Below are 55,905 nucleotides of genomic sequence, written 5' to 3' on the forward strand. Positions count from 1 at the left end.
GTCCCGTACCGGACGACGGAGACAGCCACTTCTGCAGGTAGGCTGCCCGGGGTGCGCCGTGCACGGCGCACCCCGGGCAGCAGGCCCGATGACACGGGCCGCGCCCCATGACCACGGGCCGGGCCAGGGCCGAAGACAACGGGAGGAACCGGCTTGCACGTCCAGGAGTGGCTCCAAACCGTCCCTGCGGTGAGCATCTACGTCCTGGTGGGGGTGGTCATCGGACTCGAGAGTCTCGGCATCCCGCTACCGGGCGAGATCGTCCTCGTCAGCTCCGCGCTCCTCGCCTCGCAGCACGGGGAGATCAACCCGTGGGTCCTCGGGGCCTGTGCCAGCGCCGGAGCGATCGTCGGTGACTCGATCGGCTACGCCATCGGCCGCAAGGGCGGCCGTCCGCTGCTGGCCTGGTGCGGTGAGAAGTTCCCCAAGCACTTCAGCGAAGCCAACATCGCCACGGCTGAGCGGTCCTTCGAGAGATGGGGCATGTGGGCCGTCTTCTTCGGCCGCTTCGTCGCCCTGTTGCGGATCTTCGCCGGGCCCCTGGCCGGTGTGCTGCGCATGCCGTACTGGAAGTTCCTCACCGCCAACGTCTTCGGCGGGATCCTCTGGGCGGGCGGGACCACCGCCGTGATCTACTCGGTCGGCGTGGTCGCCGAAGCCTGGCTCAAGCGTTTCTCCTGGCTGGGACTCGTCGCCGCGGTGTTGTTCGGCCTCACCTCGATGCTGGTCCTGAAGAGCCGCGCCAAGAAGGCCGCCGCGCGCAGTGCGGCGGCCGACGGCCCTCCCGCGTCCGGCGGTGAAGGGGCGGCGCCGACCGTGCCCACGGGTGCGGCACCGAAGAAGTGACGATGGAGGAGAGGGCGATGGCGGAGCGCGAACGGGCACTGGTCTCCGGGGTGGGCGGCAAGGAGCCGCGGATCGCTCCCGGCGCTTTCACCGCACCGACGTCGGTGGTGATCGGCGACGTGACCATGGCGGCGGGTTCCAGCGTCTGGTACCACGCCGTGTTGCGCGCCGACTGCGGCCCGATCGTCCTCGGCGCTGACACCAACATCCAGGACAACTGCACCGTGCACGTGGATCCGGGTTTCCCGGTGACCGTGGGCGAGCGCGTTTCCGTCGGTCACAACGCCGTCCTCCACGGCTGCACCGTCGAGGACGACGTGCTCGTGGGCATGGGCGCGACCGTCCTCAACGGCGCCCACATCGGTGCGGGTTCCCTCATCGCGGCGCAGGCCCTCGTGCCCCAGGGGATGCGCGTGCCGCCCGGCTCCCTGGTCGCGGGCGTCCCGGCCAAGGTCAAGCGGGAGCTGACTGACGAGGAACGCGAAGGCGTCAAGCTCAACGCCCTCATGTACCTGGAGCTGGCGAAGGGACACCAGGCGGCGCTCGGGGGCTGAACGGCGTGCTGGCGAGGGGGGAGTCGTAGCCCTGGAGGGGCCGTGCACGCCGGTCCGGGAAAGGCTGTCGCCATGGCCACCCCAAGGAACCTCCCCCTGACGGGCCCGCGCCCGTGCCCGCCGGTCCCCGCCCCGTACCGCGCGACCCCCAGCCGCAGGGGCCGGTTCCGGAGCCCGCGCCGCTGCCCGACCCCGAGCCGGGATCCCGTCCGCTGCCCGAGCCACTCGACTGACCTCGCACCCACCGTCACCGATTGCGGACGCTGAGTGGTCGTCGCAAGGTGGATACGCCAGTCCACCCCACACCGAAAGGGACGACCGTCATGGGCAAGGCAAAGGCCAAGGCCAAGCAGGTCAAGGGCAAGATGAAGGAATCCGCCGGCAGGGCCATGGGCGACCAGGGCATGCAGGCCGAGGGCCGCGGTGAGCAGATGATGGGCAAGACGCACGAGGCGGCGGAGGACGCGGCCGAACGGATGAAGAAGTCCGGACGGTAAGTCCCAGCGCGGGCCCGGCCCGCACCCCGGGCGGCCGCACCTGCGCAGAGCCGGTGCGGCCGCCCCGGCGCGTCCGCTTCGCGCACCTCCCCCCAGCTCTCATGCCCCTTCCCCGCCGCTCCGCATGCTGTGCCGGACGCGGCGCTTCAGGTCGACGAGCCATTTGTGCCCTGCCCGCATCTCGCGGGAGTGACGGTCCAGCTCCTCGATCAGTCGTTCGGACCGCTTCTCGATGTCGAGCTCGTCGAGGATGCGGTCGGCCTCGGCCAGCAGCGCCCCGTGGAGCTGCCAGTGCTCCTGGTCGTCGCGGATGCCGTCGAGCAGGAGCCGGGCCACCCGGTCGCGGCACTCCCGGCCCGCGGTGAGCTCCGCCGCGAGGCGGGACTCCGCCTCGTCGGCATTCGTGCTCGCTTCCGTGGTGATCAGTACGGCAAAGGCGCCGATCGCCGCCGACAGGTGGGCGAAGAGCTCCTGCAACGCCGGGGTCACGTGCGGTGGGAAGAGCGTCCCTGACGTCCGTGTCTTGGCGAGGTCGGTCAGCGTGCGGCAGGACACCCGGAGGATGACCGCCGAGATCTCCAGGGCGTCCAGCCCGGTCCGCAGAACGAGCCGTGACAACAGAGGTTCCTTGACCCGCGGGTTCAGCCGCAGGCTGTCCTCGGCCTGCCGCAGTGCGGCGTCCACCTGTACGACGTCGTGGTCGAGGCGCCGGGCCTCGTGGAGCCGTGCCGCGGCCCGCGCCACCGGGGTGTGTTCCCCGAGCTCGTCGGCGATGTGCGACAGCAGGTACTGCATCCGGCGGGACAAGTCCGTGATCGCCGCGCTGGCATCGCTCACCCATACGGGCGGTACGAAGAGAACGTTGAACATCAGGCCGACGACGGCGCCGATCAGGGTCTCCAGGACGCGGTCCCAGGCGGTCTGTGTCACCTGGGTCACGCCGAGCACGAGCATGGCGCTGATCGCCACCTCGGGCACGAACTCGCCCACCTTCACGAACCTGCCGATCACCAGCGACGCCAGGATGACCAGGCCCAGGCTCCACCAGCTCAGCCCCACCAGGGCGCTGAAGCCGATCGCGATGAGTACGCCCGCCACCACCGAGTTCACCCGTCGGATGCCCGTGGTGAGGGTCGAGTACAGCGTGACCTGGACTACGAGCAGCGCGGTCAGCGGTGCGGTGAGGGGTGCCGGCTCGTCGCTGAGTTGGAGGGCGACCACGTACGAGATGACTGCGGCGGCGGTGGAACGCACGGTCTGCACGACGGCCGGTTCCCGGTGGCGCCGTACGAGGTCGCGCAGTGGCTCGGTGGCTTCGGGCACCCTTCTCCCTTCCCCGTCGCCACGGGTCGCGAAGTCCCTCGCGCCCGAGACTCACCCGGGCGCGCGTCGACCCGCCATTCCACGCTCCCGCGATCCGGGGTGTGAGAGGCCCGAGGCCACGCGCCCGCGGGGTCACCCGCCCTGGCTGTGGTCCCGTCAGGGGGGCTTCGGGCGGAGCGCGTTGGGCCTTTGGCCCCCGTCCGTGGCAGCCGTGGGGCGAACGTCACAGCTGCCCGGTCGGATCGTCGGTGACCCGGCCGACTACCGTGTGCGAGTGCCGAAGAACCGAAACACGTTCTCCTCCCTGACCGCCTGGCGGCGCCGGGTCCTCGCCCGTGCCGTGCACCGGGGCTGGCGCTGGGTGCAGGACGCGGGCGCCGTCACGGCGCAGCAGCCCGGGCCCCTGCGCTTCCGCCGGATCGGCACGGGAACGCGGCTCGCGTTTCCCCAGGGAACCGTGTTCGGTGAGGCCTGGATCGAGCTCGGGGACCACTGCATCATCGGCGAGCAGGTGACGCTGACCGCGGGCATGATGCCGGACCTCGACCTCGGTCCCGACCCGATCCTCACGCTCGGCGACGGGGTCGTGCTCGGACGCGGCAGTCACGTCATCGCCGACACGTCGGTGACCATCGGGTCGGACACCTACTGCGGTCCGTACGTCTACATCACGTCGACCAACCACAGCTACGACGACCCGGACACCCCCGTGGGCAAGCAGTGGCCCCGAGCGGAGCCCGTGGAGATCGGCCCCGGCTGCTGGCTGGGCACGGGAGCCGTGGTCCTGCCGGGCGCGCGGCTCGGACGCAACGTGGTGGTCGCGGCCGGCGCCGTCGTCCGCGGTGAGGTGCCCGACCGCGCGGTGGTCGCCGGGGCCCCCGCCAGGATCGTGCGCAGCTGGGATCCGGAGAAGGGCTGGCAACCGCCGCTACGGACGCCCGCCCCGGTGCCGATCCCGGACGGCGTCACCCCGGAGCAACTCGTGGCGCTCGCCGACCTCGAGGAGGGCTGATCAGCCGCTGGCCAGCAACACGGTGCCGACGAGGGCGAGGCCGGCGCCCGCGGCCTGGACGCTGCGCAGCCGCTCCTTGAGGACGCCGCGCGCGGCCAGCGCCGTCACCACGGGGTAGAGCGAGGCCAGCACTGCCGCGACCGTCACCGGACCGTACTGCGCCGCGATGGCGTACGTCCCGTTGGCGGCGACGTCGGCCAGTCCCACGAAGGCGAGGGCCGGGAGGGAGCTCCGGACGACCCGCAGCCCGCCGTCCTCCGGTAGCGCTCGTCCGCCCCGCCTGACCGAGACGTACAGCGCTCCGCCGCCCACGACCACGTTCGTGACGCGCTGGACGAACAGGGCCAGGAAGAGGCCGGTGACCGTGGTCGCGGACTCGGCGATCAGTGCCATCACGGAACCGAACCCGAGCGCCGCCAGCAGGGTGAGCAGGATCGCCTGCCGCTGCACGGGCGCTCCGCGCAGCTCGGGCCCGCCCGCGAGCAGCACGCCGACCACGGCCACGCCGATCCCGGCGAACTGCAGCACCCCCGGCCGCTCGCCGACGACCAGTCCGACGGAGACGGGCACGACCACGCCCAGCGAGCCGAGCGGAGAAACCACCCCCATCGGACCGAGGGCGAGCGCCTTGTAGAAGCTCAGCATCGCCACGGGGCCGACGACGCCGGCAGCCACCGCGTACCAGAGCCGGGGGCCTGCCTCCGCCAGGGCACCGGTCGCGACCACGATCGCACCGAGCACGGCCACCGCGATCGTCTGCGAGACCACCACGACCGTCAGCGCGGGCATGCGTCGGGTGAGCAGTCCGCCGCCGAAGTCGGCCAGCCCCCAGAGCAAGCTGGTGGACAGGGCGAACAGCACGGTCATGGAGGGCCTCGCAGTACAGTTTGGTGAACGATCGGGTGCACCTCACCGTAGTTCAATAGATTGAACTATGTCATCAAAAATATTGGACGGAATGTGTCGGACCTCGACCAGCTCACGCAGTCGCTCGCCCGTAACCTCAAGCGTTGGCGCAGCGAGCGGGGCTTCACGCTCGACGCACTCGCTGCCCGCTCCGGGGTGAGTCGAGGCATGATCATCCAGATCGAGCAGGCCCGGACCAACCCGAGCGTCGGGACGACGGTGAAGCTCGCCGACGCGCTCGGCGTGAGCATCACCACGCTCCTCGACTACGAGCAGGGGGCGGAGGTCCGGCTCGTACCCCCGCAGCAGGCGGTCCGCATGTGGTCGACGCCGGGCGGCAGCTCCACCACGCTCCTGGTGGACGCCGATGCCCGCGGCCCCTTCGAGCTCTGGGCCTGGACGCTGATGCCGGGGGAGGAAAGCGCCTCGGACCCGCACCCCGACGGCACCACCGAACTCCTCCACGTCACCGAGGGCGAACTCACCCTCGTCGTGGACGGGGAGGAGTACGCGGTACCGGCGGGGACCTCGGCGAGCTACGAGGCCAACGTTCCGCACGTCTACCGCAACGCGGGGACCGAGACGGTCCGCGCGACCATGGCGGTCTCCGTCCCGTCAGCTCCTCGCTGACGGCGCACGCCCACCCCGCCCGCCGCGGTCTGCCGCTGCTAGCGTGGCGACATGCGCGCTCCCATCGGACGATTCGACGACGCGAGGCCCGCCCCGGAATGCCTCGATCTGCTGACGACACCCGTCGCGGAGGCGGTGCGCGCCTGGAGCGGGGACGTCCCCGCCCGGGAGTTGCTCTACGTCGACACCGACCCGGAGATCGCCGACACCGCCGTCTTCGTCGAGCACTACGGGGTCGAACTGCTCGACCAATCGGCCAACTGCGTCGTCGTGGCCGGGAAGCGCGGCGGGGAGATGACCCTCGCCGGCTGCCTCGTCCTGTCCCGGACCCGGGTCGACGTCAACGGCGCCGTGCGCAAGGAACTCGGAGCCCGCAAGGCCTCGTTCGCCTCGATGGAGACGGCCACCGGCGAGACCGGCATGGAATACGGCGGCATCACCCCGATCGGACTCCCCGCGGGCTGGCCGCTGCTCGTGGACACCGCCGTGGTGGACACCGAATGGGTCCTCATCGGCAGCGGCCGACGGCGCGGCAAGCTGATCGTGCCGGGCAAGGTCTTCGCCGGGCTACCGGGCGCGGTCGTACGCCAAGGGCTCGCCACCCTCTGAACCGGAACGCTTCCCTACCCGTCATCCCCTTGGCCGGGCACCGGGGCGGCGCCGCGCGGGCCGCGGTGCCGTCTCTCGCCCCAGCCCGGACATCGTCCACGTGACGTACGCACCGCCGTCGCCGTCAGTCGAGCAGGGGGATCTCGATCGCCGGGCAGCGGTCCATGACCATGTCCAGTCCTGCCGCGCGGGTCCGCTCGTACGCGGCTTCGTCGATGACGCCGAGTTGGAACCACACGGCCTTGGCGCCCTTGGCCACGGCCTCGTCGGCGATCGCGCCCGCGTGTTCGCTGTTGACGAAGACGTCCACCACGTCGACGTCGAAGGGCACGGCGTCGAGGGAGGGGTAGCCCCGTTCCCCGTGTACCTCCTCGGCCTTCGGGTGCACCGGTACGATGCGCTTGCCGTATCGCTGCAGCACCTTCGCCACTCCGTAGGCGGCACGCCGTTCGTTCGAGGAGAGACCGACGATCGCCCATGTATCGCCGAGTTCGTTGAGGATCTTGCGGACGGTGTCTGTCTCGCTGTGCACGCTGTACCTCCCGGTGGCCGGATGTTCGCGATGGGGGGAACGACCTCCGGCCGCGGGCCATTCCCGTGTGCCGGCCGCCCTCGCCGCGGCATAGGCTGGCGGGATGCAGGAGCAGTACCGGACGGTGGCCCGACAGGGCGTGCACGAGACCGAGGTCAATCGGTCGCGCTTCATCTGCGCGCTCGCCCCCGCAGCGACCGAGCAGGAGGCCCAGGAGTTCGTCGCCCGCGTCCGCAAGGAGCACCCGACCGCCACGCACAACTGCTTCGCCTACGTCATCGGGGCGGACGCCGCGGTGCAGAAGGCGAGCGACGACGGGGAGCCCGGTGGCACGGCCGGTGTGCCGATGCTCCAGATGCTGCTGCGACGGGACGTCCGTTACGCCGTGGCCGTGGTCACCCGCTACTACGGCGGGGTCAAGCTTGGTGCCGGCGGGCTGATCAGGGCCTACGGGGGAGCGGTCGGCGAGGCGCTGGACGCCGTCGGAACCCTCACCCGGCAGCGGTTCAGGCTGGCCACCGTGACCGTCGACCACCAGCGGGCGGGCAAGTTGGAGAACGATCTGCGCGCGACCGGTCGGACGGTACGCGGCGTGCGGTACGGCGAGGCCGTGACGATCGACGTCGGGCTCCCCGACGCGGAGGTCGGTGCGTTCCGGGCGTGGCTCGCGGACGCGACCGCGGGAACGGCGCTGGTGGAGCTGGGCGGAGAAGCGTACGGGGACGTCTGAGGCCGCCCGAGTGGGTCCGGCAAGGACCGCTCGGAGAACGGATGATTCGGGCTTGTCGGGGCAAATTTCTGTGCCTGTGCGTGATGTCAGACCCCACCGATAGTCTCGGGGATCATGAGATTCCTGCACACGTCGGACTGGCACCTGGGGCGTTCGTTCCACCGGGTGAGCCTCCTCGACGCCCAGGCGGCCTTCCTTGACCACCTGGTGGCGACGGCGCGTGAGCGCGACGTGGACGCGTTGCTGGTCGCGGGAGACGTCTACGACCGGGCCATCCCGCCGCTGGCCGCCGTGGAACTCTTCGACGACGTGCTGCACCGCCTCGCCGACGCGGGCGTCCCGACGGTGTTGATCTCCGGCAATCACGACTCGGCGCGCCGCCTCGGTGTCGGCGCCGGACTCATCGAGCGGGCGGGGATCCACCTGCGGACCGACCCCGCCGGCTGCGGGACACCGGTGGTGCTCGCCGACGAGCACGGTGACGTCGCGTTCTACGGGCTGCCGTATCTGGAGCCGGCCCTGGTGCGGGACCGGTTCCGGGTGGAGAAGGCCCGCCACGCGGCCGTGCTCGGTGCCGCGATGGAGCGGGTGCGGGCCGACCTCGCGGAGCGCGCACCGGGCACCCGCTCCGTCGTCCTCGCGCACGCCTTCGTGGCGGGGGGCGAGCCGAGCGACAGCGAACGGGACATCACCGTCGGCGGGATCGCCGCCGTCCCCGCCAGGACCTTCGACGGCGTCGACTACGTGGCGCTCGGGCACCTCCACGGCTGTCAGACCATCACGGACCGGGTGCGCTACTCCGGTTCGCCGCTGGCCTACTCCTTCTCCGAGTCCGGCCACCGCAAGAGCACGTGGCTCGTCGACCTCGGTCCGGGCGGCGAGGTCGCGGCCGAGAGGATCGACTGTCCGGTGCCGCGACCGCTCGCCCGGATCCGGGGCACGCTCGAAGAGCTGCTGGCGGAACCGTCGCTGCAGCGGCACGAGCAGTCGTGGGCGGAGGCGACGCTCACCGATCCGGTGCGCCCCGCCGATCCGATGGCGCGACTCACCGAACGCTTCCCGCACACCCTGAGCCTGGTCTTCGCGCCGGAACGGACCGAGGGAGACGTCCTCGCCTCGTACGCCGCGCGGCTCCGCGACCGGGATGACCACCAGATCGCGGAGGACTTCGTGGCGCACGTGCGCGGCGGTGCCGGACCTGACGAACGGGAGCGTGAGGTGCTGCGCGGCGCCTTCGACGACGTACGTGTGGCGGCGGCGGTGCACGAGGTGACCGGATGAGGCTGCACCGGCTGGCCGTGACGGCCTTCGGGCCCTTCGGCGGGCGGCAGGACGTCGACTTCGACGCGCTCTCGGCCGGCGGGCTGTTCCTGCTGCACGGCCCGACCGGCGCGGGCAAGACCTCCGTCCTCGACGCGGTGTGCTTCGCCCTGTACGGGGCCGTGCCGGGGGCTCGCCAGAGTCCGGCCGCATCCCTGCGCAGCGACCACGCCGCGACCAGTACGTTCACCGAGGTCAGCCTGGAACTCACCGTGAGCGGGCGGCGATTGGAGATCACCCGCCGACCGGCCCAGCCGCGGCCCAAGAAGAAGGGCAAGGGCTTCACCACCGAGAAGGCGCAGAGTTGGCTGCGGGAGTTCGACCCCGTACACCGCGAGTGGCAGGCGCTGAGCCGCTCCCACCAGGAGATCGGCGAGGAGATCACCGAGCTGGTCGGCATGAGTCGCGACCAGTTCTGCCAGGTCGTGCTGCTGCCGCAGGGCGACTTCGCGCGGTTCCTGCGGGCGGACGCCGAGGCGCGCGCCAAGCTGCTCGGCCGCCTCTTCGACACCCGCCGCTTCGCGGCCGTCGAGGAGCGGCTCGGGGAGCTGCGGCGTGCCGCGGAGCAGCAGGTACGGGAGGGGGACGAGCGGCTGTTGGCCGTCGTCCACCGGATGGTCCAGGCCGCCGGGCCGGTGGCGGAGGAACACCCGGCCCCGGACGGCCGGCCGGGGGAGCCGGGGCTCACCGACGCCGTCCTGGAATGGGCGGCCGTGGTGCGGACGGGGGCCCGGGAGTTCCTGGACGTCGCCGACAGCGCGGCCTCCGCCGCCGAGGGCCGTCGTGAAGCTGCCGGACACGCCCTCGACCTCCAGCGGGAACGGGCCGCGCTTCAGCACCGGTACGCCGACGCACGGCGCCGCGCCGAGGAGTCGGAGACTCGGCGCCCGGAGCGTGACCGGGCGCAGGACCTGTTGGACCGGGCGCGCCAGGCGGAACTGGTGGGTCCCGCACTGCGGTTCCACGAGGACGCCGACCGCGAGCACCGGGCAGCGGTCGCCCTCTGCGGGGAACTGCGGGCGGACCTACCGGCGGCGCTCGCCGAGGCGGGCGCCGAGCAGCTCGCAGCCTTGGAGCGCGGGCTCCGCACGGACCTCGGCGGTCTCGACGCGGCCCGCCGGGCCGAGCGCCGCTGCGCCGAGCTGGCGGGCGAGCGAGCCGACGTGGACCGCCAGGGGCGCGAGGACGACGTGATCCTCCGGGACACGGAGGGCTGGCTGGCCGGCTGGGAGGCTCTGCGTCGCGCACTCAAGGACCGCATCGACGCCGCCCAGGACGCCGCCACCCGCGCCGAGAACCTCGCGGGGCGCCTGCCTCCCGCCCGCCGGCGGGCCGACGCCGCCGCGGAACGGGACCGCCTCGTGGACCGCGCCGCAACCACCGAGGACGAGTTGCGTCGCGCCCGCGACCGCGCCGGTAGCGCCCGCGACGACTGGCTCGACCTCAAGGAGCGCCGCCTGCGCGGCATCGCCGCGGAGCTGGCGGCCGGTCTGCTGCCGGGCGAGCCCTGCGCCGTGTGCGGTTCCGTCGAGCACCCCTCGCCCGCGGAGGCGGACGACTCCCACGTGGACCGCGCGCGGGAGGACGCGGCGTACGAGGCGTACACCCTGGCGGACGCGGTACGTGCCGACGCCGAGCGCGAACTGGCCGTCGTCCACGAGGCGTTCACCGCGGCCCGCCGGGCCGCGAAGGAGGAGCCGGCGACGCGGGTGTCCGAGGCACTGCTGCTCGCCGACGGCGCACAGCAGCAGGCCCCCCGGGGCACGGCGCCGACCCTGCGCACCCCGGCCGACCTCGGTGGCGCTGCACCAGCCGCGCCCGCCGCAGCGCCCGTCGCGGGCAGCAGTTCGACGGCCACAGCGACCGGCGGCGCCGAAGGTGACGGCGTGCTGCGGGGCCCGTCCGTCCCGGGCCAGGCAAGCCCTCCGGACGACGCGCTGCCGCACGGAACGGGACTGTCGCAGCAGCTCGGCGGGCCCCGGTCGTTCTCCCTCGGCGCCGACGATCCGGACGCCCGGGACCTGGCCGCTGCCGTCGCCCGGTTGGAGCAGGAGCACGCGCAGGCCCATGCCCGGGCGTCGGGTATGCACGCCGCGCGCGAGGAGCTGCAGCAGGCCGAACGCGAGCACGAGGAACGGATCGCCGCACGGCAGGAGGCCGAGCGGCGCGTGGCGGCACGAACGTCGCATCGGGAGGCGCTCGACCGGGAGCAGGCCCTGCTGGAGGCGGAGGTGGCGCGCGTCGTCGGTGACGCGGGCAGTGTCGGCGAGCGCGCGATCGTGCTGGAGCGCCGCATCGAACTGCTCGCCGCGGCCGCCGAGGCGGTGCGGACCGCCGAATCGACAGCCGAGCGGCTCAAGGAAGCAGACGGCCGGCTCGCGGACGCGGTGTCCCGGGCTGGGTTCGACACCCCTTCCGCGGCGGCTGCCGCGCTCCTGAGCGAGGCCGAGCAGAGCGCTCTGCGGCACGAGATCGACGCCTGGCAGGCGGAGGCGGCCGCGGTTGCCGACCGGCTGGCCGAGCCGGACACCCGGGCGGCCGCCGGGCAGGCGCCCGCCGACCCCGCCACAGCGGAGCACGCCCACGACGCCGCCGAGCGCACGCTTCGCGATGCCACGGCCGGGCTCGCCGCCGCACACGACCGGTGCGCCCAGCTCGGCCGTCTCTCCCGGCAGGCCCTTGCGGAAGCACGCCGGCTCGGCCCCCTCAGGGACGCATACGACCGGGTGGCACGGCTCGCCGGGCTCACCGCCGGCACCTCGTCCGAGAACGACCGCAGGATGCGCCTCGAGTCGTACGTCCTCGCCGCCCGCCTCGAACAGGTCGCCGCCGCAGCGACCGCGCGGCTGCAGCGGATGTCGTCCGGCCGTTACACCCTGGTCCACTCGGACGCCCGGGCCGGTGGCAAGCGTTCCGGGCTCGGCCTCCACGTCGTCGACGCCTGGACGGGACGGGAGCGGGACACGGCGACGCTCTCGGGCGGTGAGACCTTCTTCGCCTCGCTGGCCCTCGCCCTCGGCCTCGCCGACGTGGTCACCGAGGAGGCGGGTGGCGTGCGGCTGGACACCCTCTTCATCGACGAGGGTTTCGGCAGCCTCGACGACCAGACACTGGACGAGGTGCTCGACGTGCTCGACGCACTGCGGGAACGCGACCGGAGCGTGGGCATCGTGAGCCATGTCGCCGATCTGCGGCGCCGCATCCCGGCCCAGTTGGAAGTGGTCAAGGAGCGGCACGGATCAGCGGTACGGCTGCGTGCGGCACCGCTCGGTGGGTGAGTCGTCAGCGGCCGATCGCCCTTCGGGGAAGCGGCGAGGAGTACACGACGCTCGTCGTCACCGACCCGAGCGTGCCGATCTTGCCAGAGACCTCCTCGAGGTGGCTCATCGAGCGTGCGGCGACCTTCAGCACGAAACAGTCGTCGCCCGTCACGTGGTGTGCCTCGAGGATCTCCGGCGTCGCATCCAGGAGGTCGTGGAAGGGCTTGTAGTTCCCGTTCGGATAGCGCAGGCGGACGAACGCGAGGATCGGTAGCCCGAGGCGCTCCGGTTCGACGACCGCGGTGTAGCCGGAGATCACGCCTGCCTCCTCCAACCTGCGGACCCGCTCGGTCACGGCACTGGGAGACATGGCGACGGTCCGCGCCAACTCGGTGAAACTGGCCCGGCCCTGACGCTGGAGGGCCTCCAGGATGCGCCAGTCTGTGGCGTCCGGTGAATATCCCGTCATGCTGGAGGCTTAGCAGGGAATTCCACGGTGGAACAAGAGGTATGCCGGGAGATATTCCTTCATCGGGGCGATCGGCGACCGTAGATTCCTGGTCATGACAGTTCCCCGCATCGCCACCAACCCGGTCCTCACCGTTCCACCGGCTGCCCCGGCCGTGGCCGCAGATCACTTCTCCGCGAGTCTGGCCTTCCGTACGGACGTCTCCGACGTCGCCGCCTCGCTCGCCGCCGGGGGCGACCCCGGCTTCATCGTGGTCGACTCCCGTTCCACGGATTCCTGGGACCAGGGGCACGTCCCCGGCGCGCTCCACCTGCCCACGTCCCTCATCCCCGAACGGGCGGAGCGGTTGCTCGACCGGTCCGTGCCGGTCGTCACCTACTGCTGGGGGCCGGGCTGCAACGGCGGCGCACGGGCGGCCCTCGCCCTCGCCCGACTCGGCTACCAGGTCAAGGAGATGCTCGGCGGCTTTGAGTACTGGGTGCGTGAGGGCTTCGCGTACGACACCGGCGATGGCCGCGAGCAGCGCGCACCGGATGCCCTGACCACTCCGGTCGGTGCGGGGGAGTGCGGCTGCTGACCCCGACCGGCAGGTACCCCGACCGTGAGGACGGCGCGACGGCGCGAGGGCGGGGCCCGCGTGCGCCGGCACGCGGGCCACCGTTTCGGCAGTGTGCAGAGCACCCGGGACGTCGAGGCCGCAGCGGGGCAACCGTCCGGTCCCGTGCCGCTGTTCCCCCCGCTCCCCGGTCCGGGGCGTACGGACCGACCGCCCGGCGGTCCGTCTGGCCGGAGGCTCACCTCGGGCCCCCGGCATCACAGCTTCGACAGCTCGTCGACCAGGTCGTCCAGCCCCAGCGGTCCCTGTGACAGCGCCGCCATGTGCCAGGCCTTCGCGTCGAACGCATCACCGTGCGCCGCCTTCGCCTTCTCCCGTCCGAGCAGCCAGGCGCGCTCGCCGAGCTTGTAGCCGATCGCCTGCGCCGGCACGGACAGGTACCGGGTCAGCTCACTCGTGACGAAGTCGGCGGGCCGTCCGCTGTGGCGCCCGAAGAACTCCTGCGCGAGTGCCGGGGTCCACCGCTCGCCCGGGTGGAACGGCGACTCCGCCGGGATCTCCAGCTCCAGGTGCATGCCGATGTCGACGATGACCCTGCAGGCCCGCATCATCTGGGCGTCCAGGTACCCGAGCCGGCGCTCGGGGTCGGGCAGGAAGCCCAGCTCGTCCATGAGCCGCTCGGCGTACAGCGCCCAGCCCTCCGCGTTGGCACTGACACCGCCGATGCTGGCCTGGTAGCGGGAGAGCTGGTCGGCGACGTGCGCCCACTGGGCGATCTGCAGGTGGTGGCCCGGTACCCCCTCGTGGTACCAGGTGGACACCAGGTCGTACACCGGGAACCGGGTCTCGCCCATGGTTGGCAGCCAGGTCCTGCCCGGGCGGGAGAAGTCCTCGGACGGCCCGGTGTAGTACGGGGCGGCGGCGCTGCCTGCGGGAGCGATGTGCGACTCCACCACACGGACCCGCTCGGCGAGTTCGAAGTGCGTACCGTCGAGTGCGTCGATCGCCTCGTCCATCAGCTTCTGCAGCCACACGCGGACTTCCTCGACGCCTTCGATGTGGGCACCGTGCTCGTCCAGGTGGGCCAGCGCCTCCCAGGGACCGGCACCGGGGAGGATCTTGTCGGCCTCGGCCTTCATTTCCTTGAGCAGGCGGTGGTACTCGGCCCAGCCGTACGCGTATGCCTCGTCGAGGTCGAGCTCGGTGCCGTTGAAGTAGCGGACCCAGCGGGCGTACCTCTCGCGCCCGACCGTGTCCTGTGCCTCCGCCACGGCCGGGGCGTAGACGTCGCGCATCCAGTCGCGCAGGGCCGTGATGGCCTCCGTGGCGGTGTGGGCGGCGCTGTCGAGCTCCGCGCGCAGCTCGTCCGGTCCCGGCCCGACGAACTCCTCGAACCAACTGCGTCCGTCCTCCGCCTCGGCCCCCGACCACTGGTCGAGCTGGCCGATGAACGCCGCGGTGGCGCGGGGGCCGCCGGGCAGCCCTCGCTGGAGTCCGAGGGCGAGGGACTCGCGGTAGCCGTCCAGCGCCGCCGGCACGGCACGCAGACGCTCGGCGACCGCCGACCAGTCGGCCTTCGACGCGGTCGGCATCACCGTGAAGACGGTACGCACCGAATGGACGGGGGAGCGCATGTTGCTCACGGTGCGCAGCCCCTCCTCGGCCTCGTGCACGGCCAGTTCGGCCGTGAGCCGCTCGCGCAGCAGGCGCCCGCAGCGCCGTTCCGCGTCCGAGCCGGCTCCGGGCAGCTTCTCCGCTTCGTCGAGCCGTGCGAGGGTGGCCCGGGCGAGTTCGGCCACGGCCTCCTGGCCGGCGGGGGAGAAGTCGGGGAGGCGGGGCGCGCTCTGGGGGACTCCCAGGTACGTACCGGTGATCGGATCGAGGGCGATGAGTGCGTCGACGTAGGCGTCGGCGACCTGGCGGGGCAGCGCGCTGCTCGGTGTCTCTGGCATGCGCTCATCCTGATACGAGCCAGGGGCCTCCGTCACCACCGGTCGCTCTCGGTGAGGACCTCAGTCGGCTGACAAGTGATTGTGCGCGGCGGGTTCCTGGGTCGGCGGCAGGAGGGGCCCGCACTCCCAGTGCTGGAAGATCAGTCGGGTCTCCACACGGGCGACTTCGCGCCGTGAGGTGAACTCGTCGAGTACCAGTCGCTGCAGATCGGCCGCGTCACAGACGGCCACGTGCACCAGATAGTCGTCCGGACCGGTCAGGTGGAACAGTGCACGTGACTCGGGAAGGGCCCGGATGCGTTCCACGAACGGCCCGATCAGTTCCCTCCGGTGGGGACGGACCTGGACGGAGAGGAGCGCCTCGAGGCCCCGTCCGAGTTTGGCCGGATCGAGTCGCAACTGATGCCCGAGGATCACCCCGCTGCGCCGTAGTCGGCCCACCCGGTCGAGGCACGTCGAGGGTGCGACGCCGACCTCTGCGGCCACCTCGCGGTAGGTCGTCCGGGCGTCGTTCTGCAAAACGCGCAGTATGTGGAGATCCACCGTGTCCAGTGCGACTGATTCAGCCATGGCCCGAACATAACACGGCGTATTGTCGCTACTCTCCGGTAATTGTTCAGAGTGCGGCCCATGGACAACGCCTCCTCGACCGCCCACACCGCCATGAGCAGGGCGCTCGCCACCGAAGCCGTGCACGCCGGCCGCGAAGACCTCGTGGAGATGGGCCTGCACGCTGCCCCCATCGACCTGTCGACGACCTACCCGTCGTACGACGTGGCGGCCGAGGCCGCACGCATCGATGCCTTCGCCGCGACCGGTGCCCGGCTCGACGGGCCGCCCGTCTACGCCCGGCTCGACAACCCCACGACCGCCCGGTTCGAGACCGCCCTGGCCAGTCTGGAAGGCACGGACAGTGCGGTCGCCTTCGCCAGCGGCATGGCGGCCCTGACCGCGGTGCTGCTGGTCAGGGCCTCGATGGGGCTGCGCCACGTGGTGGCGGTCCGGCCACTGTACGGCTGCAGCGACCATCTGCTGGAGAGCGGGCTCCTCGGTACCGAGGTCACCTGGACCGACCCGGCGGGCGTCGCTGCGGCCATCCGTCCGGACACCGGTCTCGTCATGGTGGAGACGCCGGCCAACCCGACGCTCGCCGAGACCGACATCAAGGCGCTCGCCCACTCCTGCGGCGAGGTGCCGCTGCTCGTCGACAGCACCTTCGCCACTCCGGTACTGCAGCGACCCGTGGAGCACGGCGCCCGGATCGTGCTGCACAGTGCGACGAAGTACCTCGGCGGTCACGGGGACGTGATGGGTGGCGTGGTGGCCTGCGACGAGGAGTTCGCGGCGGCGCTGCGGCAGGTGAGGTTCGCCACCGGCGGCGTGCTGCACCCGATGGCCGGTTACCTGCTGCTGCGGGGGCTGTCCACGCTTCCGGTGCGGGTCCGGGCGGCCTCGGCGACTGCCGCCGAACTCGCCGCTCGACTCGCCGACGATCCGCGCGTCGCCCGGGTCCACTACCCGTCGGTCGGCGGTGCGATGGTCGCGTTCGAGGTGCACGGCGACCCGCGTGACGTGATCTCCGGGGTGCGGTTGATCACGCCCGCGGTGAGCCTCGGCAGCGTCGACAGCCTCATCCAGCACCCCGCCTCCATCAGCCACCGCATCGTGGAGGAGGGGGACCGGCACGCCGCGGGCGTCAGCGACCGACTGCTGCGGATGTCGGTCGGCCTGGAGGACGTCGAGGACCTGTGGGCCGATCTGAGCGAGGCACTCAGCGGCCGTCGCGGCGCTGCTCGGCACGCTCGTGAGGAAGTGGGTGCGGCAGCTCGTACGGAAGGTGGGACCGCACCGGCGTAGTGTCCAGTCGGGCGGTGATCACCAAGGTGCCCTCCTCGATCTGGTAGTCGAGCGGGAGGCCGAGACCGCGCATGGCCGCGACCATGCCCGTGTTGGACGCCTGCGTGACGGCGTACACGCTCTCGCATCCCGCCTCGGCTGCCATGGCCACCAGGCGGCCGAGCAACTCGGAGCCGATGCCCCGCCGCTGCCACTGGTCCTCGACGAGGAGTGCCACCTCGGTCTCGTCGCCGTCCCAGAGCAGATGGCCGAGGGCGACGATCCGGCCGGAAGCCGTCTGGACGGCCAGGGTGCGGCCGAACCGAGGGCTGAGCAGGTGGTTCAGATACCGGTCGGCGTCACCGACCGGGCCGTGGTAGCGCAGGCCCAGAGTGCGCGCAGAGCAGCGGTCGTGCATGGCGCGGGCAGCACGGAGGTCGCTCTGGTCCGCCCGTCGCACCGTGATCTCGTTGCCTTCGGGGAGCGTGAGCACGTCCTGGCTGCGCGGGACGCGCGGGCCGAGGCGCGCGTCGAGTTCGACGAGCGCACTGGCCCGGGCGAACTCGGTCGGTGTGAACGGCAGGTAGGGGCGCTCGATGATGATGGTTCCGTCGTTGGGGTCGCGCAGGCGCATCGTGCTCCCGTCCAGCACTCCCTCGACGGGGGCGGGCTCCGTCGGCCGGCCGGCCAGGGATTCGGCGGGCAGCGAACGGATCGTGCATCGACCGAGCAGCTGGCGCAGGGCGAGTGGAAGTTCCGCGGCGTCGAGCGCGGTGCGCGTGGCGAGGCCGAGCAGACGGGTCGGTGTGTCGACGAGGTCGTGTGCGTCGGCGCGTTCGATCCAGGTACTGGTGCCGCCCGCCGCCGAGACCTCCCGGGTGATCTGCTGGGCCTGCAGCTCGACGGGCGCCCGCAGCAGGAACTCGTCGACGGTCCCGTCGGCGAGCGGATGCGTCTGCAGGGTGAGGATGTCCACGTGGTGGCGCGCCAGCGCCGTGCAGAGCGCGGCGAGGGTGCCCGGCTCGTCCCGTACCGTCGTGCGCATCCGCCACAACGACGTTTCGCGCGGGACGGTCCCTCCGGGCGTGCCGGACGAACGGGCGGTCCCGGAGCGGGCGGCTCCGGGACCGCCGGTATCGGCGATCGGGGGCGCATGGCTGTGGCGGCGCGCCCACCAGGTGTGGAACGTGGCAGTGGCGACCAGGGCGATGGCCGAGGCGATCAGTAGATACGGCCCGTCGGGGCCGTGGGCGATGGTGTTCGCCAGGGCATCGGCGACGGCCACGGCGGTGAAGAGGGCTGCCAGCTCGATGAGGTCACGCCGCCAGTGGTGCTGGCGGCGGGCGTTGCGCGCAGGGGTCACGTCAGTCATGGCATCACTGTGGCCGAGCGGTGTTGCGTGATCACGAACGCTTTGTGACTGGCTGGTTAAGGCCGGTTCTATGGGTTTATTCGCTCTTTCTTGCAATTCGTGTCCTGGGTTGATCGTGGCTGGGGCGTGATGTGGTCGGCACTCGCTGGGACTGTCCACGCGGTCCCGGACGGTCCCGACCCGCTCGGTCGTCTCCGCCCGCATGAGGGGTACCCCGCGATACGACCCGCCCACGGGAGCCCTGACGGCGCGTCGGCGCCGGCGGCAGCGGTCTCGTGCTGGGTCGCAGCCAAGCCCGCCACGGCAGTTGGGAAGCACGGTGCCGAGCCGCGACCACGTCGTCGCGAGCACCGTGCACGGCGGTGACCGGGTAGGGGTGGCCGGCCGACCGTGCTTCACCGTACAGAGCGTGTGGAATTGGGCAAGGTCGCGTCCCGGCCGTTCCGCTGCAGGCGGGCCGGAGCCCGGCAGCCGAAGCCGCGGAAGCCGCGGAAGCCACCCGGTGCGCGGCGGGCCGCCGGGCGGACGAGAGCACTCCGCCAACCGGCCATCCCGGCGCCTGGGATCACGACGCGCACGGGAGCCCCCGCGACGTGGTGGGCGCCGGCGTGCACCGGAGGGGGCCGGGGTGCCTATGCGTGCAACGCCTGTTCCGTCCAGATGGACTTTCCGCTGTCGCTGTACCGGGTCCCCCAACGCTGCACGAGCTGGGCGACGATGAACAGTCCGCGTCCGCCCTCGTCGTCGTCCGCGCTGTGGCGCAGGTGGGGGGCGGTGTGCCCGGTGTCCTCCACCTCGCACACCAGCGTCCGGTCGTGGATCAGCCGGAGGTGGAGCGGCCCCGACGCGTGCTTGACCGCATTGGTCACCAGCTCGCTCGCGATCAACTCGGTGGAGAAGACGAGCTGCTGCAGTTCCCAGTCGCCCAATTGCCCGGCGACCAGCTCCCGCGCGCGTCCCGCGGCGACGGGCTCTGCCGGAAGGTCCCAGGCGGCGACCCTGCTGGTGTCCAACTCCCGGGTACGGACCAGGAGGAGCGCGGTGTCATCGGTGGTCGTGCCACCGGGGAGGAGCTCGGAGATCACGCGGTCGCACAGTTCGTCCAGGGACCGTACGTCCTCGCTGAGGACCGACTCCAGGGCCTTCAGCCCCTTGTCGATGTCGCGGTCGCGGGTTTCCACCAGACCGTCGGTGAACAGGGCGACCAGGCTCCCCACGGGCAGTTCGATGTCGACGGACTCGAACGGTAGTCCTCCCAGGCCCAGCGGGGGACCGGCCGGCAGGTGCGGGAAGCTGACCCGTCCGCCAGGTTCCACGACCGCGGGCGGCAAGTGGCCGGCGCGCGCCATGGTGCAGTGCCGCGAAACGGGGTCGTACACCGCGTAGAGGCACGTGGCCCCTGCCGCTACGTCGCCGCCCTCCAGCTCGTCGGGGCGTTCGGAGCCGTCGGAAGCCGACTGGCCGACGAGGTCGTCGAGCCGCATGAGGAGTTCGTCGGGAGGGACGTCCATCGGCGCGAGGGCGCGCACCGTCGTCCGCAGGCGTCCCATGGTGGCGGCAGCGTGCAGCCCGTGCCCCACCACGTCCCCGACGACCAGCCCGACGCGCGTTCCTGACAGCGGGATCACGTCGAACCAGTCGCCGCCGACGCCGCCCAGTGCGTCGGTGGGGAGGTAGCGGTGAGCGAAGTCCACGGCGGAACTCGGCTGCAGGTGCTGCGGCATGAGCTGCCGCTGCAGGGTCAAGGCGGCGGCGCGCTCGCGCGTGAAGCGACGCGCGTTGTCCACGGACACCGCTGCGCGGGCGACCAACTCGTCGGCGACGGCGACCGCGCCACTGTCGAATACGCCCGCCCCGGGACCCCGCACGAAGGTGACGAGGCCGAGGGAGCTGCCCCCGGCGCGCAGCGGCACGACCAGCGTGTCGTCCTCCAGGACGAGACCGCCCGAGGCGAGACAGCGGTGCTGGGGCGAACCGTTCGGGTACTCCACCCGGCGCGCCGGCCGGCTGCGGCCGGCCGCGTCGTCCGGCGCGCGATCGTGGCCCGCCGTGCCGGGGGTCGGGGCCGAGCGGGAGGACGTGCGCATCAGCTCGGTCCCCACCAGGCCCCCAGCGCCCGGCAGCTCTCCGTCGAGCACCGCCGCGGCGAGGTCGACGTCGACCAGGGTCGCGAACTCCGGCACGGCCACCTCGGCCAGCTCGTCGGCGGTGAGCACCACGTCCAGCGTGCTTCCGACCCGGCGCCCGGCTTCGACCAGCAGGCTCAGCTGCCGCTGTGCTTCGTAGCGGTCGGAGATGTCGAACGCGTCCTCGCACACTCCGAAGACCTGCCCGTCCAGATCCTGCAGCCGGTAGTAGGAGCAGGACCAGACGTGCTCCCTGCCCGGGTCGCTGGGCTGCTCCCCGCGGAAGTGCAGGTCGAGGAAGGGCTCTCCGGTCTCCAGCACCTGGCGCATGACCTCGTGCAGGCCCTGCGGGTAGCCCGGGGTGACGAATTCACCGCCGGGGTACAGGGCCTCCGCGAACTGCCCCTGCACGTCGTCCAGGGGGCGGCCGAGCTCCATCTCGGACACGGCGTTGCACCAGACGAGCCGGAAGTCGGTGTCGTAGATGGCCAGCCCCACGGGGGACTGCGTCGCCAGCCCGTGCAGCATGGACAGCTGGGTCTCCCATGCCCGCAGGCGCTCCCGGTCGGCGGCCACGACCACCCTGTCCGCCGCCCCGGTTCCGGACAGGCGACAGACCGTGGTGACGAGCTGCAGACGGTGACCGTCCCGGTGCACGGCCTCGCAGAGCCCGCGTTCCGGGAACGGGGCCACCGGCTCACCCCCGGCCCGTTCGACAGTATGCGTCCCCTCCGCGGAGAAGAGCAGGGTGTCGATCGGCTTCCCGACGACTTCGGCGGGGTGGTACCCGAGGAGTTCCTGCGCGCGGGGACTCCAACCGACGACCGTGTCCCGGCCGTCGAGCACGAGGGTCGCGGCCTTCGTGACGTCCAGCGGGCCACGGAAGTCGGCTTCCCCGGTCGCCTTCTTCGCGTAGCTCATGGCGCCCTCACCGGCCTGGTCCATCACGTCCAGAATCCGCCCGATGCACCCCGTGCGCAAAACCGTCGCACCGAGCGCGCGCCTCCGGCGAGCGTGCGCAGAACGGCTGCGCCGGACCGCATTCCTCCTCCAGGCACATCTGACCGCGTCCGTCGTCCCCGGAAGACCGGACGCCCCCACGACACGGGCACCACTCTCCGTTCCCGCGGCCGCGCTCGGCGTGCCCGTGGGGACCACGGGCCGCGGCGGGCCGACCGGGAATCGTCGCACCCCAGGCGACGGGCGCTGATCCGCCCGCCGCCGCCGCTGCTCGCGTCAGCTGCTGCCGTCGAGGATGACCCGCGCGACGAGCGCCGGGTCGTCGTTCATCGGCACGTGACCGCAACCGGGCAGCCGCACGAGCCGGGCCCCGGGGATGACGTGCTTGGCGCGCACGCCCTGTCGGCGCAGCAGCAAACGGTCGCTGCTGCCCCAGGCCACGGTCACCGGCAGGTCCGGGAGGTCGGTGGAGAAGAGCACCTCCCGGCCCGCGTGGAGCGTCCGGTGGAAGCCGGTGGCGTCACGGAGCGCCAGCGTCTCGGCCACGACGGCCTCGGGCGAGCGCCGCCCAGGCCGTGCGTAGATTGTGCTCGTCAGGGCGGCCCGACCGACGGCCGTCCGGGACAGCCGGTCGACCACCGCCGGGGGCAGGGTGCTCGCACCCCGGTGCATCGCGCGCAGCGCCCCGAACGCGTAGCGGCGCTCGCCCTCGGTCCAGAACCCGGCGGGGGAGAGCGCCGTCACGGAACGCACGAGCTTCTCGCGGCCCATCGCCAGCGCGAGCAACCCGCCCAGGGAGTTGCCGGCGACGTGCGGCCGTTCCACGTCGAGTGCCGCACAGAGGGCGCCGAGCGCGGGGACGACCGTCGCGAGGTCGTAGGACATCCCGGCGGGCAGGGCCGGGGACCTGCCGAAGCCGGGCAGGTCGACCGCGATCACCTCGCGTTCCGGAGCGAGCAGAGGGAGGACCGGTTCCCACGCCTGCCAGTGGTGCCCGATGCCGTGGAGCAGCAGGAGCGGTTCCCCTGAACCACGCCGCACGTACTCCACCGACATGTCGTGGCTCCCCGTGGGGGACTCGAACGTGAACGAGACCTGCGAAGCCATGCTGTTCCCCTGACCGTGACGTAGACGCTTTGTCAGCAACAATTACCGACCAGTAGCACCCAGTTCAAGAGGGTGGCTCAATGTCCTCGGCGGACCTCGAAGTTGAATGCGCCGTCACCGAACTTCTGGAAGAGCGTGAACCACAACGGCAGCAGCATTTCCACCGCCCGGGACGCCTCGATGCCGCCGAGGTCGAGTACCCGCGTCGGCGGCCAGCCGAGCTCGGCCAACAGCGCTCGAGCCTGCGCCTTGGCGGCGTCGTCGTTGCCGCACACGTAGACCTGGTGCTCTCCCGGGACGCTCGCAGGGTCCACCATCACCGCGCAGTTGACCGTGTTGAGGGACTTCACGACGTGTGCCCGCGGGAAGGCCCGTTGGATCTGCTCGCCGACGCTGTCAGATTCGACGGGCGACAGCCGCAGCCGGCCTTCCTCGAACGCCAGGGGGTTCGACACGTCGATCAGCAGCTTGTCCGCGAGCGCATCTTCCCCCGCGGACGCGAGGGCGGACAGGGTCACCCGCCCACCGACCGCCGAGATCACCGCGTCGCCGAACGCCGCGGCCTCGGCGAACGTTCCGCAGTCCGCCCCCTGCCCGGCGGCAGCCGCCCAAGCGAGGGCCCTGGGGTTCTCGCGGTCCCTGGAACCCATCCGCACCTCGTGCCCCAGCTTCACGAGCGCGTCCGCCAGCGTCCGCCCGACATCGCCCGTACCCAGCACCCCGTACCGCACGCCGACCTCCCGGTCCTCGCCGCCGCCGACCGGCGGGCCACCCCCACATTCTGCGCGCCACCCGCACCTCGATGTGCTCAGCGACGCACCGGGTCCGCCTGGACAACCGCCGACGGCCTGAGATGGGATGGAGCCGTGGCCACCGATTCCGCGACGGACGTCTTCGAAGCCCACCGGCCCGTACTCACCGGAGTGGCGTACCGCATGCTGGGGCGGTTCGCCGACGCCGAGGACGTGGTGCAGGAGGCGTGGCTGCGCTGGGCCGCCGATGACCGCGCAGATGTTCGCGAGCCCCGTGGGTACCTCGTGAGGGTCACGACGCGGCTCGCCATCGACCGGTTGCGGCAGGTGCAGTCGCGACGCGAGTCCTACGTGGGCCCCTGGCTGCCGGAGCCCGTCGCGACCGACTTCGACCGCACCGTGCCCGACGCAGCCGAGCGGACGGAGCTCGCGGAGTCGGTGTCGCTCGCCGTGCTCGTCGTGCTCGAGTCGCTCTCGCCGCTTGAGCGGGCGGTGTTCGTGCTGCGGGAAGCCTTCGGATTCCCGTACGGAGAGATCGCCACCACTCTCGATCGGAGTGAGGCCGCCGTGCGGCAGCTCGCCGGGAGGGCTCGGCGCCATGTCGACGAACGGAAACCGCGGTTCGACGTCGACCCCGACCAACGCCGCGACCTGACCGAGCGGTTCCTCGCCGCCGCGGCGGGTGGCGACCTCGACACCCTGCTCGGCCTGCTCGCCCCGGACGTGCGCCTGGTCGGCGACAGTGGTGGGAAGGCGAAGGCGCCGCTGCGCGTGCTGGAGACCTCCGACAAGGTCGGCCGCTTCCTGTTCGCCGTGGCCAAGGTCCCCGTAGCCGATGCCGAGTTCAGGCTCACGGAGCTCAACGGAGGGCCGGCCCTGGTGGTCTTCTCCGGAGGGACGCCCGACGCCGTGGTCCAGATCGACGTCCGGGACGGCCGGATCCAGTGCGTCTACATCGTCCGCAACCCCGACAAGCTCATCGCGCTGAAGCCCTGAGCGGCCCCGACGAGCAGGCATCCCGGGCTCCCGGGGGGCCGGATCACCCGAATCCGGGCCTCGCGCCGGGTGCTGTGCGCCCCTCGCCGCGAGAGGAACACCCTGTGAACACCGAGTGACGCAGAGTCGCTCCCGTGTGCCCGGGGCCGCACGATTGGTCTTGACCAAGGGGGTGGTCCGCCCTATGGTCGCAGGGATAGTGCAAGGACCTTTCATAAACAAGGTTCACGAACAAGGGCTCGGAACGTCGCCGGGGGCACGGTGATCGCGGAGGACAGGGTGGGGACCACGCAGCCGGACACGGCACCGGAGCCGAAGTACTGGCACCTCAAGACGGTGATCAGCGAGGCACTCGACGCGGACTTCTCCGTCGGTGAGATCCTGCCCAACGAGCGGCAGCTGGCCGCCCGCTTCGGGGTCGCCCGGGCAACCCTCCGCCAGGCGCTCGAACAACTGGAGCTGGAGGGAAGGCTGCAGCGTCGACGCGGCGTCGGCACCACCGTCGCACCCCCGCGCATGGGCGTCGACGTCTCCACCTCGTCGCACGACATGCCCGGTGCCCCCGGGGACCCCTGGGAGCCCGTCAACTGCACGACGGCCGTACCGCCCGCCGCCGTTGCCCGGGCGCTGGACACGGACGACGACGCACCCGTCCACGTCGTACGCCGCATGCTCGTCACCCACGGCCAGCCCGTCGCCGCCGAACTGCTCTACGTACCGCCGGCCTCCGTGCCCGCGGTCGCCGTCGAGGCTCCCGACGGCGCGGCGCGTGCCCGTGGCCTGCTGCGCGAGATCCAGCGCCTGGCCCCGCAGAGCAACGACCGGGCCGTGGAGCTCGGTTCCGCCCGCGCCGACGACGCGAAGGAACTGGACCGTCTCCCCGGTGCCCCCGTCCTGGTCGTCACGACCCGCTACTGCGCGCAAGGCCGCACCACCATGGTGTCCGTGGCGACGTACCGCGCGGACACCTGCCGGCTGACCTTCGGCGACTGACGGGGTCGCGCGGGGCGACGACGGGCTCGGCGCCGCTCGCCCCCGGCCGCAGCGGCAGCCGTCGTTCAGCGGCGGGCCGTGACCGCGCCCTCGACGGAGAACAGTTGCTCTTCGACGTGGTCGAGCGCCAACCGCAGGGCCCCCGTCGCCACCGCCGCCTCCCCGAGGAGCGAGAGCGCCACCCGGGGAGGGCGCAGACAGTACCGGGACAACTCGTCGCGCAGCGGATCGAGCACGCCGTCCAGGCCCGCCGCCCATCCGCCGATCACCACCAACTCCGGGTCGAGCGCCAGTACCAGCGCCGCCACGTCGTGCACCAGCCGCTGGACGAACCGATCGACCGCCTCCCGGGCCCGCCCGTCGCCCTGGCGGGCCTGTGCGAAGACACGTGCCACGGCCTGCTCGTCCAGCGGGTGCAACGGCTCGCCGGTCGTGGACAGCAGGGCCTCCGGAGCAGCCTCCCGGCCGAGCAGGTGCAGGGCGCCGATCTCCCCAGCCGCGCCGCCGTAGCCACGGTGGAGCCGTCCGCCGATCAGCGAGCCGGCGCCGGGACTCAGCCCCGCCAGGACGAAGACGACGTCGTCCGTCTCGCCGGCCGCACCCTTCCAGCGCTCGGCGACCACAGCGGCGTTGGCGTCGTTCTCCACCAGCACCGGGCAACGGAAGGAACGCTTCAGCCGATCACCCAGCGCCAAACCCGTCCAGCCGGGCAGCGCGGTGCCGAGCCGTACGGTCCCGTCGACCTCCACGATGCCCGGTGTGCCGACCCCGACCGCACGGAGCGAGCCGCGCGGCACACCCGCCCGCCGCAGCACGTCCGCGACGAGGGTACGAACCCGTTCCAATCGGTTGTCGCAGGACGCGGTCTCGGCCACCTCCCGGGAACCGGCGCCGACGACCCGGCCGTCGAGTCCGGACAGGAGCGCGGCGACCCGATGGGGCCCGATCTCCACTCCCAGCAGGTGCCCGGCGTCCGCGCGGAAGCGGAAGCGGCGCGCCGGTCGCCCCTGCCGCCGGGCTTCGCCACCCTCCGGGGCGGACTCCACGACCAGCCCCGACACCACCAGACCTTCGAGCACGCCCTCGACGGTCGGCCGGGACAGCCCGGTGACCCGCGTCAGGTCGGTGAGCGTGGGCGCATCGGCACTCCGCAGGGCGTGGAGAACCACCGCGGAGTTGATCCGTCGAAGCAACGACGGGTCCCCGCCGGTCAGCCGACCCACCGTGTGTCCTTCCAGCTCGTCGCCGTGTGTGGCGGATCGTACTCAATGGCACCGGTGGCGGCGAGCGCCACCTCGGCCGGACGGCACCCGGGCGGTGGGGAGCGAGCCGTCCCGTGTCGCGGGGACGGCACCTGCCCGGGGACCGGTCGGCAGGTGCGGAGCGACCCTGACCGCCGCGCCCTTGATCGCCGCGCACCTGAGGGGCCGCCACGCAGCGGTGCGTCCCGGTCGACGGGCCCCGGGACCCCGCACGACATCCGGTGATCATCGAGCTTCCGGTGGTGGGCGGTGCTCGGCGTCGCGACGGTGACACGATGCCGTGCCGGCCGCCGGCCGAGCAGGAACGGCCCGCCCTAACGCTCTCGTTCGCCCCCGCGCGATGCGGCGGCGCGCAGCCGTGCGAACTCCGCGGTCATGGCCTCGACCGTCCAACGCGCGTGGTAGAAGGTGAGCAGTGTACATGCCTGACCTGGACCTTCATCGGACGCTCGGCGGCCTGGGTGGTCTCCCGCGCCTCCGGCTCCGGACAGGCGTACGTCTACGTCGACGGCATCAAGGCTGCGACAGTGGACCTGAAGTCGTCCACCACCAAGTACCGCGACGCGATCTGGACCAAGGCCTGGACCACCAGCATCAAGCACACCATCAAGATCACCGTCGTCGGCACCAGCGGCCGCCCCACCATCACCACCGACGCCCTCGTCTACCTCAAGTAAGAGGTGGCGTAGATAGGCATGGTGGCGCTGCCCGGAAGTAAGACAGGGCGCGGGGCTTGGTGGTCAGCGCGTTGCGGCGCTCTGTGATTACCGGGGACCTGTTCCTGTGCTGCCGGAGGGGGCGGCCTACACGGCGACCCAGCCGGTGGGCTGTCGGCGCCCACACATCACCGACCTGATGTGCGGTCAGCTCGCGTCGGCTTCGGTCCTCCACATGGAGCGGAGTTGCGCGTCGACGTCGCTCCCGCCTGGCGAAGACCCGCATGGTAGGCCGGTTCCCAGGCCGCCAGGTCACCCATGTCCGAGCCGAAAGCGCGCACCGAGGCCGGATCGGGGTCGATGGTCATCACGGTGCCTGCCCCCACGACCGCCAGCTGCTGGTTGAGCGGCTCCCGGGGAAACAGGTGGGCATCGGCTCGATCACGACCAGCGTCCGGGCTCCAACAGCGAGATCAGCGTTGGGGCCCGCACGGAGCGCACCGTCCGTGTACCGCCGGCCGCCGATGGCAACGGACGGCGCGGCCCCGGGGAAGGCGCTATGCCAGCGCACCGATCGTGCGCTGGACCGCTTCGCAGAACTCCTGAACCAGTGAGCGGTCCTGGCAAGGTTTTGCCAGGGTGGCACCGCCCCGGGCAAGGACGGAAGCCGACCCGATGTCCGGGCCGGGAACACCGCCGAGTTGGAGCGGTGCCGCGCGCTCTGGCCCGCCGACGCGTCAACGTCCTGTGGGTCCTCATTCGTGGCAGGAAGTGCTTGCAAAGTGAACTCCCTGTCATTGCTGCCGCTCAACAACAGCATCAGGAGGTCACGGGTGACGAGAGTGCCTTGCGTTCCTGGGTGCGGGCCTGGACGAGGGCCACACCGTAGCCGGTGAGCGCGAGGAGACGGAGGGCTTCCCACCAGACCGGGAGTTCGCCCGGGCTGTTGGAATTGATCCAGTTGCTCACCGCGTGCAAGAGAGCCAGCGGCCAGATCGAGACGGTGTGCAGCCGCAGCGCCGCAAGCAGGAATCCGAAGACGGAGGCATGCAGCACCTGGAACGCGATGTACTCCGGACTCCGCGCGAAGACGAGCCCGGACAGCACATGTCCGAAGCCGAAGAGCAAGCCTATCCAGAGAGCTGTGCGCCACGGTGACAGCCCCCGCAGAAACTCCTGCATCAAGCCGCGTGCGTACAACTCCTCGCTGATCCCGACCGAGACCATCAGCAGCGCGCTTGCCGTCAGAGCCTCCGCCGATCCGGTGACGCCACGTGTCGCCTCCAGGCCGACCACGACGAAGGGGGGCACGAGCAGCCACGGCCGACGCGGCCGCACCGTCGCCAGCCAGGAAGCACGCCACCACCGAAGCCGAGCCACCACAGCCAACGGGACTGTGCAGGCAGCCAGGTTCGCAACGATAGGCCCGGCGAAACCGATCGACGGAAGGGTGAACGCGACCGCGAACAGCACCAGATGCCAGCCGATGCTCACCCCGACGGCTGACAGAAGGGGGAACCGCAGAGACTGTTCGATTGATGAGGTCACGATCAGCCAGTCTGTCAGCGGGGCGCCCTGGCTTCAGCAGGAGTCGTCGGTGACGTAGGTGAAGACGAGCCTCTTCTTTTGGATGTCGGCGGGCGCGTCGTCTCTAGGAGGCTCTCCTCGACGCGCATGCAGACCGTCGCTTTGGTGTCGTCCGCACCGATCTCGTACCGGCCTCGGATTCCTCGGAGACATCGACACTCCGCCCAGCCCGTGCCACTCTCCTCGAACGCGCTCCGGATTGTCGGCAACGGGTGAAATGAGGGCCGCGGACGGCGGATCAAGAATCGAGCCAGTGCCTGGGCCCGCGCCAACGCCGCCGACCTACGCCGACTCGCCGGACAGATCACCGCGCTCGACCACCTCGCGCCCGAAGCGCGCTCAGCCCAGGCCGCCCTGCATGCCACCCTCGGCGCCGCCGACTCCGCCGAGCTCATCGCCCCCCTGACCGGCATGCGTCCCTACCTCGATGCCCGCCACACCGGCCTCATCGAATCCCTGGACGCTCGCAGACCTGCACACAACGACAGGACGATGCCTCTCGGTAGCGGTGCCGGCGGCAGGGGTGTCAGCCGGCGGCGTCTTTGAGCCGTTCGGGGTCGAGGACGGTGATGCGGCCGCGAGCGAGGCGGAACATGCCGTGGTCGGCGTAGTCGCGTAGCACTTTGGTGCAGGTTTCGCGGGTGGTGCCGGCGAGGGCGGCGAGTTGTTCGTGGGTGAGGGCGATCTGTGGGTTGCGTCCGACCGGCCGTAGCGGGCCGGCGGGGGGCTGGGCGTGGGTGAGGGTGGTGAGGGTGGTGGCGATGCGCTGGGCGACGGTCTTGAAGACGTTGTCGGACAGGCGTTGTTCGAGGTCGGCGAGGCGGCGGCCGAGGATGGCGGTGATCCGGGCAGCGATGCGGGCGTCGGAGAGCAGGAGGGTGTGGACGTCCGTGCGGCTCATGACGCAGACGATGGTGTCGTCGAGGGCTTCGGCGTAGTTGTCGTACATGTGCTGTCCGAGTAGGACCATCTCGCCGAAGATGGTGCCCGGGGAGATGACGGCGGTGGTGAGCGCCCGGCCGTCAGCGGAGACGCGGAAGATGCGGATCCGGCCCTTCTTGAGGATGAACAGCACCTCGGAGGGCCGGGTGGGCGAGTAGAGGATCTCGCCCGCGTGGTAGGTCTTCATGGGTGCCGCGGCGGCGATGGCTTCCATCTCCTGCTCGTTCAGGTCGCAGAAGATGTCGACCTCGGCCAGGCACCAGGTCCGCTCGGCATCGTCGTCCGATGCGGGGTGGTTCATATGGTGCGTCTCCTCGCGTCGTCCCGGGGCCCACGGCGGGGGAGTGGCACCCCACACCGGGCCGGCCAGCGTGTCGGCGCTGCTGGCCAGACAGTAGGGCACCGCGCCGTCGACAGGGTCTGTGCGGGGCGGAGCCGCGCCCGGCGGGGTGACCGTGGGGCCGGGCGTTGACGCGGGAGCTGGGCGGTTCATCGGGCGGCTGGGCCGTTCCGCTTGCCCGTGGCCTGGGCGATGCCCGTGAAGGTCAGTCCGGCGAGCAGGCCGAAGACGAGGTGGGCGCCGAGGCTGGAGGCGGTGACGTCGTTCCAGGTGAAGACGGGCATGCCCATGTTGGCGGGCGTGATCCACAGTGCGCCGACGGTCCACCACACGGCGCCGTAGCCGAGGCCGAGGGCGACGGCGGGGGCGATGCGCTGGGCGAATTGTCCCAGTAGCACGCCGAAGCCGATCCCGGCGAAGAGGGCGATCGTGAGGTGGATCAGCCAGCCGGCGAAGGCGTTTGCAGTCCGGCAGAGACCAGGAGTTCGGCGTACGCTCGGAAGGTCCGTGAGTCGGCGATGCGGGCTGCCAGCCCGCGCAGTTCGGGCGAGAGGCGGTCGAGGTCGGCCGTGACGTCGGTGATACCGAGGCGTCCGCCGGGCTTGAGGACCCGGGCGAACTCGGCGGCGGCCCGGTGCTTGTCGGGGAACGTGCACAGGGCGCGCTCGCACACCACCGCGTCGAACACCGCGTTGTCGTAGGGCAGGCGCTCGGCGTCGTCGGTGGTGAAGGCGGCCCGGTCGGCCAGTCCCGTGGCCTGGGCGGCGCCGCGGGCCAGGGCGGTGTTGGCCGGAGCGTAGTCGACGCCGTCGGACCGCACTCCGTAGACGTCGACGAGAAGCAGGGCGGTCGTGCCACGGCCCGAGGCGACGTCGAGGACCCGCAGGCCGGGGGCGAGGGCGAGGTGGTCGGCGAGCCGGCGGGTCAGGACGGTGCCGCCGGGGTGGTAGGAGTCGCCGAGCAGCAGGGCGACGATGTCCCGGGAATAGGCGTCCGCGCAGCGGGACTTGGTCTCCTCACGGTTCATGGCTGGCGCTCCTCACCCTCGGTGCGGGTGGTCTTCGAGCCGTGCGCGGTTTCGGCCAGGCGGCCGGCGAGGGGCAGGGCGTTCGGTGCGACGTGTGCGACCACTTCGTCGTCCCGCCGGAGCTGCGCCAGGACGGCGCCACTGCCCGAACCCCTTGGGGCCGGGACAGCGACGGCCACTATCACCACAGGACCCGGCCCGGCTGCGAGGACCGGCCCGAGTACCGCTACGGGATGTGCCCGGCTCCGCCGGCAGTCGGACACGAGCGGAGCGGCCGGAACGCTCACCGAGCACCGGCACACCGGTTCTCCTCACTACGGTCGGTGTCCGGCGGGACGGGCGTCCGCCGGGCGGAGCGGAACAGCAGTGCGGCGTACAGCAGGGTCGCCGCGTCCTGGACCAGGACGACCCAGGACAAGCGTTGAGTGAGGTAGATGCCGAAGCAGCCGCAGTTGTCCACCGTCAGACCGCGTGCGTACGCCTGCACGGCCAGCACCGTCCACACCACCGACACGCCCGTGTAGACCCACACCGGAGCCAGGGCCTTCGAGCGAGGGCGGGTCAGGAACCAGATCCCGCACACCAGCTCGCCTACGATCAGGCACGCGGCCAGCATGGTCGCGGCGGGGCCGGTCACCAGCCCGTACGCGGCCAGGATCTGCGGCATGTACCCGAAGGAGGCCAGTTGGCCGACGGCCATCGCCGTGTACACCGTCCCGACTACGATCCGCAGCACCATGATCCGACCGTAGGCCCTCACCGAGACCGGGAACTGTAAGCGCGCTCACTGAACCCTTGAGCCTCGCCCAGGCATGATCGTGGTGCGCAGCGGCGCCCACCGCCGGGTGAGCCGTGGGCCCGAGTTGCTCGGAAGGTGCCAGGTGAACACTCAGCAATCCCCCCGCCCGCCCAAGGCGCAGATCATCAAGGGCGCAGGAGTGGTCTGCGCGGCGTTTCGCTGGTGGCCGAAGGAGCGAGGCCGCCTTGCGGCCACAACCTCTCGGCATCCCCGTGATCATCGATCGCGTGCTTCAAGCTCGGGTGAAGAATGCATTAGCCTCGGCATTTCGCGCGCCCAGCAGACTGGAGGTCCCGATGTTGTAAGTGATCTTCGGTCGTAAGCTCGTTGTCGCCTGCCGGTGGAAGTCCGGTCCGGGTAGCTGCCAGGAGGCCCGGTAGCAGACTGGCGGCGTTGGGGGGAAACGCCCGGCGTCGAAGCCCAGTGTCGAAAGCCCTTCAAGGGGGAGCGAAGCAGCGGTCCGTAGCATGAAGCGAAGCCTGCGGCGTCGTTAGAGGCCCGCCCTCTTGGGGCGGGGACAGGGAGTGCCGAGCCCCCGAAATCAGGGCGAAAGCCATGGAAGCGGCGAAGATCCTGGAGATGCAGCCGTGAAGGACTCCCCGGCGTATGGGGCATGGAACGTTGCGACGGTGACAGCGGGAACTGGGGAGGCCCTCCCCGGCCCGGCGGCCTGCGGACAGCTGCCGCCGGAAGCTGCGCGTCCTATAACCGGGTGCACCCCGGGAAGTGGACGCGGGCCGGGTGGGCGTCGGAGGCGGCCGTAGTACCGCTATGAAAGGTCCACCGCAGGGACGTCCTGCGGCTCGCGTGGGCAGCGGTGCGTCGGAACAACGGCGCACTAGGCATTGACGCCATCACTGAGCCTTTTTCAACCTCGTGTTGAGGCGTGGTGAAGGACGAGGATGGCTTTCACGATGTCGGTGATGCGGTTGGTGCTGCAGCGGAGCTTTCGCAGGAGGCGCCAGCCCTTGAGGGTGGCCATGGCCTGTTCTCCGACGCAGCGGATCTTGGCGTGGCTGCTGTTGTGTTGTCGCTTCCAGCGCTTGAGTCGGCGGCCCCGGAAGGGGACTCGGATATGGCGGCCGGCGCCTTGGTAGGCCTTGTCGGCCCAGCGCTTCAGTCCTGCGGCGGCGAGCGCGTCGACGATGCCGTGGCTGCGGGCGGCGGTCAGGTCGTGGGTGGAGCCGGGCAGGGCTGGTGATGCCCAGAGGAGGCGGCCGAACGGGTCGGTGAGGACCTGCACGTTCATGCCGTGCCGCTTGTGTTTTCCCGAGTAGTGCGGGGTGTCGGCGGCAATCCGGTCGATTGGCAGCAGGGTGCCGTCGAGGATCACGAACGCCTTCGTCTGGGCCGTCCCCATCGCCTTGGCCAGCGTCGGTGCGAGAGCGGCCAAGACCTCGATGGCTTCGCGTATGTACCGGTAGACGGTCGCGACGCCGATTCCGAACCCAGAGGCAAGCTGCGCGTAGGTATCTCCGCACCGCAGATGGGCCAGTACGAGCAGGGCCTGACGGCCGACGGGCAGGCGCCGCCACCGGGTCCCGATCTCTTGCTGCCGGATGATGAGCTGCTCGGTCAGGTGCCGCAGGGTGCGGCTGGACAGATCGATGGAGGACGGGTAGACAAGCAAGTGAAGCTCCTGGCGGCACGGGTGATCTTGGTCGAGAACCCGTCTACCAGGAGCTTCGTCGTTCCGTACAGCCCTCACCCACCAACACCACGACCACGCAGCCAGGTTGGAAAAGGCTCCCAGGCCGCAGCAGGTCGGCCACGGGTTCGCCGGACCCGCCTTGGCCGTGGTCGACGAACCCCAGAGTGATCAAGTTCGAGGAGCAATTCGATCAGCGAGGATAAAACTCAAGCTGAGCTGTTCAGGTTGTTGTCGAGGTACGGGCGGCTTCGGCGGCGCGGCGATATTCGGCGTTGATCCGCTGGGCTTCTTCGAGCTGGTCCTCGAGGACGATGATGCGGCAGGCGGCCTCGATGGGGGTGCCCTTGTCGACGAGGTCGCGGGCCCGGGTGGCGATGCGCAGCTGGTAGCGGGAGTAGCGGCGGTGGCCGCCTTCGGAGCGCAGCGGGGTGATGAGGCGGTGTTCGCCCAGGGCTCTCAGGAAGGCGGGCGTGGTGCCGGTCATCTCGGCGGCCCGGCCCATGGTGTAGGCGGGGTAGTCGTCGTCCTCGAGTCGGTCGTAGGTGTTGTCTGCTGTCATCGGCACCTCTCTGGGGCACGCGTCGAGGGGCCCTGGTGCCGTGCGGCACCAGGGCCCCGAAGGAACTGCTACACCATCTGCCGGTCCTGATACTGTGCCGGCTCGTCGTATCCGCATCCCGGACCTGGCTGCTGTCGTGGGTGCGGGGATCGCGGTTGCTTGACCGGAGACCACCTCGCTATCGATGTCCTGCGGTACCCGGGATTTTGATGCTGCCGCCCGGGCGATCCTGATGGCGTTTGATTCCTCCTTCTTCGGAGTTCACTGCTTCACGGGGTACTGCGGGTACTGCAACTGCGGCCCATGGTGGCGCCGCCGTCCGGGAGCAGGTCCTGCGACCGTCCTTCGTGACCACAGAGCCTGCTGCCGGTCCGCCCGGTGCGCGCGTCCGCAGCCGACGCCTTTCATCCGGGGCATTGCTCACCGGCGTGACGCCGGCTACTGCGGGCTGCGGGGTCCGCGAATGCCATGTTGCGGCCCCACCTGTGGCGGCCCCTGATCACTGCGGGCCGCCCGGTGCGGCGGTCAGTCCCGTCGCCGTCCTGCAACATCCATGGCTTCGGAACTCCACCGCCGCACCGTCCTGCGTACTGCACCTACATGTAATGCTCATGCTGCTTGCCGGCAGTTCACCTCTGCCAGGCCCTGCTGATTTTCTGGGGCTACGGCAGAAACCATACCCACGCCATAGTTCAATGTCTACTCTGGCCAATGCAGATTTTTGATCGTGCGGCGGGAAGGTAATCGGCGGCGGCCGCGAACACATGTGATCGCGGCAGGTCGGATGCCGCGTGCCAGGGCAGATGTTGGGAGGTGTGATGGACACGGTGAGTGTCGACGTCGGCAGCGTTCTGTCTGCCGGTTCCGCCGGAGCGGCGTTGAGCAGCGCCTCGGCGTGCGCCACCCCCAAGCGTCACCTCACGAGCGGGTAGGGCGCCTGTCCGTGGCTTCGACAGTCACACCGGGCCGCCACATACTGAAAGCAGGGCTGGCGAGGCCAGACCCTAGGCCCGGGAGGTGCCACACATGGAATGGTGGCTGTGGGTTGTAGTCGCTTTGGCGATCTTGGCCATGTGTGTCGTGACTCTGCTTCGGGTGCAGGCTCGTCGTCGTGGCGGAGGGGTCATCGCGGGCGGCAGGCGTCACCCGCGCGGCAGAAAGGGTCCGGGACCATGACCGGCTACGTGCGGGCCAGTGAGATCTCCAAGCTGCCGGTGGTCACGCTCGGCGGCGACGACATTGCCCAGGTCAGGGACATCGTCTTCGACGCGGCGAGCGGCAGCGTGCGCTGCTTCACCCTCAGCGGGCGCGGCATGTTCTCGGGCCCGCTCAAGCGGGACCTGCTGTGGAACAAGGTGCACGCCCTGGGGTCGGACGCCGTGATGATCCGCGACGAGAACGCCCTTGCCGACGACGATGCGGTGGCCAAGGACGCCAAGGCCTCCGGCGGAGGCAACGTCATCGGCTCCCGAGTGATGACCGAGGGCGGCACCGACCTCGGCAAGATCGTCGACGTCATCATCGAGGCCGGGCGGAAACCAGCCGTGGCCGGCTACGAAGTCGAATCCGCCGCACAAGGCCGCCAGCACCTTCTGCTGCCGGTGATCAAACCCGTCGCCATCTCCGGCGAGATGGTCCTCGTCCCAGAGGCGACGGGTGAGTTCACCGCGGGTGACCTGGCCGGATTCCCCGAGGCCGCCCACGGCCTGCGCAACCGCCTGGAACAGGAGAAGTAATGCTGTTCAGCCAGGCCAAAGGCCGCGAGATCGTCGCTGTGACCACCGCCGAGACGATGGCCACCGTCACCGGGATCACCATCGCCGCCGCGCCCGCCCGCATCGCCGCGCTCCGGGTCAAGACCCGCGGCCCCGGCACCCAGGTGACCTGGAGCAACGTGCACTCTTTCGGCCCCGACGCGGTCACCGTCCGCACAGCCGACAAGATCCAGGGCGACCAGGACACCACTGCCCCCACCGGCAAGCATCACGATCCCATCGGTAAACGCGTCCTGACCGAAAACGGCCAGGAGCTGGGCTCCCTTGATGACATCGACTTCGACGAGATCACCGGCCACGTCCAAAGGTTGATCATGGCCGGTCAGGACATCCCCGGCGAGCGGCTCCTGGGAGCCGGCACCTACGCCGTCGTCATCGCCGCCCCGTAGAGACCAGGGGCGTGCTCCGCCGCGCCGATGCGCACGCCGTGAGCGGTCCTTGCCCCCACAGGCACCCGTGACATGCGCCATGGGAACGCATACGGCGCCCTCGCAGGTCGCCCGGCCTGTCAACGTCAGAGCGTGCGCACCGAGGGCTGCGCCGGGGCAGCCGCTCGGCATCGGCAGGTCCTGCGCACCGACGGCCCCCGATACCAGCGCTCCCGGTACGCACCCCTGTTGAATCCGGTCACGGACGGTGTGACCCGGCAAGAGGCGGGTGGCGACTAGCTAGGAGCCCGAGATGGACGAAGAACGCGCTCTCGCCGAAATCGAGCGACGCCTCGCCCGCGACGCCCCCGAACTCGCCGCACGGAGCGCCACGCTCTACGAGCAGTTCCCCCAGGCACGCGTACACGGTCGGCCACGAAGGAGCCGGCGCAAGGCCGCCGTGGTGGCGCTGGCCATCGTGGCCCTGCTGGGTCTGGTCCTCACGGCGCTCCCCGCGAAACCGCCGCGGTCCGAGGAGAACCCGGCACGTCCAGTCGGCCTCGTTCCGACCGAGTCCGAGCAGGTTCACCGACGAGACCGCCGAACCCGGAGGCGGCCGAGGGACGGGCCCAACACACCATCGCAGCAAGCTCCCGGCCAAATTCCCCGCCACTCACCTGTTCGAGCCTGAGCAGCCTGAATGTCCCGGAGGTTCGTCCCGATGCCCAGAGCTGACCCCTGTGAGCGATCCGTCTTCCTCGAGCTGCTGCCCTGGCCGGAGCGCGTGCAGGTTGCCCGCGCCCTGCGAACGGAGACGGTTGGCGGACTGGTACTGCTGGGCGCCGCCGTGGTCGCACTGGTGTGGGCGAACAGCCCGTGGAGCGACAGCTACGAGGCACTGCGCGACTTCCACTTCGGCATCCCCGCGCTCGGGCTGGACCTGTCGGTGCAGCACTGGAGTGCCGACGGACTCCTCGCCGTCTTCTTCCTGGTCGCGGCCATCGAGCTCAAGCGCGAACTGGTCAGCGGACAGCTACGCACCGGCGCCACCGCGGCCCTGCCGGTGGTCGCCGCGGTGTGCGGCATGGCGGTACCCGCAGCGATCTACCTTGCCACGATCACGGCCGGCGGCGGCAGTGCCGAAGGCTGGGCGGTGCCGATGGCCACCGACATTGCCTTCGCCCTGGCCGTACTGGCCGTACTCAACACACACCTGCCCTCAGCGCTTCGTGCCTTCCTGCTCACCCTGGCGGTCGTTGACGACCTGGGAGCGATCCTGGTCATCACCCTGTTCTTCACCAGCAATCTGAACCCGGCCGCCCTGGGGGGAGCAGTTACCGGACTGGTCGTGTTCCACCTGCTGCAGCGGTTCCGGGTGCGCGGTTGGTGGTGGTATGTGCCGCTCGGCCTCGTCATCTGGGCACTGACCTACATCGGCGGGGTGCACGCCACCGTGGCGGGGGTGGCGATGGGCCTGATCCTGCGGTGCGCCCGCGACCAGGGCGCGGGCGAGGACGCCTCGCCCGGGGAGCGCGCCGAACATCTGCTGCGTCCGGTGTCGGCCGGTGTCGCCGTGCCGTTGTTCGCCCTGTTCGCCGCCGGGGTGAGCATCTCGGCGCCGGTAATGGGCGAGGTGTTCACCCGTCCGGAGCCACTCGGCGTGGTGCTGGGACTGGTCATCGGCAAGACGGTAGGGATCTTCGCCGGAACCTACCTGGCCGCCCGCTTCACCCGTGCCCGCCTCAACCCCGCCCTCGCCTGGGCCGACGTCCTCGCCCTCGCGGTACTGGCCGGCATCGGCTTCACCGTCGCCCTCCTGATCGGCGAGCTCGCCTTCCCCGACCCGGCCGACACCGAACTCGTCAAGGCCGCCGTGCTGCTCGGTTCACTGCTCGCCGCCGCTCTTGCGGCGCTCCTGGTCAAACGCCGCAACGGCATCTACCGCAGGCTATGGGAAGCGGAGAATCGCGACGAAGACGCCGGCAATCCCCCTGACATCGATCAGCACAGCACGGGCGGTCCCGAGACAAGCGCGCCAGGCGACGGCTGACCCCGTTTTGCCGCTGCTGTATGGCTGCCTGTGACGGTCTCCAGTGGGGCATGGCACAAGTTCCATTTGCGCCGTGAGGCGCTGTTGGTGCGAGTGGAAGTGGAAGACCGTGCGCCACGAGGCGCTGTGATCCGCGTGCGGGTGTGAGACCCGCACCGTCGTCCCGTCGCAGCGGGACGGCAGAAGCAGGGGGCAGTCGGGCACGGCGAGTCGGCCGGATCTGGTGGAGAGCAGCCCCGACAACGGCGGGACGCATCGGAACTACCGGACGGTGCGGGTCCGGCAAGCGAGACGGAAGGTGGACGCGAGGAACTAGTGGTCTGGTTCGGAGATTCTGTCGCAGTAGCGGCAGATGCGGTCGAGGATCTGGTCGGCGCTCTTACTCAGGTTGAACTCGTAGAGATCGAGTTCTCGATCACAAGGCCGGTCTCGGCGAGGCAACCGTCGAGCAGGTCGGGACGAAATTGGATCTTCTTTAGCTTGCGCTTGACGATGCGGACGAGTCCGCGGAGGTCGGCGACGAAGTTGGCGATGGCCCGTTTCATCAGCGACCACACACCCTCTGCCGGGTTCAGTTCGGGTGCGTACGCGGGCACCTGAACGAGCGTGAGCCAGGTGGCGTGCTCGACGGCGAAGGCCACCAGCCGCCGGTCCAGGTGCACGTTCACATTGTCCCAGCACCACATCAACGCGGTGCCGAGCTGCTGGTGGACGGCGAAGATCAGGTCACGGTCGCCTTTCCAGGCGAAGCTCTTGGGCTCGCCCTTGCGCCCGTGGTAGACGTGCAGCCGGTAGAACAGGCGCGGACGGCCACCGGGCCGGAAACAGGCCACGCCGGCCACATTGCCCCTGCCGCTTCCCCGGCCCAGCACCCGCACCACCGGCCTCGCCCCGCGCGGTGCCCACGTGCGGCCCTTCGGCGGTCTCAACCCCTGCCCGGTCTCGTCCTCGAAGCAGATGTGGGCGCCCAGGTGAGCTGCCATGGACTTACCTGCGGCCACACCTGCTCCTTCCACACTTCGATCGCCTCCTCGTCCCGCTCGACGGCCCGGCGAACCGGTACCTGGCACGACCACCCGTGCCGCCTGAGAAGCTTCCACACACCCTGGACCGCATAGCCGATGTGGAACAGCCGGCCGATCAACGTCCTGACCCGCTTCAGCGTCCACCGCTGGTCGTCGGTGAAACCGTGGACTGCAGGACCGCGCCGCAACTCCTGCTCCAGACGCGCCCACTGGCGAGCCGAGAGCCGCTCGACCGACACCGGCCCCTTGGAGCGCAGTGCCTGCACTCCGCCCTCGCGCCACTGCCTGCGCCACCTGCGCACCGTCGGCACGGTGACGCGGAACTCCCCGGCGACTGCTTCGACGCTCTCCCCGCGCTCGAACCGCTCGGTCGCCCGCATCCTCAGCCGTTCACGCCGCTCCTGCTCTTCGGGGGTGTATCCACCGCGCTGTGCATACTGCATGGTCGTGTCGTATCGCAGGGATCATGAAGCGTCACGACCCCGCGATGTCTACGAGTTCAAGCTGAGTAGCCCAGCGCGCGAGGGGCGGTATGCGCGGGCGAAAGTACCTGCGGTGCCGGAGATGGCGAAGAAGCGGATCCATCTTCTGAGACACGGCCATAAGGAGTAGACGAGGACGGCCACCCGCGCGTGGCCGTCGAGGCGCGGATGGGGCACGAGATCGGGGGAGTAGAAGGCGTGTATGCGAACGTGACACCGGGGATGGAGTTGCGGATCGCGGAAACGCTGCTCTCCCAGTTGATCTTTCGAATCGTGTTTCTGTGCAGGTCAACAGGGTGTATCTCGAGATGTCGGTTGATGCCGCAGAACAAAACGGACAGGCCGCCCGCGACCACGTCGGGGATGACGGGGTCGCGGGCGGCTTCGAGATCGGCCGGGGAGAGCCGGGTCAGAGGATCGCCCCCGGCGCGTAGGCGGCGGCCTCCGGGTGCTGCTTGGCGATCTCGTCGATCCGGGAGACCACCGAGGCGACCTGGTCGGCCGCGGCACCCGTGAAGGACAGCTTGTCCGCCATCAGGGCGTCCAGCTGACCGCGGTCCAGCGGGATGCGGTCGTCGGCGGCCAGCTTGTCCAGCAGCGCGTTGCGCTCGGCGCCCTGCTCACGCATGGCCAGCGCCGAGGCGACGGCGTTCTCCTTGATGGCCTCATGCGCGACTTCGCGGCCCACTCCGGCACGCACCGCGCCCATCAGGACCTTGGTCGTGGCGAGGAAGGGCAGGTAGCGGTCGAGTTCCCGGGCGACGACGGCCGGGAAGGCGCCGAACTCGTCGAGCACGGTGAGGAACGTCTCCAGCAGCCCGTCGAAGGCGAAGAACGCGTCCGGGAGGGCGACGCGGCGCACGACCGAGCAGGACACGTCGCCCTCGTTCCACTGGTCGCCCGCCAGCTCGCCGGTCATCGAGGCGTAGCCGCGGAGGATCACCATGAGGCCGTTGACCCGCTCGCACGAGCGGGTGTTCATCTTGTGCGGCATGGCGGACGAGCCGACCTGTCCGGGCTTGAAGCCCTCGGTCACCAGTTCGTGACCGGCCATCAAGCGAATTGTCTTCGCCAGCGACGAGGGGGCGGAAGCGAGCTGGACGAGGGTCGTGACGACGTCGTAGTCCAGCGAGCGCGGGTAGACCTGGCCGACCGAGGTGAAGGCGTGGGTGAAGCCCAGGTGGCCGGCGATCCGCTGCTCCAGTTCCGCGAGCTTCGCGGCGTCCCCGCCGAGCAGGTCCAGCATGTCCTGGGCGGTGCCGACGGGACCCTTGATGCCGCGCAGCGGGTAGCGGCCGAGCAGGTCCTCAAGGCGCGCGTACCCGACCAGCAGTTCGTCGGCGGCAGTGGCGAAGCGCTTGCCGAGCGTCGTGGCCTGCGCGGCGACGTTGTGTGAGCGTCCCGCCATCACCAGCTCCGCGTACTCGGCGGACAGCTTCCCGAGTCGCGCGAGGACGGCGACGGTGCGGTCGCGGACCAGCTCGAGGGAGAGCCGGACCTGCAGCTGCTCGACGTTCTCCGTGAGGTCCCGGGAGGTCATGCCCTTGTGCACGTGCTCGTGACCGGCGAGGGCGTTGAACTCCTCGATGCGCGCCTTCACGTCGTGCCGGGTGACCTTCTCGCGCTCCGCGATGGACGCGAGGTCGACCTGGTCGAGGACGCGCTCGTAGTCGGCGAGAGCGGTGTCCGGCACCTCGATCCCGAGGTCCTTCTGGGCGCGCAGCACGGCCAGCCAGAGCTGACGCTCCAGCCGTACCTTCTGCTCGGGGGACCACAGGACGGCCAGCTCCGCGGAGGCGTAGCGGCCGGCCAGGACGTTGGGGATGCGAGGCTTTGCAGTCACGTGTACGGAGTTTACCCGGCGTCCGTGAGGGCTGCGGGACGTCCATACAGTCCAGAGAGTGCAGGTCGCGTGTACTCCGACCTGCACTCTCCGGTGGGTCTGTGAGACGAGTGTGAGACGGTCGTTTTGCCGGCGTCAGGATTCGGTGGCTGGCGCGTCCTCTTGGGCACACCGTGCCTTGCCGCTCGGTGGGTGCGGCTCGCCCATGCCGCTCGTGGAGACGTGGCTGCCGCACTGACGTGATCGCCACGTTCGCCGGTGGTGCCCGATGACCACCATCATCAGTGCCGCCGCCGACCGCATGATCGGCCAGTTCAACGCCTACCACGCCGCGAACATCGCCGCCGGGCTCCGTGGCCCCGCCCTGGGCGACTTCCACAACCTGGTCGTCGAGATGGTCGCCGAGGCCCTTGACCTGAGGGCCCGCATGCGGGAGATCACCGATCTCCTCGCCAGCCCCTGCCCGTTCCGGCCGCCCCGCCGGGGGTGCCCGGTGACGAACCAGACCGAGACGGCCCGCCCCACGCGGGCCGTCCCCGGCCGCCGACTCGGCGCCGCCGGATTCATCCGCCGGACCCCCGGCCGCACGCTCACCCTCGACGCCACCGGACCGCGGGTCATTTGCTCCTTCACCCGCAGGACGGAGGCCGGCCAGTGACCACCACCGACATCCCCGAGCCCGTCCGCGACCTACTCGCCGCGATCGTCGAGACCCTCACCCTGCCCGATCCCAGCAGCGAGCGCATGGACATGGTCCGCTTCGAGACGTGGGTCTCCGAACGCGTCCACCTGATCCAGCTGACCGGCCTCCCCGCTACCGGACCGCCGACGAGTACCTCGCACACCTGCGCAGCATCGCCAGCGGGGGGTGAGCGCTCGTGAGCACCGAGGCCCGCACTGTCACCCTGGCCACCAGCGACCATGGGAACGTCACCCTTCCCGAACCCACCTGGTGCGCCGGCCACAGCCACGACGATCCCTTGACCCAGCGGGCCGACCTCATCCACGCGGGCCCGCTCGTCGAGTGCATCTATCTCGGCAGGGAGCTGCTCGCGGCCGAGATCGTGCAGTCCCCGTACGCCAGCCGTCGGACCCCTAGGTGGGTGGCCCGACGCCCGGCGTCTCGGTCTTTCCCCTGGGCAAGACGCTCAGCCCGGTCCAGCTGTACGACCTCGCCGCGGCCCTCGACGGATACGCCGACCGGCTCCGCGGACTCGCCGCCGACCTTGCCGCGCTCCGCAGCGAGGAGAACAACGCGCCTGCGTCGGCGCCACTGCCGAGCCCGGATCCGGTCGACGTCCTGAGCTGTATGGCGCGCGGCCTCGTCGAACGCCTTATCGCTCGGGAAGCCCCGTGGCAGACGGTCCCCGCGGAGGGTTCGGTGGGTTCGTCGACCGCACAGTCCATAGGCAGGTACGTCGTCCAGCTCCGCGCCGTCATCAACAACTCCGCAGACCGGTGAGCAGCCTTGTCCGCCGCTCTCGCCGCTCTCGCCGCTCTCGCCGCTCTCGCCGCGATCGCCTGCACCGCCTACAACGCGGACACCAGCTGGTGGTTCGCCGCCGCCGAGCTCGCCCTGTTCGCGTGCGCGCTGATGGCCCGGCAGAACCTCAAGACCCAGGCTGCTCCCGGTGCTCCCGGGGGTGCTGGTGTGGTTCATCACCGGCGTACAGGCGATCCCCGCGTACTTCGAGTCCGGGCCGATCGGAGGTACCGTCCGCGCGGTCGTCGGCCGCGTCCTGGCCGCACTGCTGTGGCACCTCGCCAGGGGCCTCGAGCTCCGGCACCAGCGGCCGGAGCTCGAGTCGGCGAGCCTGCCCGCGCTGATCTGCCGGGAGCTGCGCGAGCGGTTGCTGTCGTACCTGGGTCTCGCCACCCGTAACCGGACGGCCGAGCAGATCACCCGGGACTGGGCCACCGTCCGCGCGGTCGCCTTCGCCGCGAAGCCCGCCAGCAAGGCGCCCAACGCCCGCGGCGGGGCCCGTATCGAGCGGCGCCTGTCCGTCGCTGCCGGCAAGGCGCAGGCAGGTGCGGACGCCGGGCAGCGGGCGAAGCTCCTCGACCTGCTCGCCGCCATCGCCGAGTGGGCCGCCGATGCCCCTGATCGGCTCCTTCTGCGCTGCGGGGCCACACTGCGCGATCCGGAGCGGCCCTACCCGGCGCCCAGCGAAGCAACCGTGCGCCGGGTACTGCAGCGCATTGACGGCGACGCGCCGACGCGACGATCGGCGACACACTCGTTTTTGACACCAGGCCCGCAGCTGCGGGTCGCGGCCGTAGCCGGCGTCGGCCAGCACCCAGGTGAACGGAACGCAGGCCGCCCGGGCCTGTTCAAGCATGGCGATGGCCAGCTCGGGCTTGGTGGCGAAGGCGACCTCGTCGGGGACGCCCGCCTCACGGCACCGCTCCCGGTCGGCGGTCCACTCTTCGGGCAGATACAGGCGGCGGTCGATAAAGGCGTGTCCGGCGGCGGTGGCGTAGGTGAGCATCACCATGGTCTGGCAGTTGCGGACATCGCCGGTCAGTCCGCAGTGCTGGAAGGCCACCCCGACCGATTTCGTGCCCTTCTTCTGGGACTGGGTGTCGTCGATGACCAGCGAGGCGTCCGCATCGCCCAGGTGCGAAAGCACGTAGTCACGCACCGCGTCGCGCAGCCTGTCCGCATCCCATACCGAGCCGTTGAGCAGCCACTGCATCCGGTCCGGTGTCAGATGCCCCGCACGCTCAGACAGGGTCCACCCGTTCTTCTTCGGCAGCTCAGCCAGCAGCTCCTCGACGTACTGCGCGAACACCACCCGCGGCTCGGGCCGGTTGAACAACCGCCCCAACGAGCCGGTCAGTTCGGTCAGTTCCTCGTCCCACCCGGCTATCTGCTCAGCCGTCACACCCATCATCATGCCCCGTCAACGAGCATGACGAGACACGGTCACAAGATCTCCGGCTGGAGTACTAGGGACGAGAGCCCGACCCCACATCGGCGCGGCGGCGCACGGCGGAGGACCCGGCTTGCTCCGGCGCATCCCCGGCCGCCGCCAGAGCCTGACGCGGCATGAACAGTCCCGGCTCCTCCTCCATCAGCCAACCCCGCTCGACCAGCCGTTTCAGCTTCGACCGGAAGCCTTCCACCTTGCTCTTGTCCGTCGACAACCCCAGCGCGGCACACAGGTGATGCGCCCGCATCGGATGCACCGCGTCCTGGAGAACCTCCACGATGTCCCGGTACGAACCCGGCAGCACCCCCACGGCCAGTCCGGGCGTCCAGTGCGGCACCAGCCGCACCCCGACCGGCGAGCCCGCCGGCAACCGGTGCTCCTCCGTCTCCGCCTCGTCGACGTCCGCTTCCGCCCCGGCAACCGAGACCGTCTCCCCGCCGGACAAGATCTCGGTCATCGTCTCCCGCGTGATCTGCAGCCGGGACAACACGTCCTCCCGCTCAGCGAGACGCCTGCTCAACTCCGCGATCTGGTCCCGCAGTTCGGCGATCTCCACCCGCGCGGCAGCGTCCCGCCGATCGAGCTCCTCCAACCACGACACCATCGCCGCCTCCAAGACCACGTCCTGGAACACGACGATCCGCCGTCCGACCACGAACGGCAACGGCGCACGGCATCACCAGCTCACTGCAGAAGAGCCGCACCCAATTCGGTCTCCAACTCGGCGATGCGTTTGCGGGCTGCGGCGAGTTCGGACTGATCGCTGCTGGTCGTGCCGGGCAACTGCCCCGTATCCCGTCACCGAGGACAAGACCGTCCACGGCACGGCCGACGGCCGCAAGGCCTGCCTCCACCACGTCGCTTCTCTCGGTGTTGAAGGGCGGGTGACCCCGGTGGGCGTCACGGTTGCCCAGTTCAGCGGTATGCACCAGTGCGTGTCGGGTGTGCGACAGGTGTCGCGCACCACTGTGGAGGTGGCGGCCTGATGCTGTTCTTCGAGAGCCTGCCCGCGACGCCTATGGTTTCCGCAACCCCGGCAACCAGCGCTTACGCACCCGCTGCGCGGCCATCCGTCGAGCCCGTGGACACCTCGATGCCCGCTAATTTCGTTGAGCCCACACCCTGCGATCGTGTTGGCTAGCGGCAACGAAGTGTCAGTACCGCAGGTGTCCGCTTGGCTCTAGCAGGGAGTTAGACGTGAAGGACATGGCTGTCGACCCCGTTGCCCACAATCGGGCAGCCTGGGACAAGTACGTCCAAGAGGGCAACGAGTGGTCGACGCCGGTGAGTGCTGAGGATGTCGAGCGCGCCCGCATGGGCGACTGGTCGATTGTTCTCATCGGGCATGAGCCGGTCGACCGCTCCTGGCTGCCGGCGGACCTGACCGGCAAGGACGTGTTGTGCCTGGCCTCTGGCGGTGGCCAGCAGGGTCCGATCCTCGCCGCTGCAGGGGCGAGGGGCACCGTGTTCGACAACTCACCCCGCCAGCTCGGCCAGGACCAGATGGTGTCGGCGCGCGAGGGACTCGGGCTGCGCACCGTCCTAGGCGACATGCGCGACCTCAGCGCGTTCGGCGACGCAACATTCGACGTCGTATTCCATCCGGTCTCCAACCTGTTCGTACCGGACTTGGCACCGGTGTGGCATGAGTGCTTCCGCGTCCTGCGACCGGGTGGAACTCTGCTCGCAGGCTTCCTCAACCCTGATGTGTACTTGTTCGACCACGAGGCGCTCGACGAGCGCGGCGAGCTGATCGTCGTGCACAAGCTGCCCTACAGCGATGTCTCGCAGTACTCCGCCGAGGAACGCGCCGCGATGTTCGGCGCGGATGCCGCTCTTGAATACAGCCACAACCTCACCGACCAGATCGGCGGGCAACTCGCCGCGGGGTTCGTCCTCACCGGCTTCGCGGAAGCGCCGCACCACTCCAACGAATCCGCTCAATACATGTCGTACTATTTTGCGACGCTGGCGGTCAAGCCGGGCTGACTCAGCCGTGGGGCCGCCGAGACGGCCGTGTCTCCGAATGGCCGAGTGGAGTGCTGTGCCGGCCCGCCTCCACTCACTTCGCTGAGCCCGTATGGACTCCCGTTCTTGCTGATCACACAGTCTCCGCTCGCGCTGGCCGTGACCGTGGTGACGCATATGGTGCTGGACCGCTATCGGGCAGCGAAGTATCGGGTCTGGGTGAGGAGCCTGCTGGCGCCAGCCTCGCGGCGGGTGAAGTGGGCTGATGTGCAGGTGAACCAGGGCTCGCCGGTGACCGTGCCGTCGGGGCTTGCGAACGCCCTGGTCATCGTCGCGGACAACACGGTGCATCTGGCCATCAACGCCGCCGCCCCGGCGTGGTGGGGGGTGACGGCGATGGCGTCAGCTGATGACCTGGGCCATCAGCTCGCGGTAGGAGACGGTGATCACCTCGCCGTCCGCGGCGAGCTTGTCGAGGACTTTGAGGACACGGGTCCGCCGCCGGTCGGAGTCCGCTGCCCTTGCGCGGGCCAGGTGGTCCGGTGATGAGCTCACGCGTCACGCTCCAGCCGCAGGTCTGGCTCCGCGTCGCCCGCCGGACCACCGAGGGCAAGACGAAACGCGAGATCATCCGCTGCCTGAAACGCTGCGTGATCCGCGAGGTCTACCACCTCATCCGACCTGCCACGAACCGGGCCCCGGCGAGTTGACGGCTACAGGAGCGTCAACGCCCTGATGGAGAGCACGATCGGCCTGTTCAAAACCGAGCTGATCAAGCCGCGGCGGCCCTTTCTTCCACCGCCGGCAAATGTCAGCCCCACGTCGTGCGCGGATACTTCGGCGGCCCACACATCCGCTACTCCTCAACGAGCGAACCCAATGAGTTTCTGATCAATGGCAGGCGACCGCGCCGACGGGAATGACCTGCTGCGTCCAGATGATCTTGCCGGTCGCCGTGTAGCGGGTGCCCCACCGCTGGGCGAGCTGAGCCACGATCAGCAAGCCCCGCCCCCCTTCGTCGGTGGTCCGGGCATGGCGCAGCCGCGGGGACGTGCTGCTGGCGTCGGAGACCTCGCAGATCAGGCCGCGGTCCCGGATCAGGCGGAGACAGACCGGTCCGACCGCGTGACGGATGGCGTTGGTGACCAACTCGCTGACGATGAGCTCCGTGGTGAACGTCAGCTCGTCCATGCCCCACTCCGCCAACTGCCCGCCTGCGAGGGCGCGGGCGTGCCCGACGGCGGCCGGATCGCTGGGCAGGTCCCAGGAGACGACCCGGTCCGGGGCCAGGACGCGGGTCCGGGCGAGGAGCAGGGCCGCGTCGTCGGACGGGGGGCCCGTCAGCAGGGCGTCGACCGCCTCGCGGCCGATGTCATCCAGAGTCGGTCCGGGCGCCACGAGGGCGTCGCCGAGTCGGGAAAGCCCGACGTCGACGTCCCGGTCGTAGGTCTCGATGAGGCCGTCGGTGTAGAGCGCGATGAGGCTGCCCTCGGGCAGCTCCATTTCGACGGACTCGAAAGGGAGGTACCCGAGGCCGAGGGGTGGTCCGGCGGGCAGGTCCAGGATGCGGGCGCCGCCGTCCGGGCCGACGATCACGGGCGGGAGGTGACCGGCCCGGGCCAGCGTGCACCGTCTGCTGACCGGGTCGTACACGGCGTACAGGCAGGTGGCTCCCATGAAGGCTGCGCTCGCGGTCTCGTCCTCGGCCGCCGACGGCTCGCCGCCGTCGTGCGCCCCCATCAGGCCGATGACCAGGTCGTCCAGGTGGGCCAGCAGTTCGTCCGGGGGGAGGTCCAGGTTGGCGAGCGTGCGGACCGCGGTGCGTAGCCGTCCCATCGTCGCTGCGGAGTTGATTCCGTGTCCGACCACGTCCCCGACGACCAGGGCGACCCGGGCTCCGGAGAGCGGGACCACGTCGAACCAGTCGCCGCCCACCCCGCTGGGGGCATCCGCCGGGAGGTACCAGGACGCCACCTCCAGAGCGGACCCTCCTGTCAGCTCTTGCGGCAGCAGATAGCGCTGCATGGAACGGGCCGCGGTGCGCTCGCGGGTGTAGCGGCGCGCATTGTCGACGCACACCGCCGCGCGGGAGACGATTTCCTCGGCGAGGCGTACGTCGTCCTCCTCGAAGGGGCCCTGGCGCAGGGACCGGGCGAATGTCGCCACGCCCAGGGTGACGCCGCGCGCCCGTACCGGAACCACCATCAGCGAGCTGAAGCCGAACGTGCGGATGGAGGCGCCCAGTGACTCGTCCTCGGTCACCCAGGTGCTGGTGGCGGGGTCCAGGGTCCGTTCCACCAGGGTCCTGCTCTCCAGCAGGCAGCGGGTCACGGGCGACGAGGGGGCGCGCCGGACGGTTTCTCCCACGGCCAGGGTCGCCTCCGGACAGCTCTCGCGCACCGACTGCTGCCCCGCGCGGCGGATGACGGGCGTCATACCGACCGGTCCCGGGGCCGGTTCCTCCCCTCTCATGACCGTGTCCAGAAGGTCGACGGCAACGAATTCGGCGAGGTACGGCACGGCCTCGTCGGCCAGTTCCTGCGCGGTCCGCGTCACATCCAGCGTGCTGCCGATATGAGCACCGGCGTCGTTCAGCAGGGCCAGGCGTTCCTGGGCTCGCCAGCGCTCGGTGACGTCGATGACCATGTACCAGACGCCCACCTGCCGGCCCTGGCGGTCCTTCATGGCGATGAAGGAGGCGGAGTACGCACGCTCCCGGTCGGGATCGGCGTAACTGGGGCCGCGGAACTCGTAGTCCATCACCGGGGCCCCGGTCTTAAGAACCATCCGCATCCTCTCCTCGAACGCCTCCGCCTCCAGCCTTGGCAGCACGTCCGTCACCTGCCGTCCCAGCCGTTGCCCGAGGGGCATCAGGCGGTCCAGCGGCTCGTTCACCCAGACGTAGCGCAGGTCCGTGTCCAGGACGGCGATGCCGACCGGTGCGTGGGTGAGGGACGGAGTCAGCATCAGCTGGTTCACCCCGCCGCCCGGCATCCGCCAGAAGGCCCGTTTCGGCGGCCGGCCGACGAGATTGCCGAAGACCAGTGCGGCGACCGTGGCGACCAGCACGCCCGGGACTATTTCGTAGATGCCCGACTCGAGCGGCCCGAGCAGTGGATTGATCTTCTTCCAGAGAAGCACCGTGGTCGCCCCCGAGACGATCCCGGCCATGGCCCCCGCCCAGGTCATGCGCGGCCAGTACAGCGAGAGCAGGACGACCGGTCCGAAGGCCGCTCCGAAGCCCGCCCAGGCGTAGGCGACGATACTCAGCAGTCCGCCAGCTCTGAACGCGATCACGAAGGCGACCAGGATCACCGCGACGACGGCGCCGCGACCGACCCACACCAGCGTCCTGTCCGAGGCACGCCGATTGAGCAGCGCGCGGTAGAAGTCCTCCGTGAGGGCGACGGACGACACCAGAAGCTGGCTGTCTGCGGTCGACATGATCGCGGCCAGTACGGCGATCAGCAGCACCCCGGCGATCCAGGGATTGAGCAGCGTCTGGCTCAGGACGATGTACACCGTGTCCGGGTCGGGCAGCTGCGTGCCGATGCGCCCGATCCCGACGAGGCCGACGAGCGTGGCGCCGCCGAGCACGACGACGACCCACCCCGTTCCGATGCGGCGGGCCGTGGGGATGGCGCGGATGCTGCGGATGCCCATGAAGCGGGCCAGGATGTGCGGCTGACCGAAGTAGCCGAGGCCCCAGGCGAGCAGCGAGACGATCGCGACAGTCCCGAGCGACCCGCCCTCCGACCACCGGCCGCCCTCATAGTGTGCTTCGGTCCCCATGTCCAGCACGCCCGGTGCCTTGCTGTCGAGGGCGTCGCGCAACGCCCCGAAGCCACCGAGCGCCCCGACACCGATCACGGGGAGCATGACGAGGGCGAAGAACATCAGTGTGCCCTGCATCACGTGCGTCAGGCTCACGGCAAGGAAACCGCCCAGGCACGAGTAGATGACGATCACCAGGGCGGTCAGGGTCACCCCGAGGCCGAAACGGATGTCGAAGACGTTCTCGAACAGCAGCCCGCCGGCCACCAGCCCACTGGCGACATAGACGGTGAAGAACACGAGGGTGACCGCCGCCGAGACCATCCTGAGCGCCCCGGTGCGGTCCTCGAACCGCTCCTCCAGATACGCCGACAGGCTCACGGCGTTGGCGGCCCGCTCGGTGTAGGTGCGCAGCCTCGGCGCTACGAACTTCCAGTTGAGGTAGGTGCCGACCACCAGTCCGACGGCGATCCAGCTGGCGCCGATGCCAGCGGCGTACACCGCTCCGGGAAGCGCCAGGAACAACCAGCCTGACATGTCACTGGCCCCCGCGGACAGGGCGGCGACGAACGCGCTGAGCCTGCGGCCCCCCAGAGCGAAGTCGGCGAATGTGTGCGTGCGGGTGTACGCCCAGACACCCATTCCGATCATGGCAGCCACATACACCAGGAACGTGGACACGATCGGCGCACTCAAATCGAACATATTGTCCTCGCCTGCGAGGCTCATGAGCACGGCGCGACTGTCGGCGCGCGCTCGGCAGCAATACGCCCTGGACGTATAAATCTACAGATCCAGGTCGTCGGGGGTCGACTTGTCGGGGGTGAGCTGCTCCAAAGCGACGACCGCGTGAGGACCTTTGGTGTCCCCGGTGACGATGCGGAACGGTCCGCCGGCCGTGTGGGAGTCGGCCGTCGTGCGCCTGGCGTGTTCATCTGCTCTCCCCCGCTTTCTACCCCGGCCCGCAGGCCGGGGTGTCCTCACGCACCCCCGAGATACGCCTCCACGACACGCTCGTCCCCGGCCAGCTCGGCGGCCGGTGCGTCCAGCACGCACCGGCCGTTCTCGACCACGTAGCCGCGGTGCGCGATCTTCAGCGCGGCCTTGGCGTTCTGCTCGACCAGCAGCACCGAGGTGCCGGAGGCGTTGATCTCGGCGATCACCTTCATCACCGCGGCCACCACGAGCGGGGCGAGCCCCATCGACGGCTCGTCGAGCATCAGCAGCCGTGGTCCGGCGACGATCGCGCGGCCGACTGCGAGCATCTGCTGCTCCCCGCCTGACAGCGTGCCGCCTTGCTGGTCGCGGCGTTCGGCCAGTCGGGGCAGCAGGTCGTAGACGCGGTCGATGCGCCGCTTGATCACCGCCTGGTCGCGCACCAGGTAGCCACCGAGCTGCAGGTTCTCCTGCACACTGAGGGTGGAGAAGATCCGCCGACCCTCGGGCACGTGCACCAGTCCCATGCCGACGATCTCCGGCGGTTTGGCCCGGGTGATGTCCTGACCGTCGAAGACGATCCGGCCGCCAGACAGGGCGACCAGACCGGACACCGCGGACAGCGTGCTGGTTTTGCCCGCACCGTTGTTGCCGAGCAGGGCGACGACCTCTCCGTCGTCCACTCGCAGCGACATGCCCCGCAGCGCCTGCACCCCACCGTAAGAAACGTCCATCCCATCGATCTCAAGCGTCGGCACGAACGGTCTCCTCTCCTGTTTCCCCGAAACCTGTGTCCCCAGTCGCCTCGTCGTCCTCGTCGTCGCTGCCGAGGTACGCCTCGATCACCGCGGGGTCACGCCGAACCTGCTCGGGCGTGCCGTCCGCGATCTCCTTGCCGAAATTGAGTACGACCACCCGCTCCGACACCTCCATGACCAGGCCCATGTCGTGCTCGATAAGCACGATCCCGATGCCGAGCTCACGGATGCGCCGGATCAGGTCCAGTAGTTCGAGCTTCTCGCCGTGGTTGAGACCGGCGGCAGGTTCGTCGAGCAGCAGCAGCCTGGGGCGGCGGGCCAATGCGCGCGCGATCTCCACCCGGCGCTGTTCGCCGTACGGCAGGTTGCGCGCCGCACCCGCCCGGTCGCCGCGCAGCCCGACGAAGTCGAGCCAGTGGTGCGCCTCGTCGGTGGCCTCCTGCTCGCTCCGCCGGTAGCGGGGCGTGTGCAAGAGCGCGTCGAACACGTGCTGGCGCAGCCACAGGTGGGTGCCCGCCCGCACGTTGTCGAGCACCGGCAGGTCGCCGAAGAGCCGCACGTTTTGGAACGTGCGGGACACGCCGCGCGCCGCGATCGAGGACGTGCGCATCCGGGTCAGGTCGGCGCCGCCGATCGTGATCCGCCCGCTGGTGGGCCGGTAGAAGCCGGTGATGCAGTTGAAAGCGGACGTCTTGCCGGCACCGTTGGGGCCGATCACTGACACGATCTCCGCCTCGCCCACTTCGAAGCTCAGCCCGTCGACGGCCTTCACGCCACCGAACGCCAGGTGCAGGTCCGCCACTTCGAGCAACGTGGTCATGGCACACGCACCTCGCCTTCGGATTCATTGCCCACGGTGACCGCTGGTTTCGATCGACGGGCGGTGCGATCAGGTTCGCGGGTGCGGGCCGGCCAGACTCCCTGCGGCCGGAGCACCATGACCACGATCAGCAGCACACCGAACAGGAAGTACCGGTAGTCGGCGACATCGCGCAGCACCTCGGGCAGCACGCTGACGAACACCGCGCCGAGCACCACGCCCGGGGTGGAGCCCATGCCGCCGAGCACCACGGCCATCAGCACCAGCGCGGACTGCAGGAAGGTGAAGCTCGCGGGCGAGATCGCCGACAGTTGCGCCGCGAACAGCACCCCGGCCAGCCCGCCCCAGACGGCGCCGGCGATGTAGGCGGCCAGCTTCACCTTGTAGGTATGCACCCCCATGGCCTCGGCGGCGTCCTCGTCCTCGCGGATGAAGCGCCACGCCCGGCCCAGCCGCGAACGGATCAGCCGGTTCGCGCCGAGCACGGCGACGGACACGATGCCGAGCACCACGTAGTAGAAGGCGATCGAGCCGCTCAGGTCCACCCCGGCGACCGACAGGCTGGGAATGCCGTAGATGCCCTCCGGTCCGCCGGTGATGCTGATGTTGTTGGCGGTGATCCGGATGATCTCGCCGAACCCCAGCGTCACGATCGCCAGGTAGTCGCTGCGCAGGCGCAGGGTGGGGCCTCCGATGACGATCCCGGCGACCACGGTCACGATGATCACGAACGGCACGGTGGCCAGCAGTGGCCAGTGCAACTGGGTGGAGATCACCCCACTGGTGTAGGCGCCCACCGCGAAGAACGCGGCGTATCCGAGGTCGAGGAGCCCGCACTGACCCACCACGATGTTGAGCCCGACCGCGAGCATCACGAAGATGAGCGTGCCGGTCATCACGTTCATCGCGTACGGGGTGGCGATGATCAGGGGCCCGGCGAGGCCGATGAACAGCCCGGTCGGACCGATCCAACGGCTGCGCAGGAACGCCCCGGCCACGCCACCGACGCGGCCGGCCGGTCGGTGCGGCGTCTGCACCGCCTTGGTTATCTCCGTCATCACACACGCTCCGTGACGCGCTCGCCGAGCAGGCCGGTGGGCCGCACGGTCAGGAACAGGATGAGGAAGGCGAACGCGAACACGTCGCGCCACTGCCCGCCGAGGAAGTGCGTTCCGACTGATTCGAGCAGGCCGAGCACCACGCCACCGAGCATGGCGCCCTTGAAGTTGCCGATCCCGCCGATCACCGCCGCGGTGAACGCCTTGAGCCCGATGATGAAGCCCATCAGGAAGTTGATGCTGCCGTAGTAGGAACCCGCCATCACTCCGGCGGCGCCGGCGAGCGCGGACCCGATGAAGAACGCCTGGGCGACGACCCGGTTCACGTCGACACCCATCAGCCGGCTGGCCACCGGGTCGAGCGCGATCGCCCGCATCGCCCGGCCCTGCCGCGAGCGCATCACCATGGTGTTGAGCCCGGCCATCAGCGCGATCGCGATGCCGATGAGCACGATCTGGGAGACGCTGATCCGGACGCCGAACACCTGCAGGGACGAACCGCCCAGACGCACCGGGTACACCTCCGGGTTGGGCCCGGCCACGATGCGCATCCCGTATTCCAGCGCGAACGACGCGCCGACCGCGGTGATCAGCAGCGACAGTCGTGGCGCGCCGCGCAGCGGCCGGTAGGCGACGCGCTCGATCAGCACCCCGGCCAGGCCGGTGCCGACCATGGACAGCATCAACACCACGAGCAGCGCCACCAGCGACAGGGACGCCGTGAAGCCGCTGAACGAGGTGAGCAGCGCGAAACCTATGAACGCGCCGAGCATGTAGAGGTCGCCGTGGGCGAAGTTCAGCAACTTCATGATCCCGTAGACCATGCTGTAGCCGAGGGCGACCAATGCGTAGAACGAGCCCACGAACAGGCCGTTCCAGATGATCTGCAGCATGACAGATTCCCCTCAGACGCGGCGGCGGACCCGGACCGCAGGCCCGCCACCCGCTGCTGTGCTCAGGATTGGAGGTCGTCGGAGAGCGTGAACTTGGTGTCCGACACCTTCAGGATGCGGAAGCCGCCCTCCGACAGGGTGTGGTCCGAGGTGAACTTGAGCGGGCCGGAGAACAGCTTGAACCCGTCGATCTTCATCAACGCGTCCATGATCCTCTTGCCGTCCGTGCTGTCCGCGTCCTCGATCGCTTGGGCGGCCACGCGCACCGCGTCGTAAGACTGCAGTGCGTACGGGCCGGGCTCGGAGCCGAACCTCTTCTTGTAGTCGGCGATCCAGCTGCTCGCGCCTTCGATGGTGTCGGGCGTCTCGGTCATGGTGGCGTACACGCCCTGGGCGTTCTTCTCACCGGCGATGCTGATGAGCTTGGTGTCCACGTTGCCGTCGGCGACCATGATGTCGCCCTCGTAACCGGCCTGGCGCAGCTGCCGGACGAGCAGGCCGCCCTCCTGGTAGTAGCCGGTCCAGTACACGAAGTCGGGCTTGGCCGACACGACGGCGTCGACGTTCGCGCTGTAGTCGCTCTCGCCTGCGTTCACCGACTCCTTCAGCACCGTCTTCATGCCGGAGCTGCCCTTTTCAATGTCGGCCCTGGTTCGCTCGGTGATGTCGGTGGAGTAGCTGGTGTTGTCGTCGAGCAGCGCCACCCGGGTGGCCTTCCGCTTGGCCATCCACTCGACCGCGGCCTGTGCCTGCTGCGCCCCGGTGCCGTTGATGAGGAACACGTTCGGCAGCTTCTGCGAGACGAGGTCGCCCGAGTTCGCCGCCGGGATCACCATCGGGATGTCCGCCTTGTTGAACACCGACAGGGTCGGCAGCGTGGCCGACGAGCAGTATCCGCCGACCGACGCCGTGACTCCCGCCGCGACCAGCTTGTTCGCGGCGGTGACCGCGGTCTTCGGGTCGCACGCGCTGTCCTGCACGTTCAGCTTCAGCCTGCGGCCGAGTACCCCGCCGTCGGCATTGATCTCGTCGATCGCCAGCTGGGCGCCATTCTTCATATA

At 70.3% G+C, this 55,905-nt stretch carries 53 protein-coding genes and 4 pseudogenes (1 of these 57 only partly in view); 26 read left to right on the forward strand and 31 right to left on the reverse strand.

Annotated elements, in window-relative coordinates:
- The first annotated feature begins 153 nt into the window (after positions 1–153).
- The 3 genes from ACFXOM_RS23250 (at position 154) to ACFXOM_RS23260 (ending at position 1,897) form a co-directional block, all read left to right on the forward strand.
- Entirely contained in the window at positions 154–846 is a 693-nt protein-coding gene (locus tag ACFXOM_RS23250; protein WP_384942895.1) for a DedA family protein, read from the forward strand.
- 17 nt (positions 847–863) lie between these two features.
- Complete coding sequence (locus ACFXOM_RS23255; protein WP_384942893.1) at positions 864–1,400, forward strand: gamma carbonic anhydrase family protein; 537 nt, start codon at positions 864–866, stop codon at positions 1,398–1,400.
- A gap of 323 nt (positions 1,401–1,723) precedes the next feature.
- Positions 1,724–1,897 carry a CsbD family protein gene (locus ACFXOM_RS23260; protein ID WP_384942891.1) on the forward strand — a complete coding sequence of 58 codons (174 nt, stop codon included), beginning with the start codon at positions 1,724–1,726 and terminating at the stop codon, positions 1,895–1,897.
- A 99-nt stretch (positions 1,898–1,996) separates the two neighbouring features.
- Here the strand turns inward: ACFXOM_RS23260 and ACFXOM_RS23265 are convergent, their stop codons facing one another.
- On the reverse strand, positions 1,997–3,220 hold the full coding sequence (locus ACFXOM_RS23265; RefSeq protein WP_384942889.1) for an FUSC family protein: 1,224 nt from the start codon (positions 3,218–3,220) through the stop codon (positions 1,997–1,999).
- A gap of 274 nt (positions 3,221–3,494) precedes the next feature.
- Here ACFXOM_RS23265 and ACFXOM_RS23270 point away from each other — a divergent pair, with 274 nt between their 5' ends.
- Complete coding sequence (locus tag ACFXOM_RS23270) at positions 3,495–4,232, forward strand: acyltransferase (RefSeq protein WP_385039080.1); 738 nt, start codon at positions 3,495–3,497, stop codon at positions 4,230–4,232.
- Here ACFXOM_RS23270 and ACFXOM_RS23275 read toward each other — a convergent pair whose 3' ends face one another.
- Complete coding sequence (locus ACFXOM_RS23275) at positions 4,233–5,099, reverse strand: EamA family transporter (protein ID WP_384942885.1); 867 nt, start codon at positions 5,097–5,099, stop codon at positions 4,233–4,235.
- A gap of 93 nt (positions 5,100–5,192) precedes the next feature.
- On the opposite strand from ACFXOM_RS23275, the gene ACFXOM_RS23280 reads away from it, so the two are divergent.
- Both ACFXOM_RS23280 and ACFXOM_RS23285 read left to right on the forward strand, forming a co-directional pair.
- Complete coding sequence (locus tag ACFXOM_RS23280; protein ID WP_384942883.1) at positions 5,193–5,768, forward strand: helix-turn-helix domain-containing protein; 576 nt, start codon at positions 5,193–5,195, stop codon at positions 5,766–5,768.
- 51 nt (positions 5,769–5,819) lie between these two features.
- On the forward strand, positions 5,820–6,377 hold the full coding sequence (locus ACFXOM_RS23285; protein WP_384942882.1) for a YbaK/EbsC family protein: 558 nt from the start codon (positions 5,820–5,822) through the stop codon (positions 6,375–6,377).
- Between the two features lie 124 nt (positions 6,378–6,501).
- Here the strand turns inward: ACFXOM_RS23285 and ACFXOM_RS23290 are convergent, their stop codons facing one another.
- Positions 6,502–6,909, reverse strand: coding sequence for a CoA-binding protein (locus tag ACFXOM_RS23290; protein WP_384948973.1), 408 nt, complete (start codon positions 6,907–6,909; stop codon positions 6,502–6,504).
- 103 nt (positions 6,910–7,012) lie between these two features.
- On the opposite strand from ACFXOM_RS23290, the gene ACFXOM_RS23295 reads away from it, so the two are divergent.
- The 3 genes from ACFXOM_RS23295 to ACFXOM_RS23305 all read left to right on the forward strand — a co-directional run bounded on the left by ACFXOM_RS23295 (position 7,013) and on the right by ACFXOM_RS23305 (position 12,237).
- Complete coding sequence (locus ACFXOM_RS23295) at positions 7,013–7,639, forward strand: YigZ family protein (protein WP_384942878.1); 627 nt, start codon at positions 7,013–7,015, stop codon at positions 7,637–7,639.
- A gap of 114 nt (positions 7,640–7,753) precedes the next feature.
- Positions 7,754–8,920, forward strand: a complete 1,167-nt coding sequence (locus ACFXOM_RS23300) for an exonuclease SbcCD subunit D (protein ID WP_385039083.1) — start codon at positions 7,754–7,756, stop codon at positions 8,918–8,920.
- Complete coding sequence (locus tag ACFXOM_RS23305) at positions 8,917–12,237, forward strand: AAA family ATPase (protein WP_384942874.1); 3,321 nt, start codon at positions 8,917–8,919, stop codon at positions 12,235–12,237. Before ACFXOM_RS23300 ends, ACFXOM_RS23305 begins: the two co-directional genes overlap by 4 nt.
- A 4-nt stretch (positions 12,238–12,241) precedes the next feature.
- Here ACFXOM_RS23305 and ACFXOM_RS23310 read toward each other — a convergent pair whose 3' ends face one another.
- Positions 12,242–12,688: an Lrp/AsnC family transcriptional regulator gene (locus ACFXOM_RS23310; protein WP_384942872.1), complete on the reverse strand. Its 447-nt coding sequence runs from the start codon at positions 12,686–12,688 to the stop codon at positions 12,242–12,244.
- Between the two features lie 88 nt (positions 12,689–12,776).
- Between ACFXOM_RS23310 and ACFXOM_RS23315 the strand changes: the two genes are divergently transcribed.
- Positions 12,777–13,265, forward strand: coding sequence for a rhodanese-like domain-containing protein (locus tag ACFXOM_RS23315; protein ID WP_384942897.1), 489 nt, complete (start codon positions 12,777–12,779; stop codon positions 13,263–13,265).
- A gap of 236 nt (positions 13,266–13,501) precedes the next feature.
- Here the strand turns inward: ACFXOM_RS23315 and ACFXOM_RS23320 are convergent, their stop codons facing one another.
- On the reverse strand, positions 13,502–15,196 hold the full coding sequence (locus ACFXOM_RS23320; RefSeq protein WP_384942870.1) for a DUF885 domain-containing protein: 1,695 nt from the start codon (positions 15,194–15,196) through the stop codon (positions 13,502–13,504).
- 60 nt (positions 15,197–15,256) lie between these two features.
- Entirely contained in the window at positions 15,257–15,766 is a 510-nt protein-coding gene (locus ACFXOM_RS23325; RefSeq protein WP_384942869.1) for an Lrp/AsnC family transcriptional regulator, read from the reverse strand.
- 60 nt (positions 15,767–15,826) lie between these two features.
- Here ACFXOM_RS23325 and ACFXOM_RS23330 point away from each other — a divergent pair, with 60 nt between their 5' ends.
- Entirely contained in the window at positions 15,827–17,053 is a 1,227-nt protein-coding gene (locus ACFXOM_RS23330) for a trans-sulfuration enzyme family protein (protein ID WP_384942867.1), read from the forward strand.
- Here ACFXOM_RS23330 and ACFXOM_RS23335 read toward each other — a convergent pair.
- From ACFXOM_RS23335 to ACFXOM_RS23350, 4 genes are all read right to left on the reverse strand, one after another.
- Complete coding sequence (locus ACFXOM_RS23335) at positions 16,968–18,404, reverse strand: GNAT family N-acetyltransferase (protein WP_385039087.1); 1,437 nt, start codon at positions 18,402–18,404, stop codon at positions 16,968–16,970. The genes ACFXOM_RS23330 and ACFXOM_RS23335 overlap by 86 nt on opposite strands.
- A gap of 632 nt (positions 18,405–19,036) precedes the next feature.
- The gene (locus tag ACFXOM_RS23340; protein WP_385039089.1) at positions 19,037–21,475 is read right to left on the reverse strand and encodes a SpoIIE family protein phosphatase; all 2,439 of its coding nucleotides are present in this window, start codon (positions 21,473–21,475) and stop codon (positions 19,037–19,039) included.
- 291 nt (positions 21,476–21,766) lie between these two features.
- The gene (locus ACFXOM_RS23345) at positions 21,767–22,597 is read right to left on the reverse strand and encodes an alpha/beta fold hydrolase (protein WP_385039092.1); all 831 of its coding nucleotides are present in this window, start codon (positions 22,595–22,597) and stop codon (positions 21,767–21,769) included.
- 77 nt (positions 22,598–22,674) lie between these two features.
- Complete coding sequence (locus tag ACFXOM_RS23350) at positions 22,675–23,328, reverse strand: NADPH-dependent F420 reductase (protein WP_384942859.1); 654 nt, start codon at positions 23,326–23,328, stop codon at positions 22,675–22,677.
- Positions 23,329–23,463: 135 nt separating this feature from the next.
- Between ACFXOM_RS23350 and ACFXOM_RS23355 the strand changes: the two genes are divergently transcribed.
- The gene (locus ACFXOM_RS23355; RefSeq protein WP_384942857.1) at positions 23,464–24,345 is read left to right on the forward strand and encodes an RNA polymerase sigma-70 factor; all 882 of its coding nucleotides are present in this window, start codon (positions 23,464–23,466) and stop codon (positions 24,343–24,345) included.
- Between the two features lie 279 nt (positions 24,346–24,624).
- Positions 24,625–25,338, forward strand: a complete 714-nt coding sequence (locus ACFXOM_RS23360) for a GntR family transcriptional regulator (protein WP_384942855.1) — start codon at positions 24,625–24,627, stop codon at positions 25,336–25,338.
- Between the two features lie 65 nt (positions 25,339–25,403).
- On the opposite strand, the gene ACFXOM_RS23365 is transcribed toward ACFXOM_RS23360, so the two are convergent.
- Positions 25,404–26,561: an ROK family protein gene (locus ACFXOM_RS23365; RefSeq protein ID WP_384942854.1), complete on the reverse strand. Its 1,158-nt coding sequence runs from the start codon at positions 26,559–26,561 to the stop codon at positions 25,404–25,406.
- A 464-nt stretch (positions 26,562–27,025) separates the two neighbouring features.
- Between ACFXOM_RS23365 and ACFXOM_RS23370 the strand changes: the two are divergent.
- Positions 27,026–27,277: pseudogene (locus tag ACFXOM_RS23370) on the forward strand (N-acetylmuramoyl-L-alanine amidase); the annotation flags it as partial.
- A gap of 798 nt (positions 27,278–28,075) precedes the next feature.
- On the opposite strand, the gene ACFXOM_RS23375 reads toward ACFXOM_RS23370, so the two are convergent.
- Entirely contained in the window at positions 28,076–28,804 is a 729-nt protein-coding gene (locus ACFXOM_RS23375) for a CPBP family intramembrane glutamic endopeptidase (RefSeq protein ID WP_384942853.1), read from the reverse strand.
- Between the two features lie 279 nt (positions 28,805–29,083).
- Between ACFXOM_RS23375 and ACFXOM_RS23380 the strand changes: the two are divergent.
- Positions 29,084–29,389, forward strand: a pseudogene (locus tag ACFXOM_RS23380) (hypothetical protein); the annotation flags it as partial.
- On the opposite strand, the gene ACFXOM_RS23385 reads toward ACFXOM_RS23380, so the two are convergent.
- From ACFXOM_RS23385 to ACFXOM_RS23415, 7 genes are all read right to left on the reverse strand, one after another.
- Positions 29,370–30,086: a Crp/Fnr family transcriptional regulator gene (locus ACFXOM_RS23385; RefSeq protein ID WP_384942851.1), complete on the reverse strand. Its 717-nt coding sequence runs from the start codon at positions 30,084–30,086 to the stop codon at positions 29,370–29,372. The pseudogene ACFXOM_RS23380 and the gene ACFXOM_RS23385 sit on opposite strands and share 20 nt — an antisense overlap.
- 188 nt (positions 30,087–30,274) lie before the next feature.
- Positions 30,275–30,523, reverse strand: a complete 249-nt coding sequence (locus ACFXOM_RS23390; protein WP_384948966.1) for a hypothetical protein — start codon at positions 30,521–30,523, stop codon at positions 30,275–30,277.
- 41 nt (positions 30,524–30,564) lie between these two features.
- Positions 30,565–31,152, reverse strand: coding sequence for a class I SAM-dependent methyltransferase (locus ACFXOM_RS23395; RefSeq protein ID WP_384948963.1), 588 nt, complete (start codon positions 31,150–31,152; stop codon positions 30,565–30,567).
- Positions 31,149–31,331 (reverse strand): hypothetical protein, encoded by a 183-nt coding sequence (locus tag ACFXOM_RS23400; RefSeq protein ID WP_384942845.1) that lies wholly within the window; start codon positions 31,329–31,331, stop codon positions 31,149–31,151. Before ACFXOM_RS23400 ends, ACFXOM_RS23395 begins: the two co-directional genes overlap by 4 nt.
- Before the next feature lie 104 nt (positions 31,332–31,435).
- Complete coding sequence (locus ACFXOM_RS23405; protein ID WP_384942843.1) at positions 31,436–31,891, reverse strand: MauE/DoxX family redox-associated membrane protein; 456 nt, start codon at positions 31,889–31,891, stop codon at positions 31,436–31,438.
- 928 nt (positions 31,892–32,819) lie between these two features.
- Positions 32,820–33,581, reverse strand: a complete 762-nt coding sequence (locus tag ACFXOM_RS23410; RefSeq protein ID WP_385039095.1) for a transposase family protein — start codon at positions 33,579–33,581, stop codon at positions 32,820–32,822.
- 241 nt (positions 33,582–33,822) lie between these two features.
- Positions 33,823–34,161 (reverse strand): MerR family transcriptional regulator, encoded by a 339-nt coding sequence (locus tag ACFXOM_RS23415; protein ID WP_384934553.1) that lies wholly within the window; start codon positions 34,159–34,161, stop codon positions 33,823–33,825.
- 1,172 nt (positions 34,162–35,333) lie between these two features.
- On the opposite strand from ACFXOM_RS23415, the gene ACFXOM_RS23420 reads away from it, so the two are divergent.
- The 4 genes from ACFXOM_RS23420 to nhaA all read left to right on the forward strand — a co-directional run bounded on the left by ACFXOM_RS23420 (position 35,334) and on the right by nhaA (position 38,354).
- Complete coding sequence (locus tag ACFXOM_RS23420; protein ID WP_384945106.1) at positions 35,334–35,897, forward strand: PRC-barrel domain-containing protein; 564 nt, start codon at positions 35,334–35,336, stop codon at positions 35,895–35,897.
- Entirely contained in the window at positions 35,897–36,325 is a 429-nt protein-coding gene (locus ACFXOM_RS23425; RefSeq protein WP_384934559.1) for a PRC-barrel domain-containing protein, read from the forward strand. Before ACFXOM_RS23420 ends, ACFXOM_RS23425 begins: the two co-directional genes overlap by 1 nt.
- Before the next feature lie 292 nt (positions 36,326–36,617).
- Positions 36,618–36,995 carry a DUF3040 domain-containing protein gene (locus ACFXOM_RS23430; protein WP_385039098.1) on the forward strand — a complete coding sequence of 126 codons (378 nt, stop codon included), beginning with the start codon at positions 36,618–36,620 and terminating at the stop codon, positions 36,993–36,995.
- A 30-nt stretch (positions 36,996–37,025) separates the two neighbouring features.
- A complete protein-coding gene (nhaA, locus tag ACFXOM_RS23435) occupies positions 37,026–38,354 on the forward strand; it encodes a Na+/H+ antiporter NhaA (RefSeq protein WP_385039101.1) in 1,329 nt (442 codons plus the stop codon).
- A gap of 383 nt (positions 38,355–38,737) precedes the next feature.
- Here the strand turns inward: nhaA and ACFXOM_RS23440 are convergent, their stop codons facing one another.
- The 4 genes and pseudogenes from ACFXOM_RS23440 to purB form a co-directional block, all read right to left on the reverse strand.
- Positions 38,738–39,337 carry a transposase gene (locus tag ACFXOM_RS23440; RefSeq protein WP_385039103.1) on the reverse strand — a complete coding sequence of 200 codons (600 nt, stop codon included), beginning with the start codon at positions 39,335–39,337 and terminating at the stop codon, positions 38,738–38,740.
- Positions 39,280–39,822, reverse strand: coding sequence for a winged helix-turn-helix domain-containing protein (locus ACFXOM_RS23445; protein WP_385039106.1), 543 nt, complete (start codon positions 39,820–39,822; stop codon positions 39,280–39,282). Before ACFXOM_RS23445 ends, ACFXOM_RS23440 begins: the two co-directional genes overlap by 58 nt.
- Positions 39,823–40,175: 353 nt before the next feature.
- Positions 40,176–40,274, reverse strand: a pseudogene (locus tag ACFXOM_RS23450) (mismatch-specific DNA-glycosylase); the annotation flags it as partial.
- Positions 40,271–41,704 carry an adenylosuccinate lyase gene (gene purB / locus ACFXOM_RS23455; protein WP_384934573.1) on the reverse strand — a complete coding sequence of 478 codons (1,434 nt, stop codon included), beginning with the start codon at positions 41,702–41,704 and terminating at the stop codon, positions 40,271–40,273. The gene purB and the pseudogene ACFXOM_RS23450, both read right to left, overlap by 4 nt.
- A 268-nt stretch (positions 41,705–41,972) precedes the next feature.
- Here purB and ACFXOM_RS23460 point away from each other — a divergent pair, with 268 nt between their 5' ends.
- The 4 genes and pseudogenes from ACFXOM_RS23460 to ACFXOM_RS23475 all read left to right on the forward strand — a co-directional run bounded on the left by ACFXOM_RS23460 (position 41,973) and on the right by ACFXOM_RS23475 (position 43,166).
- On the forward strand, positions 41,973–42,362 hold the full coding sequence (locus ACFXOM_RS23460; RefSeq protein WP_385039109.1) for a hypothetical protein: 390 nt from the start codon (positions 41,973–41,975) through the stop codon (positions 42,360–42,362).
- Positions 42,359–42,586, forward strand: a complete 228-nt coding sequence (locus ACFXOM_RS23465) for a hypothetical protein (RefSeq protein ID WP_384934578.1) — start codon at positions 42,359–42,361, stop codon at positions 42,584–42,586. Before ACFXOM_RS23460 ends, ACFXOM_RS23465 begins: the two co-directional genes overlap by 4 nt.
- Positions 42,583–42,744: pseudogene (locus ACFXOM_RS23470) on the forward strand (DUF6907 domain-containing protein); the annotation flags it as partial. The gene ACFXOM_RS23465 and the pseudogene ACFXOM_RS23470, both read left to right, overlap by 4 nt.
- Positions 42,745–42,803: 59 nt before the next feature.
- Complete coding sequence (locus tag ACFXOM_RS23475) at positions 42,804–43,166, forward strand: DUF6907 domain-containing protein (protein ID WP_384934581.1); 363 nt, start codon at positions 42,804–42,806, stop codon at positions 43,164–43,166.
- Positions 43,167–43,314: 148 nt separating this feature from the next.
- Here the strand turns inward: ACFXOM_RS23475 and ACFXOM_RS23480 are convergent, their stop codons facing one another.
- The gene (locus tag ACFXOM_RS23480; RefSeq protein ID WP_385039111.1) at positions 43,315–44,589 is read right to left on the reverse strand and encodes an IS701 family transposase; all 1,275 of its coding nucleotides are present in this window, start codon (positions 44,587–44,589) and stop codon (positions 43,315–43,317) included.
- Positions 44,590–44,653: 64 nt separating this feature from the next.
- The gene (locus ACFXOM_RS23485; RefSeq protein WP_385039242.1) at positions 44,654–45,292 is read right to left on the reverse strand and encodes a hypothetical protein; all 639 of its coding nucleotides are present in this window, start codon (positions 45,290–45,292) and stop codon (positions 44,654–44,656) included.
- A 542-nt stretch (positions 45,293–45,834) separates the two neighbouring features.
- On the opposite strand from ACFXOM_RS23485, the gene ACFXOM_RS23490 reads away from it, so the two are divergent.
- The 3 genes from ACFXOM_RS23490 to ACFXOM_RS23500 all read left to right on the forward strand — a co-directional run bounded on the left by ACFXOM_RS23490 (position 45,835) and on the right by ACFXOM_RS23500 (position 47,315).
- On the forward strand, positions 45,835–46,626 hold the full coding sequence (locus ACFXOM_RS23490; protein ID WP_385039114.1) for a class I SAM-dependent methyltransferase: 792 nt from the start codon (positions 45,835–45,837) through the stop codon (positions 46,624–46,626).
- A gap of 105 nt (positions 46,627–46,731) precedes the next feature.
- Positions 46,732–47,151 (forward strand): hypothetical protein, encoded by a 420-nt coding sequence (locus ACFXOM_RS23495; RefSeq protein WP_384934586.1) that lies wholly within the window; start codon positions 46,732–46,734, stop codon positions 47,149–47,151.
- Complete coding sequence (locus tag ACFXOM_RS23500) at positions 47,151–47,315, forward strand: hypothetical protein (RefSeq protein WP_384934589.1); 165 nt, start codon at positions 47,151–47,153, stop codon at positions 47,313–47,315. Before ACFXOM_RS23495 ends, ACFXOM_RS23500 begins: the two co-directional genes overlap by 1 nt.
- A 181-nt stretch (positions 47,316–47,496) precedes the next feature.
- Here ACFXOM_RS23500 and putP read toward each other — a convergent pair whose 3' ends face one another.
- From putP to ACFXOM_RS23530, 6 genes are all read right to left on the reverse strand, one after another.
- On the reverse strand, positions 47,497–51,084 hold the full coding sequence (gene putP, locus ACFXOM_RS23505) for a sodium/proline symporter PutP (protein WP_384934591.1): 3,588 nt from the start codon (positions 51,082–51,084) through the stop codon (positions 47,497–47,499).
- Positions 51,085–51,359: 275 nt separating this feature from the next.
- Complete coding sequence (locus ACFXOM_RS23510) at positions 51,360–52,049, reverse strand: ABC transporter ATP-binding protein (protein WP_384934975.1); 690 nt, start codon at positions 52,047–52,049, stop codon at positions 51,360–51,362.
- 10 nt (positions 52,050–52,059) lie between these two features.
- Complete coding sequence (locus ACFXOM_RS23515) at positions 52,060–52,893, reverse strand: ABC transporter ATP-binding protein (RefSeq protein WP_385039117.1); 834 nt, start codon at positions 52,891–52,893, stop codon at positions 52,060–52,062.
- Entirely contained in the window at positions 52,890–53,951 is a 1,062-nt protein-coding gene (locus ACFXOM_RS23520; protein ID WP_384934596.1) for a branched-chain amino acid ABC transporter permease, read from the reverse strand. Before ACFXOM_RS23520 ends, ACFXOM_RS23515 begins: the two co-directional genes overlap by 4 nt.
- The gene (locus ACFXOM_RS23525; protein WP_384934599.1) at positions 53,951–54,844 is read right to left on the reverse strand and encodes a branched-chain amino acid ABC transporter permease; all 894 of its coding nucleotides are present in this window, start codon (positions 54,842–54,844) and stop codon (positions 53,951–53,953) included. The genes ACFXOM_RS23520 and ACFXOM_RS23525 overlap by 1 nt, the downstream gene beginning before the upstream one ends.
- Positions 54,845–54,906: 62 nt before the next feature.
- Positions 54,907–55,905, reverse strand: partial view of a branched-chain amino acid ABC transporter substrate-binding protein gene (locus ACFXOM_RS23530; protein WP_384934602.1) — the 3' portion only. 171 nt of this gene lie beyond the right edge of the window; 999 of the gene's 1,170 nt are visible here — the last part of the coding sequence; its start codon lies off the right edge, out of view; its stop codon occupies positions 54,907–54,909.

The organism is Streptomyces sp. NPDC059169 (assembly GCF_042755225.1).
GTDB lineage: Bacteria > Actinomycetota > Actinomycetes > Streptomycetales > Streptomycetaceae > Streptomyces.

Excerpts from the sequence above, each read along its gene's own strand:
- ACFXOM_RS23255 (WP_384942893.1), top strand. The coding sequence starts at position 864 with ATGGCGGAGCGCGAACGGGCACTGGTCTCCGGGGTGGGCGGCAAGGAG.
- ACFXOM_RS23260 (WP_384942891.1), top strand. The coding sequence starts at position 1,724 with ATGGGCAAGGCAAAGGCCAAGGCCAAGCAGGTCAAGGGCAAGATGAAG.
- ACFXOM_RS23275 (WP_384942885.1), bottom strand. The coding sequence starts at position 5,099 with ATGACCGTGCTGTTCGCCCTGTCCACCAGCTTGCTCTGGGGGCTGGCC.
- ACFXOM_RS23285 (WP_384942882.1), top strand. The coding sequence starts at position 5,820 with ATGCGCGCTCCCATCGGACGATTCGACGACGCGAGGCCCGCCCCGGAA.
- ACFXOM_RS23295 (WP_384942878.1), top strand. The coding sequence starts at position 7,013 with ATGCAGGAGCAGTACCGGACGGTGGCCCGACAGGGCGTGCACGAGACC.
- ACFXOM_RS23300 (WP_385039083.1), top strand. The coding sequence starts at position 7,754 with ATGAGATTCCTGCACACGTCGGACTGGCACCTGGGGCGTTCGTTCCAC.
- ACFXOM_RS23305 (WP_384942874.1), top strand. The coding sequence starts at position 8,917 with ATGAGGCTGCACCGGCTGGCCGTGACGGCCTTCGGGCCCTTCGGCGGG.
- ACFXOM_RS23310 (WP_384942872.1), bottom strand. The coding sequence starts at position 12,688 with ATGACGGGATATTCACCGGACGCCACAGACTGGCGCATCCTGGAGGCC.
- ACFXOM_RS23320 (WP_384942870.1), bottom strand. The coding sequence starts at position 15,196 with ATGCCAGAGACACCGAGCAGCGCGCTGCCCCGCCAGGTCGCCGACGCC.
- ACFXOM_RS23325 (WP_384942869.1), bottom strand. The coding sequence starts at position 15,766 with ATGGCTGAATCAGTCGCACTGGACACGGTGGATCTCCACATACTGCGC.
- ACFXOM_RS23330 (WP_384942867.1), top strand. The coding sequence starts at position 15,827 with ATGGACAACGCCTCCTCGACCGCCCACACCGCCATGAGCAGGGCGCTC.
- ACFXOM_RS23335 (WP_385039087.1), bottom strand. The coding sequence starts at position 18,404 with ATGACTGACGTGACCCCTGCGCGCAACGCCCGCCGCCAGCACCACTGG.
- ACFXOM_RS23340 (WP_385039089.1), bottom strand. The coding sequence starts at position 21,475 with ATGGACCAGGCCGGTGAGGGCGCCATGAGCTACGCGAAGAAGGCGACC.
- ACFXOM_RS23345 (WP_385039092.1), bottom strand. The coding sequence starts at position 22,597 with ATGGCTTCGCAGGTCTCGTTCACGTTCGAGTCCCCCACGGGGAGCCAC.
- ACFXOM_RS23385 (WP_384942851.1), bottom strand. The coding sequence starts at position 30,086 with ATGAACCACCCCGCATCGGACGACGATGCCGAGCGGACCTGGTGCCTG.
- ACFXOM_RS23395 (WP_384948963.1), bottom strand. The coding sequence starts at position 31,152 with ATGAACCGTGAGGAGACCAAGTCCCGCTGCGCGGACGCCTATTCCCGG.
- ACFXOM_RS23405 (WP_384942843.1), bottom strand. The coding sequence starts at position 31,891 with ATGGTGCTGCGGATCGTAGTCGGGACGGTGTACACGGCGATGGCCGTC.
- ACFXOM_RS23415 (WP_384934553.1), bottom strand. The coding sequence starts at position 34,161 with ATGACAGCAGACAACACCTACGACCGACTCGAGGACGACGACTACCCC.
- ACFXOM_RS23420 (WP_384945106.1), top strand. The coding sequence starts at position 35,334 with ATGACCGGCTACGTGCGGGCCAGTGAGATCTCCAAGCTGCCGGTGGTC.
- ACFXOM_RS23425 (WP_384934559.1), top strand. The coding sequence starts at position 35,897 with ATGCTGTTCAGCCAGGCCAAAGGCCGCGAGATCGTCGCTGTGACCACC.
- ACFXOM_RS23430 (WP_385039098.1), top strand. The coding sequence starts at position 36,618 with ATGGACGAAGAACGCGCTCTCGCCGAAATCGAGCGACGCCTCGCCCGC.
- nhaA (WP_385039101.1), top strand. The coding sequence starts at position 37,026 with ATGCCCAGAGCTGACCCCTGTGAGCGATCCGTCTTCCTCGAGCTGCTG.
- ACFXOM_RS23440 (WP_385039103.1), bottom strand. The coding sequence starts at position 39,337 with ATGGCAGCTCACCTGGGCGCCCACATCTGCTTCGAGGACGAGACCGGG.
- ACFXOM_RS23445 (WP_385039106.1), bottom strand. The coding sequence starts at position 39,822 with ATGCAGTATGCACAGCGCGGTGGATACACCCCCGAAGAGCAGGAGCGG.
- ACFXOM_RS23460 (WP_385039109.1), top strand. The coding sequence starts at position 41,973 with ATGACCACCATCATCAGTGCCGCCGCCGACCGCATGATCGGCCAGTTC.
- ACFXOM_RS23500 (WP_384934589.1), top strand. The coding sequence starts at position 47,151 with ATGAGCTCACGCGTCACGCTCCAGCCGCAGGTCTGGCTCCGCGTCGCC.
- putP (WP_384934591.1), bottom strand. The coding sequence starts at position 51,084 with ATGTTCGATTTGAGTGCGCCGATCGTGTCCACGTTCCTGGTGTATGTG.
- ACFXOM_RS23510 (WP_384934975.1), bottom strand. The coding sequence starts at position 52,049 with ATGGACGTTTCTTACGGTGGGGTGCAGGCGCTGCGGGGCATGTCGCTG.
- ACFXOM_RS23515 (WP_385039117.1), bottom strand. The coding sequence starts at position 52,893 with ATGACCACGTTGCTCGAAGTGGCGGACCTGCACCTGGCGTTCGGTGGC.
- ACFXOM_RS23520 (WP_384934596.1), bottom strand. The coding sequence starts at position 53,951 with ATGACGGAGATAACCAAGGCGGTGCAGACGCCGCACCGACCGGCCGGC.
- ACFXOM_RS23525 (WP_384934599.1), bottom strand. The coding sequence starts at position 54,844 with ATGCTGCAGATCATCTGGAACGGCCTGTTCGTGGGCTCGTTCTACGCA.